The 48,154-nt window shown below is 46.2% G+C and carries 46 protein-coding genes; 20 read left to right on the forward strand and 26 right to left on the reverse strand.

All coding sequences use genetic code 11. The features are described 5' to 3' along the window. The 6 genes from UXZ23_RS03210 to yacG all read left to right on the forward strand — a co-directional run. The coding region (locus UXZ23_RS03210; RefSeq protein WP_320819207.1) for an ATPase, T2SS/T4P/T4SS family at positions 1 to 828 on the forward strand (828 nt) is incomplete at its 5' end. Between the two features lie 44 nt (positions 829 to 872). Continuing rightward, positions 873 to 1,184, forward strand: coding sequence for a hypothetical protein (locus UXZ23_RS03215; protein WP_320819208.1), 312 nt, complete (start codon positions 873 to 875; stop codon positions 1,182 to 1,184). A 12-nt stretch (positions 1,185 to 1,196) separates the two neighbouring features. Next, positions 1,197 to 2,102: a type II secretion system F family protein gene (locus UXZ23_RS03220; RefSeq protein ID WP_320819248.1), complete on the forward strand. Its 906-nt coding sequence runs from the start codon at positions 1,197 to 1,199 to the stop codon at positions 2,100 to 2,102. Between the two features lie 4 nt (positions 2,103 to 2,106). Then, positions 2,107 to 2,994, forward strand: a complete 888-nt coding sequence (locus UXZ23_RS03225; protein WP_320819209.1) for an A24 family peptidase — start codon at positions 2,107 to 2,109, stop codon at positions 2,992 to 2,994. Positions 2,995 to 3,033: 39 nt separating this feature from the next. Then, positions 3,034 to 3,633 (forward strand): dephospho-CoA kinase, encoded by a 600-nt coding sequence (coaE, locus tag UXZ23_RS03230; protein WP_320819210.1) that lies wholly within the window; start codon positions 3,034 to 3,036, stop codon positions 3,631 to 3,633. A gap of 36 nt (positions 3,634 to 3,669) precedes the next feature. Continuing rightward, positions 3,670 to 3,864: a DNA gyrase inhibitor YacG gene (gene yacG / locus UXZ23_RS03235; RefSeq protein WP_320819211.1), complete on the forward strand. Its 195-nt coding sequence runs from the start codon at positions 3,670 to 3,672 to the stop codon at positions 3,862 to 3,864. 46 nt (positions 3,865 to 3,910) lie between these two features. Here yacG and UXZ23_RS03240 read toward each other — a convergent pair whose 3' ends face one another. From UXZ23_RS03240 to UXZ23_RS03260, 5 genes are all read right to left on the reverse strand, one after another. Further along, positions 3,911 to 5,092: a hypothetical protein gene (locus UXZ23_RS03240; RefSeq protein ID WP_320819212.1), complete on the reverse strand. Its 1,182-nt coding sequence runs from the start codon at positions 5,090 to 5,092 to the stop codon at positions 3,911 to 3,913. A gap of 151 nt (positions 5,093 to 5,243) precedes the next feature. Next, a complete protein-coding gene (locus UXZ23_RS03245; protein ID WP_320819213.1) occupies positions 5,244 to 7,862 on the reverse strand; it encodes a LuxR C-terminal-related transcriptional regulator in 2,619 nt (872 codons plus the stop codon). A gap of 141 nt (positions 7,863 to 8,003) precedes the next feature. Continuing rightward, the gene (locus tag UXZ23_RS03250; RefSeq protein WP_320819214.1) at positions 8,004 to 8,729 is read right to left on the reverse strand and encodes a PepSY domain-containing protein; all 726 of its coding nucleotides are present in this window, start codon (positions 8,727 to 8,729) and stop codon (positions 8,004 to 8,006) included. Beyond that, on the reverse strand, positions 8,729 to 9,307 hold the full coding sequence (locus tag UXZ23_RS03255; protein WP_320819215.1) for an FMN-binding protein: 579 nt from the start codon (positions 9,305 to 9,307) through the stop codon (positions 8,729 to 8,731). The genes UXZ23_RS03250 and UXZ23_RS03255 overlap by 1 nt, the downstream gene beginning before the upstream one ends. Before the next feature lie 9 nt (positions 9,308 to 9,316). Beyond that, the gene (locus tag UXZ23_RS03260) at positions 9,317 to 10,429 is read right to left on the reverse strand and encodes a porin (protein ID WP_320819216.1); all 1,113 of its coding nucleotides are present in this window, start codon (positions 10,427 to 10,429) and stop codon (positions 9,317 to 9,319) included. A 229-nt stretch (positions 10,430 to 10,658) separates the two neighbouring features. Here UXZ23_RS03260 and leuS point away from each other — a divergent pair, with 229 nt between their 5' ends. The 4 genes from leuS (at position 10,659) to UXZ23_RS03280 (ending at position 15,663) form a co-directional block, all read left to right on the forward strand. Further along, on the forward strand, positions 10,659 to 13,238 hold the full coding sequence (leuS, locus tag UXZ23_RS03265; protein ID WP_320819249.1) for a leucine--tRNA ligase: 2,580 nt from the start codon (positions 10,659 to 10,661) through the stop codon (positions 13,236 to 13,238). 42 nt (positions 13,239 to 13,280) lie between these two features. Continuing rightward, on the forward strand, positions 13,281 to 13,805 hold the full coding sequence (lptE, locus tag UXZ23_RS03270) for an LPS assembly lipoprotein LptE (protein ID WP_320819217.1): 525 nt from the start codon (positions 13,281 to 13,283) through the stop codon (positions 13,803 to 13,805). Further along, positions 13,802 to 14,809, forward strand: a complete 1,008-nt coding sequence (gene holA, locus UXZ23_RS03275; protein WP_320819218.1) for a DNA polymerase III subunit delta — start codon at positions 13,802 to 13,804, stop codon at positions 14,807 to 14,809. The genes lptE and holA overlap by 4 nt, the downstream gene beginning before the upstream one ends. Before the next feature lie 260 nt (positions 14,810 to 15,069). Beyond that, on the forward strand, positions 15,070 to 15,663 hold the full coding sequence (locus UXZ23_RS03280) for a hypothetical protein (RefSeq protein ID WP_320819219.1): 594 nt from the start codon (positions 15,070 to 15,072) through the stop codon (positions 15,661 to 15,663). Here the strand turns inward: UXZ23_RS03280 and UXZ23_RS03285 are convergent. Beyond that, a complete protein-coding gene (locus UXZ23_RS03285) occupies positions 15,655 to 16,503 on the reverse strand; it encodes a sugar nucleotide-binding protein (protein ID WP_320819220.1) in 849 nt (282 codons plus the stop codon). The genes UXZ23_RS03280 and UXZ23_RS03285 overlap by 9 nt on opposite strands. 200 nt (positions 16,504 to 16,703) lie before the next feature. On the opposite strand from UXZ23_RS03285, the gene UXZ23_RS03290 reads away from it, so the two are divergent. Both UXZ23_RS03290 and UXZ23_RS03295 read left to right on the forward strand, forming a co-directional pair. Beyond that, positions 16,704 to 18,440 (forward strand): diguanylate cyclase, encoded by a 1,737-nt coding sequence (locus UXZ23_RS03290; RefSeq protein ID WP_320819221.1) that lies wholly within the window; start codon positions 16,704 to 16,706, stop codon positions 18,438 to 18,440. A 29-nt stretch (positions 18,441 to 18,469) separates the two neighbouring features. After that, a complete protein-coding gene (locus UXZ23_RS03295; protein WP_320819222.1) occupies positions 18,470 to 19,012 on the forward strand; it encodes a YbhB/YbcL family Raf kinase inhibitor-like protein in 543 nt (180 codons plus the stop codon). Between the two features lie 6 nt (positions 19,013 to 19,018). Here UXZ23_RS03295 and UXZ23_RS03300 read toward each other — a convergent pair whose 3' ends face one another. Beyond that, positions 19,019 to 19,396, reverse strand: coding sequence for a hypothetical protein (locus UXZ23_RS03300; protein ID WP_320819223.1), 378 nt, complete (start codon positions 19,394 to 19,396; stop codon positions 19,019 to 19,021). Between the two features lie 182 nt (positions 19,397 to 19,578). Between UXZ23_RS03300 and UXZ23_RS03305 the strand changes: the two genes are divergently transcribed. Continuing rightward, entirely contained in the window at positions 19,579 to 20,319 is a 741-nt protein-coding gene (locus UXZ23_RS03305; RefSeq protein WP_320819224.1) for a glutathione peroxidase, read from the forward strand. A 28-nt stretch (positions 20,320 to 20,347) separates the two neighbouring features. Here the strand turns inward: UXZ23_RS03305 and UXZ23_RS03310 are convergent, their stop codons facing one another. From UXZ23_RS03310 to mpl, 5 genes are all read right to left on the reverse strand, one after another. Then, positions 20,348 to 20,545, reverse strand: coding sequence for a DUF2175 domain-containing protein (locus UXZ23_RS03310; protein WP_320819225.1), 198 nt, complete (start codon positions 20,543 to 20,545; stop codon positions 20,348 to 20,350). A 189-nt stretch (positions 20,546 to 20,734) separates the two neighbouring features. Beyond that, entirely contained in the window at positions 20,735 to 23,206 is a 2,472-nt protein-coding gene (locus UXZ23_RS03315) for a thrombospondin type 3 repeat-containing protein (protein WP_320819226.1), read from the reverse strand. Positions 23,207 to 23,216: 10 nt separating this feature from the next. Continuing rightward, on the reverse strand, positions 23,217 to 23,579 hold the full coding sequence (locus UXZ23_RS03320) for a hypothetical protein (RefSeq protein WP_320819227.1): 363 nt from the start codon (positions 23,577 to 23,579) through the stop codon (positions 23,217 to 23,219). Then, positions 23,572 to 24,237 carry a flavin prenyltransferase UbiX gene (locus UXZ23_RS03325; RefSeq protein WP_320819228.1) on the reverse strand — a complete coding sequence of 222 codons (666 nt, stop codon included), beginning with the start codon at positions 24,235 to 24,237 and terminating at the stop codon, positions 23,572 to 23,574. Before UXZ23_RS03325 ends, UXZ23_RS03320 begins: the two co-directional genes overlap by 8 nt. Beyond that, complete coding sequence (gene mpl / locus UXZ23_RS03330) at positions 24,234 to 25,622, reverse strand: UDP-N-acetylmuramate:L-alanyl-gamma-D-glutamyl-meso-diaminopimelate ligase (protein ID WP_320819229.1); 1,389 nt, start codon at positions 25,620 to 25,622, stop codon at positions 24,234 to 24,236. The genes UXZ23_RS03325 and mpl overlap by 4 nt, the downstream gene beginning before the upstream one ends. 259 nt (positions 25,623 to 25,881) lie before the next feature. On the opposite strand from mpl, the gene UXZ23_RS03335 reads away from it, so the two are divergent. Continuing rightward, a complete protein-coding gene (locus tag UXZ23_RS03335) occupies positions 25,882 to 26,856 on the forward strand; it encodes a class 1 fructose-bisphosphatase (RefSeq protein WP_320819230.1) in 975 nt (324 codons plus the stop codon). Between the two features lie 32 nt (positions 26,857 to 26,888). On the opposite strand, the gene UXZ23_RS03340 is transcribed toward UXZ23_RS03335, so the two are convergent. The 5 genes from UXZ23_RS03340 to UXZ23_RS03360 form a co-directional block, all read right to left on the reverse strand. Beyond that, on the reverse strand, positions 26,889 to 28,784 hold the full coding sequence (locus UXZ23_RS03340; RefSeq protein ID WP_320819231.1) for a response regulator: 1,896 nt from the start codon (positions 28,782 to 28,784) through the stop codon (positions 26,889 to 26,891). Then, positions 28,771 to 29,676 (reverse strand): hypothetical protein, encoded by a 906-nt coding sequence (locus tag UXZ23_RS03345; protein ID WP_320819232.1) that lies wholly within the window; start codon positions 29,674 to 29,676, stop codon positions 28,771 to 28,773. The genes UXZ23_RS03340 and UXZ23_RS03345 overlap by 14 nt, the downstream gene beginning before the upstream one ends. Positions 29,677 to 29,690: 14 nt before the next feature. After that, positions 29,691 to 32,027: a TonB-dependent receptor plug domain-containing protein gene (locus tag UXZ23_RS03350; RefSeq protein ID WP_320819233.1), complete on the reverse strand. Its 2,337-nt coding sequence runs from the start codon at positions 32,025 to 32,027 to the stop codon at positions 29,691 to 29,693. 259 nt (positions 32,028 to 32,286) lie between these two features. Next, positions 32,287 to 33,129 carry a hypothetical protein gene (locus tag UXZ23_RS03355; protein ID WP_320819234.1) on the reverse strand — a complete coding sequence of 281 codons (843 nt, stop codon included), beginning with the start codon at positions 33,127 to 33,129 and terminating at the stop codon, positions 32,287 to 32,289. Between the two features lie 55 nt (positions 33,130 to 33,184). Then, a complete protein-coding gene (locus UXZ23_RS03360) occupies positions 33,185 to 35,497 on the reverse strand; it encodes a TonB-dependent receptor plug domain-containing protein (RefSeq protein ID WP_320819235.1) in 2,313 nt (770 codons plus the stop codon). 170 nt (positions 35,498 to 35,667) lie between these two features. Here UXZ23_RS03360 and ppa point away from each other — a divergent pair, with 170 nt between their 5' ends. Further along, positions 35,668 to 36,195: an inorganic diphosphatase gene (gene ppa / locus UXZ23_RS03365; RefSeq protein WP_041588385.1), complete on the forward strand. Its 528-nt coding sequence runs from the start codon at positions 35,668 to 35,670 to the stop codon at positions 36,193 to 36,195. Positions 36,196 to 36,267: 72 nt separating this feature from the next. Here ppa and UXZ23_RS03370 read toward each other — a convergent pair whose 3' ends face one another. After that, a complete protein-coding gene (locus tag UXZ23_RS03370) occupies positions 36,268 to 36,735 on the reverse strand; it encodes a PAS domain-containing protein (RefSeq protein WP_320819236.1) in 468 nt (155 codons plus the stop codon). A 222-nt stretch (positions 36,736 to 36,957) separates the two neighbouring features. Here UXZ23_RS03370 and UXZ23_RS03375 point away from each other — a divergent pair, with 222 nt between their 5' ends. Together UXZ23_RS03375 and UXZ23_RS03380 are read left to right on the forward strand one after the other, a co-directional pair. Continuing rightward, positions 36,958 to 37,875, forward strand: a complete 918-nt coding sequence (locus UXZ23_RS03375) for a MerR family transcriptional regulator (protein ID WP_320819237.1) — start codon at positions 36,958 to 36,960, stop codon at positions 37,873 to 37,875. Beyond that, on the forward strand, positions 37,872 to 38,876 hold the full coding sequence (locus UXZ23_RS03380; RefSeq protein ID WP_320819238.1) for a class I SAM-dependent methyltransferase: 1,005 nt from the start codon (positions 37,872 to 37,874) through the stop codon (positions 38,874 to 38,876). Before UXZ23_RS03375 ends, UXZ23_RS03380 begins: the two co-directional genes overlap by 4 nt. Positions 38,877 to 38,944: 68 nt before the next feature. Here the strand turns inward: UXZ23_RS03380 and speD are convergent, their stop codons facing one another. After that, a complete protein-coding gene (speD, locus tag UXZ23_RS03385; RefSeq protein ID WP_015485831.1) occupies positions 38,945 to 39,736 on the reverse strand; it encodes an adenosylmethionine decarboxylase in 792 nt (263 codons plus the stop codon). Positions 39,737 to 39,771: 35 nt separating this feature from the next. Continuing rightward, the gene (locus tag UXZ23_RS03390) at positions 39,772 to 40,194 is read right to left on the reverse strand and encodes an OsmC family protein (RefSeq protein ID WP_320819239.1); all 423 of its coding nucleotides are present in this window, start codon (positions 40,192 to 40,194) and stop codon (positions 39,772 to 39,774) included. Between the two features lie 188 nt (positions 40,195 to 40,382). On the opposite strand from UXZ23_RS03390, the gene crp reads away from it, so the two are divergent. Continuing rightward, entirely contained in the window at positions 40,383 to 41,021 is a 639-nt protein-coding gene (gene crp, locus UXZ23_RS03395) for a cAMP-activated global transcriptional regulator CRP (RefSeq protein ID WP_320819240.1), read from the forward strand. A 61-nt stretch (positions 41,022 to 41,082) separates the two neighbouring features. Here crp and trpC read toward each other — a convergent pair whose 3' ends face one another. The 3 genes from trpC to UXZ23_RS03410 are packed head-to-tail and all read right to left on the reverse strand — an operon-like array spanning position 41,083 to position 43,580. After that, a complete protein-coding gene (gene trpC / locus UXZ23_RS03400; RefSeq protein ID WP_320819241.1) occupies positions 41,083 to 41,883 on the reverse strand; it encodes an indole-3-glycerol phosphate synthase TrpC in 801 nt (266 codons plus the stop codon). 42 nt (positions 41,884 to 41,925) lie between these two features. Then, on the reverse strand, positions 41,926 to 42,972 hold the full coding sequence (gene trpD / locus UXZ23_RS03405; RefSeq protein ID WP_075274213.1) for an anthranilate phosphoribosyltransferase: 1,047 nt from the start codon (positions 42,970 to 42,972) through the stop codon (positions 41,926 to 41,928). A 14-nt stretch (positions 42,973 to 42,986) separates the two neighbouring features. Then, positions 42,987 to 43,580: an aminodeoxychorismate/anthranilate synthase component II gene (locus UXZ23_RS03410; RefSeq protein WP_320819242.1), complete on the reverse strand. Its 594-nt coding sequence runs from the start codon at positions 43,578 to 43,580 to the stop codon at positions 42,987 to 42,989. Positions 43,581 to 43,812: 232 nt separating this feature from the next. Between UXZ23_RS03410 and UXZ23_RS03415 the strand changes: the two genes are divergently transcribed. Then, complete coding sequence (locus UXZ23_RS03415; protein ID WP_320819243.1) at positions 43,813 to 44,508, forward strand: protein-tyrosine phosphatase family protein; 696 nt, start codon at positions 43,813 to 43,815, stop codon at positions 44,506 to 44,508. Positions 44,509 to 44,697: 189 nt separating this feature from the next. On the opposite strand, the gene trpE is transcribed toward UXZ23_RS03415, so the two are convergent. The 3 genes from trpE to UXZ23_RS03430 form a co-directional block, all read right to left on the reverse strand. Continuing rightward, positions 44,698 to 46,182: an anthranilate synthase component I gene (gene trpE / locus UXZ23_RS03420; RefSeq protein ID WP_320819244.1), complete on the reverse strand. Its 1,485-nt coding sequence runs from the start codon at positions 46,180 to 46,182 to the stop codon at positions 44,698 to 44,700. 232 nt (positions 46,183 to 46,414) lie between these two features. Beyond that, entirely contained in the window at positions 46,415 to 47,086 is a 672-nt protein-coding gene (locus UXZ23_RS03425; protein ID WP_320819245.1) for an HAD-IB family hydrolase, read from the reverse strand. A gap of 78 nt (positions 47,087 to 47,164) precedes the next feature. Then, positions 47,165 to 47,671 carry a hypothetical protein gene (locus tag UXZ23_RS03430; RefSeq protein ID WP_320819246.1) on the reverse strand — a complete coding sequence of 169 codons (507 nt, stop codon included), beginning with the start codon at positions 47,669 to 47,671 and terminating at the stop codon, positions 47,165 to 47,167. Between the two features lie 122 nt (positions 47,672 to 47,793). On the opposite strand from UXZ23_RS03430, the gene UXZ23_RS03435 reads away from it, so the two are divergent. Next, positions 47,794 to 48,153 (forward strand): HPF/RaiA family ribosome-associated protein, encoded by a 360-nt coding sequence (locus tag UXZ23_RS03435; protein WP_320819247.1) that lies wholly within the window; start codon positions 47,794 to 47,796, stop codon positions 48,151 to 48,153. The last annotated feature ends 1 nt before the right edge of the window (position 48,154 follow it).

The following is a 48,154-nucleotide window of genomic DNA, read 5'->3' on the forward strand; positions in this document are numbered from 1 at the left end:
ACCAAAGCACGACTCAACCTGAAAGATCTAGGGAGGACCGAAAGTATTCGTGATCGCTTTGACGTTTTAATTCATCGTCCCCACGGCATCATCTTGGTGACTGGACCTACCGGCTCAGGTAAAACCGTTTCGCTCTATACCGGCCTAAATATTTTAAACGTGGAAGGCACCAATATTTCCACCGCAGAAGATCCCGTGGAAATTAACTTGGAAGGTATCAACCAAGTTAACGTGAATGCCCGTGTCGGTCTCGACTTTGCTGCCGCACTGCGATCTTTCTTGCGCCAAGATCCTGATGTGGTGATGGTGGGCGAAATTCGAGATTTAGAAACGGCTCAAATTGCGATTAAAGCCGCACAAACAGGCCACTTAGTACTGTCTACCCTGCACACCAATAGTGCAGCCGAAACACTGACACGTTTGGCCAATATGGGGGTGCCATCATTTAATATCGCCACCTCAGTCAGTTTAATTATTGCCCAGCGTTTAGCTCGCCGCTTATGCGTGCACTGTAAAGTCCCCGCAGAAATCCCAGAGCACACACTGAAAGAAGTTGGCTTTACCGATGAATTACTTGCAGACGCCGAAATATTCAAACCGGTGGGTTGTGAACACTGCAACCATGGCTACAAAGGCCGCGTCGGTATATATGAAGTGGTGCGCGTTACGGATTCAATATCGCGCATTATTATGGAAGGTGGTAATTCTATTGAAATTTCGGATGCTGCTCGAAAAGAAGGATTTGCCGATCTGCGTACTTCGGCGCTTAAAAAAGTCGTCCAAGGCGTCACTAGCCTAGAAGAAGCAAACCGTGTGACAACCGACTGACGCTCTGTCACTATTGAACCCTGAATGATGGAAGACAGAATCCTATGGCTAAACCAATAAAAACAATGACTTTCCAATGGGAAGGCACGAATCGCCGCGGACAAACCGTCAAGGGTGAGCTGAGCGGTCAAAACCCCGCGATGGTAAAGGCACAGTTGCGCAAGCAAGGTGTTGAGCCGAAAAAAATCAAACGCTTATCGCAACCTTTATTTGGTTTAGGCGGCGGAGTAACAAAGAAACGTATCAAACCTGCCGACATCACCTTTTTCACGCGCCAAATGGCTACCATGGTGAAAGCGGGTGTACCGTTAGTACAGTCGTTCGATATTGTTGCCGACGGAGGTGATAATATTTAGTTTAGAGAAGTTATCTACGCCATTCGCGATTCGGTATCAGCCGGTAATGACTTTGCCTCTGCGCTAAGACAGTATCCGCAATATTTTGACGAACTAACCTGCAACCTGATCGAATCGGGTGAGCAGGCGGGTGCGCTAGAGTCCATGCTGGATAAAGTCGCTATCTACAAAGAAAAAACCGAAGAACTGAAAGCTAAAATCAAAAAAGCACTTATGTACCCTATGATCACCTTATTGGTGGCATTTGGGGTAACCGCTATTCTGTTAATCAAAGTCGTACCGACCTTTGATGAGATGTTTAAAAGCTTTGGCGCTGAATTACCCGCACCAACCCAGTTTATTGTGATGCTTTCCGACTGGATGCAGGCAAATTACCTATATGTCTTTGGTGGGCTAATTTTCCTAGTCGTTGCTTTTATGCAAGGGATGAAGAAATCACAGTCGTTTCGCGATAATGTCGAAACAACCATGTTGAAGGCACCTGTTTTTGGTGACTTGATCATGAAAGCATCGGTTGCGCGTTACGCGCGGGTGTTATCAACAACTTTCGCCGCGGGTGTTCCTTTAGTCGAAGCGTTAGATTCTGTCGCCGGTGCCGTGGGCAACGTTGTTTACCGCAATGCGGTATACAGCATCCGCGACGAAGTCGCATCTGGCCAGCAAATGCATTTTGCCATGCGTGCAACTAAGGTATTCCCGAATATGGTGGTGCAAATGACCAGTATTGGTGAGGAATCCGGTGCATTAGATACCATGCTGGATAAAGCAGCTAGTTACTATGAAGCGGAAGTTGATAACGCCGTGGATAATATGACCTCGTTACTTGAACCTGCCATTATGGTGTTTTTAGGTGTGGTCATCGGTGGCATGATTGTCGCTATGTACTTGCCGATATTTGCCATGGGCGATGCTATTTAATCCTATGTTTTCTAATGTACTAACGGAACTCGCACTACTCAGCACACCTTGGCATATCGCCTTGGTGGCGCTGCTAAGTTTATTGGTCGGTAGTTTTTTAAACGTCGTTATCTTGCGTCTCCCGATTATGATGTTTCGTAGTTGGAAGCAAGAATGCCAATCGTTAGAAGACGATTTGCCCGATCATCCTGCATTGGAGGACTTAACTAAGCCCTTCAATTTAGTTAAGCCTGATTCTCACTGCCCTACTTGCCAAGCGCCAGTGAAAGCTTGGCAAAACATCCCGGTAATTAGCTATATATTACTGCGCGGTCGTTGCGGGAAATGTCAGTCTAAAATCAGCCCAAGATATCCAGCCGTTGAAGTAATCACCGCATTAATGAGTGCGGTGCTATTGGTGCAATTTCCTTGGGGTTGGCCCCTAGCGGCTATGTTGGTATTTACATGGCTACTCATCGCCATGTCGGTTATCGATATTGATCATCAAATATTACCCGACACCTTAACATTAGGCCTGCTATGGCTGGGCCTTTTGGTTAACACCCAAGGTCTATTCACCGATTTAACCTCCGCGGTTTACGGTGCGGCTGTTGGATACGGTTTGCTGTGGAGTATCTTTTGGATATTCAAACTGTTAACGGGTAAAGACGGTATGGGATTTGGCGACTTCAAGCTACTAGCGGCCTTAGGTGCTTGGTTAGGCTTGAGTGCTATTCCTGTGATTGTTCTGCTATCGAGTGTCGTTGGGGCTGTCGTCGGTATTGCTGGAATCATTATTCTAGGTCGCGATCGACAATTACCCATCCCATTTGGCCCATACTTAGCCATGGCTGGTTGGATTGCAGCACTATGGGGTAACCAAATCGTAGAGTGGTACTTAAGTACACTTTAACGTCTAAAACTGTAACCCACACAATGGGCTAAGGTACGTATGTTAGTAGTAGGTTTAACGGGTGGAATTGGCAGCGGTAAAACGGCTGCCAGTGATTACTTTGCTTCGTTGGGCATCGCGGTTGTTGATGCCGATGTTGTTGCTCGCGAAGTGGTAGAACCGAATCAACCCGCTTGGCAAGCAATCCTAGAGCGCTATGGCAAGCAAGCCTTTCTCAGTGATCAATCGCTCGATCGTGCGTGGCTCAGAGGTAAGGTTTTTAGCGACCCTAATGAGCGTATATGGTTAGAGCAACAAACCCATCCGCGTATCCGTGAACGCTTGATCCAGCAGCTACAAAGCGCAAACTCGGCCTACGCCATTTTGGTATCACCACTGTTATTTGAAAGTGGTCAAAGCGCCTTGGTACAACGTACTTTATTAGTGGATGTTCCTACCGACATTCAGGTTGCCCGTGCCAGCTCTCGTGATGGCAACGATGAGGAACACATACGTCGTATTATTGCAGCGCAAATGAGCCGTGAAGATCGTTGTGCGAAAGCAACCGACATCGTTGATAATAGCGCTGATTTAGGTAGCCTGTATCAGCAATTAGAGCCGCTACATCAGCACTATTTAGAACTTGCCAAGGCGAGTTAACAAACTAGATATCCAGTGAAGCACAGAGAGACAACTATGAAAGTGGATTGCCCAACCTGTAAAACCCCTGTGGAATGGAAACCTGAGAGCAAGTTTCGTCCGTTCTGTTGTGAACGTTGTAAGCTTATAGATCTTGGCGAATGGGCCAGCGAAGGTCACGCGATTCCTGGAAAGCCAGCCGATGAGATTTTAATGTCTGAAGATTGGGATCAGCTAAAAACGTTAAACTAATTCGAGATAGAGCGTTCTTCTAGGCACGCCCCAGCGCCTCGGTCAGTTAGTGCACCGAGGCAATAGCAGGGATGGCATTAAGTAATCGATCAAGCTTAGCGTGGTCAACAGAGTCTGAACAAAAAACATTATCTACTTGCTCCAAGAATTCACGCAATCCCTCGTCCATTCGCATGCCTTGGTTGAATATACGATTGGTATCGACGACGCCATTCTCCATGATTTTTTGTAATGCCAACTCTTGGCGCTCGTCCATTCCTAGAAACTGAATGCTACTCTCAACGCCATCCGCCATAGTTTCAACAACGTCGGCGATATCCTTCATTACACCTTTATAAGAAGTATCAACATGCTTCATCAGATCTCGCATCTGCCCCGCCATCCGCTTCACTAGTAAACTTTCCATAGCGAGCGACTCTAAATTATCCAACGCCTTCACCCGCGCATCCGCGCCTTGTAGTAGTGAAAACACGTTATCTTTAATCGCTCCGTACTTTTTGTCATCGTTCACCGGCATATTTTTAACCAACAAAGACACACTGTCGTAATTCATGATTGAGCGACGCCCAAAATCGACGTAACGGCCTTTATCTTTGCACTCTTCCAGCAAGACGGACTCCATCTCTTTTGCCATACCATTGGCTTCCATATTTTTTACGGTATGCCGTCCGCGAATTTGCAAACTGCAATTAATGCCGTAACTTTGCAGCGACTTAAATACGCGCATACCCAATTCATCAAGGTTGTCACAGCTATTAACATCGAGCAAAAACTGAACATTCACGCCTAAATCCGAAGTGTCCGACATGGCGATAAACGCCATTTCATTGGCTTGTTGTAGTTGTTGCTTCAGTTGATCATTTGCGACTTTGTTAAAAATTACGCGCATTAGACGTACGTGTAACTCAGGCATGCTTTCCGAATTCACATAGTCATCACAACCAGCGTCGTAATAGGCCATTTTTCTATCAAGTTCAGAATCACTGGCGAGTATAACGATTGGCGTATCGGTTGTTGAAGGGTTGTCTTTAAGCCCACGACAGACGTCAAGCCAGACAGTCTTTAGGTTATCGACGATATTAAGCAGAACTAATTTCACGTCATCTGCTGATACTTGCCGAATACAATCATCAACTGAATCAACATGTTCAAGTGCGTATTGTTTTCCGAGCAAGCCAACTAACGCGCCGTTGTCTGCATCTCCCATCACCAAAACCTTGTAGGTCATCGCCCTAAACCCCTATAAATGTCGCCTATCGAAAGGTTTAGTACAGGTTACAGACGATTACCATTGCAGGTTACATAACGACCCGAAAGTCATACTAAATGTAACAATAGCGCTGCATTTTCCCGGCAATTTAAGAAATTAGTATGAGTCATTACAGTAACATCAGCTCTTTCGCACGATGTATCGCTTGAGTCCTACTTTTGGCTCCCAATTTCACATTAATTTTGCGAGCATGGGTCTTTACGGTATGCAGAGAGATGTATAGTTGATCAGCAATTTCTTGGTTAGAAAAACCCATTGCCATTTGTCGTAAAACATCCAATTCCCGATCACTTAAACTAGCTTTTGCACTCAGCTCGGCAATTTTATCCGGATCTGGGCCTTGCAGTAGGCGAGCCAGATCAGGCAACCATTGATGCAATTCAAGACCAACGCCTTCTTTCTCTAAAGTTCGTCGCACCAAACCAAACTGGCGTTGACTTTCGTGCTGCTGCTGCGACATAGCCAGCGCTCCCGCACGAATTAAACGAATGAAGGTCGTCATAAGACCATCGGCATTATTACGCAGCCAATGCTCCGTTTGCTCGAGGCATTGATCCAGTTGATGTGCCACTAGATATAAACGCGATAAGGTTGCGATGGTGAATCCGGGCAGCATAGGAAACAGTTCTGGACGAGGAATCCGCTCCGAGTCGGCGCCTACGAGGAGAGGATCAATACAATATTTAGCACGCTTCAGCTTGCCCTGAGATATCCAAACGTTAGCGCGAACAATGTGTAGCCATTGATACGTACCTGGCTCCACTTGCCAATTTTGCATGCGTCGTTCCGCTTCATCTAATGCATCCAATGCAGCCGTATGACGTCCTTGAGCCGTAAACTGCATCGCCATCACGGCGTAGCCGTAACACACAGAGACATCGTGCGCTTGAGTACTTAGAGCAATACCCTGCTGAATAACAATTTGTAACTGGTCAAGTTCTTTGCCTGATAGCCACATTAGAAGTCCGCGATATAAGAGTAAACGTCCTCGCGGTAAGCGATCCATTTCATGTGGCCGCTCTCCTAATAATTCGAGACCTTGATCAACAATACTCATACTGCGACTGATATGACCACGGTTTAATTCAATCCGCGCATGATCAAACATAGCCAGAGCTTCCATTGCTGGCGCTCGGAATTTCCGCGAAAGATCCTGCGCAAGACGATTCCATACGCGCGCACCATCAGGGTCTTTGGCCGACAACGATAGGTGAGATAGCGTACTACTCATCAAAATGCGTAACGAAAAGCGACTGGCAGGAAGATTATCGAGAGCAAACCGGCACAGTCGATCTGCGCGATTCAGCTGCCCTAGCAAGACGGCTAGATAGCCTTGCAAGGCAGAGATCTCATAATCAGCAAGACTCCCTTCTTGGGTTAAGCGCTGAATCAAATGATCTGCCCGATCGGCCTGATGAGCTAGCAACCATGTCCAAGCCGCAATTTGCATCAAGCGCGGCGAGGCTAGCAAAATTTGTTCATCCAACTGACTAAACCAGTTGATTAGGCCGTTCATATTTAAATTTGCGAGGATGCTTTCAGCCTCTAACTCTACCCAACGAGCGGCTTCTTCATCGTCACCACATTGGGATGCATGAGTTAATGCAGCCACCGGCTCTTGCCGCTGACTTAACCAACGATAAGCCAACCGATGCAGATCTTGTCGATCTGCAAGAGGGAGTTGTGACGCCAAACACTGTGCCATGACCGGATGCATTCGATACCATCCCTGACGCTCAGTTTGCGGCTCAACAAACAATTCTTTCGCCAGCGCTTGCTGGAGAAGCGCATGATAATCTGGGCCTACGACATCATTTAACAGCGCTTCATTAAACTGCCCTAAAACACTTAATTGACGCAAAAAACTCTGCAAAGGTGGAGACAGTGAACATAAGACCTCCCCTTGCAAATAATCACTCATTTCTGCAAGCGCGACCTGATCATTCACACTATCGGGTTGCCCGGCCATGCGAAAACAACTTCCCCACAAAGCTAAACCCACAGGCCAACCAAGCAGTCGCTGTTCTATATGCTGCCTGAGTTCCAATGAAGTCTTGAGGCCTTGATTCGCTAGCCAATGTTCTTGCTCAGTACCACTGAATGCCAAGTCAGGCATAGTTAAAAAAACGGCATCTTGCAGTGCTGCAGTGCCGATAGCAAAAGGGCGATAACGACCACTGAACACTAGTTGCACACGATCTGGTCGATAGCGTACGAGTGCCATGAGTAATTGCCAGCTGCTATCGTCGACCAGTGAATGGATATCATCAATAAAGATAATGATTTTGCGCTCGCTTGCCGCTAAATCGCGCAACCAAAGCAATAGAATTTTTTCTGCGTGTGGAGCACCGTCAGGCTGACGTAACAGGGCCAAAGCGTCAGTAGCTGTTCCCATAAGCTGCTGCTCTGCGGCCTCCAAAAGATGCTCCAGTAATACAGCCATAGGTGCATCAAGACTGTCTAAGGTAAACCAGATAATACTTTGCTGAGCGCTTTGCTTATCCGCCAAACTCGCCATAACTTGTGTTTTACCGAATCCAGCGGGAGCGGTGAGCCAAACAACAGGAGCTTTAGACAATGCAGTGGCCAGTATCTCACTGCGATCGATACCACCAGTGGCCAGAACTGGACGCTCGCCTTTGCGCTCAATCCAAGCACCCAGTGCTTTATGATCAAGGGATGTTAACCATGCATCTCGTGCTCGGTTTGCAGGCGCAGAAAAATCCATAATCACAACTATTAAAGTATGTTTGAGGCGATGGGTGAGATATACCCAACGCAATATGTCCGTATAAAACCAGAGGGAAAGGCCTGATTCAACTAATCAGGTCGGTTACTTACGATATGTTACTAAATAACTTACAACTCATTACTTTCGCGTCTTACTGAACCAAATCCAGCAGCCAGACAATGCTAAAAATAACAACATAACTGCAGCAATATCGACTAACCAAACACCATATGTACCTAACCAACGCCCGCTATGCATATCGAGCAGCAATCGCTGCCAACTGATGCTTTTATTACGGCTAGCATCGATTGACAACGGTAATGGAGCTAACTCGTACTGTGCTGAGACAATTGCGCTTTTAGACAATAGCTGCGCCGAATAAGTTTCAAGGTCCAACTCATACCAAAGACCAGGGTCTACTTGAACCGCAAAGTACTCCTCGTCTGTGCCAACCGCTTTGATATGTTCTAACTGAAAAAATGCCGGATCAATTAATTCTAAAAAAGTCCAATCCGCACTCAACAATAACCACTGCTCTTCACACACTAAAAGCATTTCGCTATCGGTGCTAGCAAAACCAATCAACTGCGAACACTCACCGAGTATTTTTGCATCCAATAAAACCTGCTGATCGCTAACATACAGCCAACCATCCTTCGTCGAAATGCCCTGTCGAACCTCAATAGCGGATCCATACGGCAACAATAGCAACGAGCTTTGCGGATAATGCCTATCTAATTCTAAGTCACCCGTATGGTTGAGTGCTAAGCCACTCAGGGTGACCAATATGACTATAAATGCAGCCGCTAAACCGCTACGGCGATGCCAACGATAGAGCCAAAATCGTAAACGACGCCCCTTCATTACTCAGCTCCAACGACAGTCGAGGCATTGCTCGGAGCGATCCAACGGTCCAACAGCAGCGCCAAGCGCGCAATACGCTTCATCGTTCTAACGGAATAGGTTGCTCCAGAAATACCATCAACGTGGCGAGATAATTTCCCCTCGTCAGTCAGCATTTGATCAACAAATTGAGCGGTATAAGCAGGAAGTCGAATTTCATCGCCCCGCGCTTCGCGAAATATCATGACCTCTATGCGCTCGATTTTTTGGGCGCGCGTCACCACAGCAAAAGTAATGGGTCGCTCTTTGCCAATGTCACTTAGAATCCACAAGGCAGTATCACCGCTCTGCCAATATTTAATTCGAGCTTGGCGCAACTCCATATTGGCTATGCGCTGAGCTTCTTGCTTTTGTTCAGCCTGCAGCCACAAGGTTTTTGCATCAGGAGCCCCATCCTTAAAAACTTCGAGCGAGATGTCTTCAATACTGTAGTAAACACTCTGAGCGCTACTAAGGCTTGGAAATAGCAAACAAAAAAGGATCAACGACAATGTCGTTAACCCTCTTAGGTTGCGTAATAATATAAAAAGCAACGCCATTACTATCCTTTAAAAACTGTATCCCATGCCTAGATTGTAACCAGTACCAATCAAGTCACCGTCTTGCTTTTCGCGATAATAATCAGCCTTTACAACAACCGTTGGTGCTAGCCAATAGTTGGCACCCATATCATGACGCTTCACTTCAGAGTCAGCACTATCGCCAGCAGTGGTATCCCAAGCGCTATTGCGATAAAAAACACCGACATTGTTTACGCGATACGAAGGTTCGATATAAAAACCATTTTGTTTGGATGCACCCGCGGTGATGTCATTAATAGCAGAGGTAAGATTCCACTGAGCATACAAGGCACGTAAAGCAAATCCACCGGTTTGATAAACCGCATGAGTTTCTAGCAAACGAGCACCAATTTCTTTTGCACCTGAACCTTGCATAATATCATCCTGATATTGCACCGAAGCCGCCAACTCTAAGCCAGGAACCGCTGTATATTTCAAGCGAGCGGTGTATGCCGCTTTATTCGCCTGTGCTTCTGATACCTTTTGACGACCGCTACGCAAAGAACCGGTGGCCGAATTCAAACCTGAATGCACGGCGACGTCGTAACCAATACCATCAACGATATCACCACTTACCGCCACACCACCTTCCCACCAAGTGGTCGGAATAATGTTCTTTTCAACGTTATTACGTTCTACACCATAAAACGTCTCTGGCTCATGCGTCGCGTTTAAAATACCTACGGGCAGCAAAAACAGACCGCCTTTCACTTTCGTTGTGCCTGCAACGTCGTATTCAATAAAGGCCTGCTCTAACTCGATTTCGCCGTTTTTCCCTTCACCAGCAATACTATGCTCAAGTTCAAACTCAGAGAAAAAGCGCGTGCGTTCGTTGAATTCTTTGCCGAAAAACAACACGAAACGATGAAAATCGATTTCGTTATCTTCACCATTGGCGAGATTTAAATGCATCTCACCATAGCCGCCAATCGATACACCATTGGTTGAGCTTGTCGTAGCTTGTTGATCGAGCGTATCGGCCAGACTATTAAGTTGCGCTTTCATTGCAGCGATTTCAGCTTTGAGCTCCGCTGTTTCGTCAGCAACCGCAACCGCAGGCAAAGTCATAGCAGCGGCTAAAAAAAGTGAACGGGTATCCATGAAAGAGTCCTCAGTATTACTAGGTGAAATAGTTAGATAAGAACCATAACACAATTGCGAATCACTATTAAATACTTTAACAGATTATTATTGTTTACCTACGAAGAGGGCAATTGCATCCAATACATCAATACCAATACTAATTCAGAGCTTCCCTAGGCGCTTAAACCGCATTCAGGTAAACTCTTTGCCCAAATCCATTGCACCCTATTCTCATTAAGACACCATGATGCAAGAGACTTATCAGCCCCATACGATCGAACCTGCTGTACAACAACAGTGGGAAGCCAATCAGGTTTTTAAAGCCGTTGTCGATACTAACAAAGAGAAGTTTTACTGCCTCTCTATGTTCCCATATCCGAGTGGGCGCTTGCACATGGGTCATGTGCGTAACTACACCATTGGTGATGTGGTATCGCGCTTTCAGCGCATGCAAGGCAAAAATGTTATGCAGCCGATGGGCTGGGATGCATTTGGTCTTCCAGCAGAAAACGCAGCCATTAAGCACAAGGTTGCTCCAGCCAAATGGACCAAAGAAAACATCGCCTACATGAAAGGCCAGCTAAAGTCGCTCGGCTTTGGCTATGATTGGGATCGTGAAATTGCGACCTGCGACCCAGAATACTATCGTTGGGAACAATGGTTTTTCACTACATTAATAGACAAGGGCTTGGCTTACAAAAAAGTCTCTGCTGTTAACTGGTGTCCAAACGACCAAACCGTTTTAGCTAACGAACAGGTCATCGACGGCTGCTGCTGGCGCTGCGACTCCGTCGTTGAGCGCAAAGAAATCCCACAGTGGTTTATTCGCATCACGGCCTACGCCGAAGAGTTATTAAATGATCTTGATCAGCTTGAAGGCTGGCCTGATCAAGTGAAGGCAATGCAACGCAACTGGATTGGTAAATCTCGTGGCGTGCAAATGCGCTTTGGCTTAAAAGATCGATCTGACGAGTTAGAGATTTACACCACTCGCCCAGACACGCTAATGGGTGTTAGTTACGTTGCGGTTGCTGCTGGCCATGCACTTGCTAAAGAAGCCGCTGAAACTAATTTAGAGTTAGCTGCATTTTTAGATGAATGTAAAAAATCTGGTACTGCGGAAGCCGATTTAGCCACGGTAGAAAAGAAAGGCATGACCACCGGCTTTACCGCTATCCACCCGATCAGTGGTGCTGAAGTACCGGTTTGGGTCGCTAACTTCGTATTAATGGAATACGGTACAGGCGCTGTTATGGCCGTACCGGCACATGACCAACGCGATTGGGAATTTGCGAAGAAATACGATTTAGCCATTAACCAAGTCATTACGGGTACCAATGGCGAAGACATTGATCTTGCAGTCGCCGCTTTCACCGAAAAAGGTGTATTGGTTAATTCTGCTGAATTTGATGGTTTGGCATTCGAACAGGCGTTCGATGCCATTGCGGCTAAATTAGTAGGGCTTGGCAGAGGCGAGGTGAAAACTAACTACCGGTTACGCGATTGGGGCGTTAGCCGTCAGCGTTATTGGGGCAGCCCAATTCCGGTGATTCGCAACGCCGCAGGCGAGACCATGCCAGCACCAGCGTCATTGCAGCCAGTTATTCTGCCGACCGACGTGGTCATGGATGGCATTAACTCGCCAATAAAAAACAATCCAGAATTCGAAAACATTGAACTGGATGGCGAGCCCGTATTCCGTGAGACCGATACTTTCGACACCTTTATGGAGTCATCTTGGTACTACGCACGCTATTGTTCGCCACGTTGTGACGACGCCATGTTGGATCCAAAAGAAGCCAATTATTGGCTACCTGTGGATCAATACATCGGTGGTATCGAACATGCGATTTTGCACTTGTTGTACGCCCGCTTCTTCCACAAGCTGCTGCGTGATGCAGGCTTAGTAGAAAGTGACGAGCCGTTTAAAAGCTTGCTATGCCAAGGCATGGTGTTAGCGGAAGCCTTTTACTACACCACTGAAAACGGTGCCAAAGAATGGGTTAATGCCGCTGAAGTGACTGTTGAGCGCGATGAGAAAGGTCGCTTACTCACGGCTCGCCGCACTAGCGACGACACCGAAGTTAAATACTCCGGCATGATTAAAATGTCGAAGTCGAAAAACAACGGCGTCGATCCACAAGAAGCCATTGAGCTTTACGGTGCCGATACGGTGCGTTTGTACACTATGTTTGCAGCACCCCCAGAGCAAACACTGGAGTGGTCTGATTCTGGCGTACAAGGTTCGCAGAAGTTTTTACAACGCGTTTGGCGTTTAAGCTACGAACTGCTGCAACAAGCAGACATCGGTAATTTAACGACGCTGAGCAAAGACGAACAAGACGTTCGCCGCAAAGTTCATGAAACCATCCAGAAGGTCAGCGATGACATAGGTCGCCGCTATAACTTCAACACCGGCATTGCCGCTATCATGGAATTGATGAACGCACTGCAAAAACTCGACCTTACTTCTATAGGTGGTCGCGGTGTTGTCAGTGAAGGCCTGAACGCAATTATTCGTATGCTCTCGCCGATGGCGCCGCATATCACTCAAGCCTTATGGGTTGCCTTTGGCAATGACGGGCTAGTGATTGATGCTAGCTGGCCGGTTGTTGATGAAAGCGCCTTAGTGCGCGATTCAATCACCTTAGTGGTTCAGGTAAACGGTAAATTGCGTGCCAAGCTGGAAGTTCCTGTTAGTGCTGGCAAGGATGAATTAGAAGCCTTGGCAATGGCAGACGAAGCAGTACAGAAACAGCTTGAAGGCAAAACCGTGCGTAAAGTTATCGTGGTGCCAGGTAAATTGGTCAACATCGTTGTCGGTTAATACCGACAACGATTTAAAGACCACACAATAGAGGTTGTTCGCATGCGCGTTTCGTTAATTTGGTTGGCCGTTATTACTCTCAGTGCTTGCGGCTGGCATTTACGCGGAATCACTCCAATACCCGACGGCTACCGCATCTTGCATTTGCAAGGCAGTGGTAACGCTGGATTTGATCAGGCGCTCAACCAACAGTTGCAATTCAACGGCGTCGTTCTTACCGAACACGCCGTCGATGCTCCAGCACAATTGGTTATTCAATCGTATGAAATAGAACGTCGAACGCTATCTGTCAGTACCAACGGACAAGTGGCCGAATACGAACTGAATGGTCGACTAACAGCTCTGGTGTCGCGCCCTGAAGATGGGATCAATACCGAAGTTTTAGTGCGCTCTCGACGCACTCTAAACAATGATGTGAACAACATCGTCGCCACCGCCAATGAAGAGCGACAACAGCGTTCAGCCATTGAGAAGGATCTGGCCAGCAAACTCCTGCGGCGCTTACAGGGAATCAGTGGCGATAAAAATAAAACCGCCACTACGCCAGAACCGATAGCGCTGCCGTGAAAATTCGTCAAGATCAACTCACAGCAACATTAAGACGCGGCCTTAGTGGCTGTTATCTTGTTTCTGGCGACGAGCCACTGCTCATCATGGAAGCTTGTGATGAAATTCGCGCGGCCGCCCGTGCTGCAGGAATAGAAGAGCGCGAACTTTTTCATGCCGAAGCAGGTTTTGATTGGCGCACCTTGCTTGATGAAGCCAACGCGATGTCGCTATTTTCTAGCCGCCGTATCCTTGAAGTTCGCATTCCAAATGGCAAGCCCTCTGATAAAGGCGCCGCTTTGCAGCAAATGGTCAGTCATCCAAATCCTGACAACGTCCTGCTTATCATTTGCCCCCGCTTAGATGCCACCGTGCAGCGCAGTACTTGGTTCAAAGCCATTGAAAGCGCCGGCGTATTTCTGCCGATCTGGCCGATTGAACGCAATCAATTTCCAGGCTGGCTTAAACGTCGCCTACAGATCGTTGGCTTACAAATTGAACCTGCAGCGTTAGCCGCTCTTGCGCATCAAACTGAAGGTAACCTACTTGCAGCGGTACAAGAAGTTGAAAAACTGCGTCTTTTAGGTGATTCACCCGTTACCGAAGCCATGATCAACGAAGCTATCGGCGATAGCTCTCGTTTCGATGCATTCGGCTTAGCCGATGCCTGCCTATTAGGCAATTTAGCCGAAGCGGCGCGCATACTTACACATCTGCAAGCCGAAGGCTCTGAACCTATTATGATTTTAGGAGCTATCACACGGAAAATTCGTCAACTAATCGCCTTGTACAACAACTCTGGACAGCAATTGAGCGAGGGGTTTAAGAAGCAAAATATCTGGCCAAAACAACAAGCTCCTTACAAGGCGGCACTGCAACGGATTCGCCAAAATGAACTTTTTGCCGCACTACAAAAAGCCGAAGCGATCGATAATGCAGCAAAAGGTAATGGACAAGACCCTTGGTTATTACTTGGAGAACTAACGATTCTCCTTACGGGCCATAAAAACCATCTCCCCTGTTAACTATCAGAAGAAAGCGTTAGCTTGATCACATTTCATCCATAAAACGCGTGCCATACTTTCTTAACTCATTGGTCTCCCCCGACAAACTTGCTTACAAAGATGCCTTTAATGTCCGGATTAGACTAGGTAATGTGCAATTTATTGTCAGTTTTAAGCAGTTAGTGGTACGAAAACATAGCTTAAACGTCAAAAGCTATTAATAATGTGGCTCAAAACGCCACCGTTTATTGACGGTGTCGAACCGTAGAAAGGAGGAACCGATGAATACTGCCGTGCGTCAGCAAAACAGCGATCTAGTCTGGAATCTTGAAAAGATTAACCAGCACAAGCGTGCGATGAGCTTCGTGAAGCAATTCGAAAACCGCTTTTGCGTATTTTCATCATCGGTTCGACAGCTCTACACGAACTACAGCATTTTTTTCCCTGAAGAAGCTCACCGTCAAATGGTGATCCTGCCCGATCCATATGCATTCCACGACACCTTCAGCTATCTGAATCCAGATGCTGTCAGCTCGACCGGCCTGCATGTAATTCCTGGAAATCTAATAGGCAAACAAGGTTTGTATTTGGTTATTTCGCATAAAGATAAAAAAGTACGATCAGTGCCGATCCCATTTCAGGAAGGCATGCGCCAGATATTACGGCGCAGTAACAGCGACGATCCTTTTTTACCTGTATTGATGAAAGGTGATTTGCGTGAATTTAACGACAAGCTTCCATGTTTGCATTTGCATCGCCTGCGTCTAAAAGAACTGACTGGACTCTCTGGGTTAGAACGCGAAAGTATCCGCACTGTCATTACCGATAAACTGATGGATTTGTATCAACAATCATCTACCTTCAATCTAAACTGACACCGAGTTGTCAGCGGTATCGACACGATAGTATTGGCGAATAAGGCGGCTAAGACCTTTGCGCCAAGCCTTGGGCTTTATACCGAAACTATGAAATAACAGCGTATTATCCGACAGTGGCGTCCATATATACGGCACTTGCCCACCTTCCTGCGAATGTAACTCAGCCGCTCCGAGATTTTCATACTGTCGCGCCTCAGACAGCAGAGCTTCGGCAAACGTATAAGACGACACGGGCTCGACACCGCTAAAGTGATAGGTTCCCCAAAGGTGATCCGCACAAGAGGCTTGCTTAAACATAGCCAACATAACTTCAGCGACGTCATCTGCCGGCGTCGGTGCAATATGGCGTTTCATATCAACCGTCAGAATTTGATCATGACGAATGGCGGTTAGCAGCCGCGTAGCAAAATCGTCATTCATCAATGAAAAGACCTGACCTGCACGTAAAATCAGATGCTGCGGATTTTGCCGAACCAACCCCTCAATCGCCAACAAATGTTGTGCAACTTGAGTATCGCTAAACTTCTGCCAAGTCTCATCCACCAAAGTACCATTAGCAGCATCCATTACTGCCATTGAGGATAGCAGCACAATCGCAGCATCTTCTGCGCGTGCCTGATCAATCCAAAACTCAATATGTTGAAAATCTTCTGAATTATAAACAGAGGGGGTAAGAACGTAGACGGGTCTACCGCTCGACTGCAACCCCTGGCGCTCACGACTTTCTAAGCTCACGCCTTTATACATGAAGTTTTGTTCGGCCAATAAGCGTGTTAGACACTTACCGACAGGGCGATTTGCACCAATGATATGGGTATGAAAACTGCTGATAGCCAATATTAAGATCCCAGTCAAACCGGTGAATTGAAAGAACCTAAGATTACCACTGGCAGCCACTCCGTCAAAGCGCGGAAGGCTGTCTATACTGGTAAGTATCTTTAGTTCTACTCAAGTTACTTAAAATGGCAAATTGGTTACGCCTAATTTGGTGCCTACTGCTCTGTTCAACGACATTACTAAGCCACGCGGATAGTAAGATGTTGCAATCGCAGCCCATATTGGTCGACGCTCTTGAATCGGATTACTCATTATCTTTAGAGCAGGCCATTTTCATGCCTGCTAATGAGTGGCTGCCGATGGATCCATGCTGTATCAATTTAGGCTTTCATAAGGGAGAGTACTGGTTTAGGGTAAATCTAGAACAAATCACACTGCAGCAAGACTCCACATCATGGATGCTAGAGATCGACTCTCCTCTGCTTGATTATGTTCAGCTATTTCATTTACGTGAACGCCAAGTCATTTTTGAAGCGAACATCGGTAATGCTTTGCCTTTTAACGATAGGCTAGTCGACGTTCCCAACTTAGTTGTGCCTCTGCGAGATTTACGTGCGTCAGATCAAGTTTATATCCGAGTAAGTTCAAGTTCAGCTCTTGAAGTACCGCTGCATTTATTCCATACCGATGAATTCTGGCAGGCCCGTGTCGATCGTGTCGCTATCGCTTCTGCTTTCTACGCCATCATGCTAGCAATGATCATCTATAACGCTCTTATATTTCTATTAACACGCGATACGTTATTTTTGCTCTACTCATCAAGCTTATTATCATTTAGCTTCTTAATTGCCAGTATTTACGGCTGGACTTATAAAATCTTATGGCCAAACCACCCCGTATTTAATGAACATTTTTTAATGATCAGCATTGTTGCAACCTGTATCACATCAACGGCATTTAGTATTCGATTTTTGCGTTTGCATGAGGAAGCCCCATCGATTAATAGATTAATAGTTCTACTCAATTGGGTGGCGCTATTAAGTGGCTTCGTTTCTCTATTCGCTCCTTATGAAGTTATGATTCGATTCCTGACAGGTCTTGGCATAATCATGAGCAGCCTAGGTATCGGTAGTGGCATTTTATTAGCAATACAACACCGTTCAAAAGACTACCTGTTATATTTACTATCTATTTTCTTATTGCTTAATGGCTTTATTCTCTTTGCATTACAAAAATTCGCTGTACTTGATATCAATAAATATACTGTGCATGCGGTTGAGTTCGGGGTGATATTTCAAGTACTCATCCTCGCGATTAGTTTAGCTGAACGCCATAATCGCGAACGTATCGCGCGCATGCAGGCTCAAGAAAAAATCATTTCCTTGCAGCGAGAAGCTAATGATGTTTTGGATAAAAAAGTAAAAGAGCGCACTGAAGATTTAGAACAACTTAATTCAAAACTACAGGAAGAGACTATTACCGACGCACTAACAAGAGTGCGCAACCGTCGTTATTTCGATCAAAGATTTTTCAGTTTGTACCATGACGCCTTTCGCCAGCACACATCATTAGCTTTACTTCTGATGGATATTGACCATTTTAAAAAATTTAATGATATTCATGGCCATCATGTTGGCGATTTAGTATTGCAACAAGTCGCACAAGCAATGCAAGACACCTTAAAGCGCCCGAGTGATACCGTATACCGCTCGGGCGGCGAAGAATTTGCCATACTGCTTCCCTCTACTGATATGAGTGGTGCGCTTCAAGTTGCAGAGACAGTACGTAGTGCAATTGCCAATTTATCACTGCACCATCAAAATGCAGAGCTTTCAGTAACAATTAGTATTGGCGTGTGTGCGGATGTACCCCATATTCGCAACCATCAAGATTTCATGTATCAACGAGCCGATAAAGCCTTGTATGCTGCTAAAGCTGCTGGTAGAAACTGTATCCGTAGCATGACCTTATTTGATCCTGATGATGGCATATCATAACTCTACCTCCATAAAATAAAGGAGTACTCATGAATTTTAAAGTATTAGCCTTATGTCTACTAAGCAGTGCAGCCGCTGCGGATTTTAAAGTTACCAGTAGTGATATTACTGCGGGTGAAATAATGTCGAACGCTCAAGAATTTAAAGGATTTGGTTGCAACGGTGACAACCTATCGCCACAGTTAAGCTGGACCTACGGTCCAGAGAATACTAAGAGCTATGCCATTACTGCATACGACCCGGATGCACCGACTGGCAGTGGATGGTGGCACTGGCTGGTATTTAATATTCCTACCGATGTTCATGAGTTGCCTACTGGTGCAGGAAGCGCCGAAGGTGAAGCGCTACCCGATGGCGCAATACAGAGTAGAACAGACTACGGTAGTGTTGGCTTTGGTGGCGCTTGTCCTCCACGCGGCGATCAAGCTCATCGGTATCAATTTACTGTGTTTGCTCTCGATACCGATAAGCTAGATTTAGAACCCGATAGCTCAGGCGCTCTAGTGGGCTATTTCCTCAATAGCCACACCCTGCAAAAGACAACCCTTGAGGCTTTATATCAACGTCCTTAGGACGAATTAACTGCCCAGCGCAATCCGCACAATTTCATTCTGATTGCGCAGGGCTTGTTGTTTTGATGGAAATAACTGCACATCATTGAGCGTAATTAAACACACTCGCCCGTCACTCAAACCAACATAACCGGCGCGATGCTCTTGTATATACGCGTCATTTTGCAACGTTAAACAAAAATCGGCCGGTATCGCGACTGAACGTACTAAGCCATTTCCTAATGGGTCACCCACCATTCCAGCTCGACTGTAGACAGCAAGCCCATCACTGCTAATCACCAATGCCTGCCCGCTAATTAACTCTGCCTCATGCGCAGGCACACCCGATGGAAGTCTCACCATCTGGTGGCGTTTAATTAAATCAGAGCTGTTTTCAATAAGCATACATACGACCTCAAAAAGTTGGCACTATTATAGGCGTTTACTAACAGGCACTGCACCCGTGTTATCACGTTAAATAGATCTGGTATCTAATCACTTCATGGTATGAATAATTTAGCAATCGAAGTAAAACTTCGGCCATACTGTGACCACTATCATTTTTTAACTCGTAGACAGGACTGCATATGTCGAACTTAGTAAATATCGAAGGACAGCATGTTCCATCCGTTACTTGGGCGGCACGTAGCGATAATGATTGGATCACTATCAATAGCGAAGACCTATTCAAAGGGCGCACAGTCGTAGTGTTTTCATTACCAGGGGCATTCACGCCAACGTGCTCCAGCACTCATTTGCCGCGCTACAATGAACTCGCCAAAGTATTTGCCCAGAATGGCGTTGATGAAATTGTGTGCATCAGTGTTAACGATACCTTCGTGATGAATGCATGGGCAGCTGATCAAGAGTGCGGCAACATTCGTATGATTCCAGACGGCAATGGCGACTTTACCAAAGGCATGGGCATGCTCGTCGATAAAGCGGATCTTGGATTTGGCCCGCGTAGCTGGCGCTACAGCATGCTCGTACGCGACGGTAATATTGAGAAAATGTTTATCGAACCACAAAAACCGGGCGATCCGTTCGAGGTATCTGATGCCGATACCATGCTTAATTACATTGATTGCAATGCTGCATTACCCGAATCAGTAGCGCTTTTTACCAAACCCGGTTGTCCGTTTTGTGCGAAAGCCAAAGAAGATTTACAACAAGCAGGGCTGGAATACGAAGAGATTGTGCTGGGACGTGATGCCAGCATAACAGGGCTGCGTGCCGTATCGGGACGAGAAACCGCTCCTCAAGTATTCATCGGAGGAACTCATATTGGTGGCAGTGACGATCTCGAAGCTTGGTTAGCTAAAAAGTAATAACTAGCTGTTTTGGCTCAGTTTTGAGTCAAAACAGCTCAATATCACCCATATCACTTGCGCCTCGTCTTTTGCGCTCTCGCTCATTCGCTTCCGACAAGACCAAATCCTTTAAATCATTAAATTCGCTTTCGTTGAGAGCACCGATATCCAGCGACTGAAATGTCCGCTTTAAAGCAACGTGGGCTTGATAACAATATTGATGCGCTGGGCCTTTATTAGGCACAGTTACACCGGTCGTACCAAAGACCAACTTATTGCAAAAAATACAATTGAGGGACATAACAGTCTTTATCGCACCTAACTGGAGGAGTTACCTCCAGTATAGTTAAGGAATCATACTTTTTTTCGCAGAAACCGATTTCGCCGATATTTACGAAGAATGAACAAATTAACCACTCTTCGTCAATTCCAACTAGCGACCGTCGGTGTCAAATACTTCCTCAATCCGATTACCAGCATGATCTTCCGCGTACAAAATCCAGCGAGTACTATTTGCACGAATCGGACAGGTGACATTAAAGTGACCAATGTAGGATACATAGCCTTCACAGACATCTCCCATTGGGCTTTGCAGCCACACACGTTTTACACCTAGGCCATCGTCATACAGCATACCCGTAAGCGTTGGTTCTTCCTCTAGCCAATGGGCATCCTCCAACACCGGTGGTTCATGATCTGGATAAGACGAAGCTGACCGTGGATCGGTGCCCTCGGCCAATTCTTCGTTATTCGAATAGCTGTCGCCATCCAAATCAGAATCGCTGTTATCCCCAATACCGTCGCCATCTAAATCGGCCCATTCCAAGCGATTATCTGGGAACAAATCGCTACCATTGGTCACTCCGTCGCCATCCCGATCGTCATCGATGGCATCAGGTAAACCATCACCATCTTGGTCTCGAGGACGACTAGCGGCATCATAGGGATCTGTACTCAACCGCACTTCGTAGGTATTGATAATACCATCACCATCAATATCGCCGTCTGTGTTGTCACCGACACCATCTTTATCCGTATCAGCCCACTCTTTGCGATCACGAGGGAAACGGTCATCCGTATTGAGGTAACCATCACCGTCGATATCATCATCCAATTCATCTGGAACGCGATCACCATCAAGGTCTGGTGGCACATGGGAATTGTCCAAGTGCCGATAGCCCAATCTAAGCTCATACTCGTTAGAAATTAAGTCGCCATCGATATCTAAATCGGTGTTATCGCCAATGCCATCTCCGTCCATATCGTGCCACTCACTGGCATCCATAGGGAAAGCATCTGCACCATTGAGATGGGTATCACCGTCAATATCATCGTCTAGAACATCGGGAATACGATCACCATCCATATCAGGCGGCACAGAATTAGCGTCAGATGGATCGGTACCGGCACGCAATTCATAGGCATTGCTAATGCCATCGCCGTCCCGATCAGGATCGGTGTTGTCACCGATACCATCAAGATCGGTATCAAACCATTCGGTAGGATCTCGCGGGAACATATCCATGACGTTAGATAAAGTGTCGCCGTCCATATCGCTATCAAGGGCATCAGGAATACCATCACCGTCCATATCATCAGGCTTACTATTAGCATCGTATGGATCGTAACTGAGTGACCGTTCAAACTCGTTGTTAATGCCGTCGTTATCTAAATCTTGATCGCTATTATCACCAATGCCGTCACCATCAAAATCGAGAGACTCACTTGGATCATAAGGGAAGGCATCATCGTCATTTAATACATCATCATCGTCGATATCGAGATCAACAACGTCAGCTAACCCATCGCCATCGAGATCGGCAGGCTTACTGTTTGCATCCAGATCATCACTATTTGCCAGCGCTTCGATTTCTTTACTGAAACCGTCATTGTCTCTATCAGTATCTAAATTATCGCCAATACCATCGCCATCAGTATCGAGCCACTCAGTGGCATCTTTGGGAAAAGCATCGAGATTATTTTCGGTACCGTCACCATCAACGTCGGAATCAAAATAATCCGGCATGCCATCACCATCGGTGTCCACGGGACGACTGCTAGCATCCAAGGCATTTGTACCAAGGTGCATTTCTAATACGTTGGCAATGCCATCGTTATCCGCATCAGCATCTTCGTTATCCGGGATGCCATCACCATCGGTATCTGCCCAAGCAGCCGAGTTATCCGGATAAAGATCTTTGGCATTGTTGACGCCATCGCCGTCCCGATCTTCATCAAGCATATCGGGAATACCATCACGATCAACATCGCGTGGCACTGAAAACTGATCGTCGGGATCGGTATTAGCAAGCACTTCCAATTTATTGCTAATGCCATCGCCGTCTTTATCCGGATCGGAATTATCGCCAATACCATCGTGATCCATATCCGTATGCTCACTGGCATTGAGAGGAAAGGCATCATCGCTATTTTTATAGCCGTCGTTGTCCATGTCATCGTCGAGCAAATCGGGCCAGCCATCACCGTCGCTATCTTTTGGACGAGAACGAATGTCGTTGGGGTTATAGCCCAACTTTTCTTCTAAATCATTACGCACGCCATCGCCATCACGATCGAGATCGGAATTATCGCCAACGCCATCGCCATCTGTATCTCGATATTCGCTACCATCAAGCGGAAAAGAGTCGCGCTGATTGGGCACGCCATCGTTATCTATATCGTCGTCGATAGCATCCGGAATGCCATCATCGTCGGTATCAAACTGGTCTGGAACATCAGGATTGGTTCCGCCCGTCTGCTCCATAAAGTTGGATAAGCCATCGCCATCTCGGTCAGTATCGAGATGATCCGGAATGCCATCGCCATCAATATCGTTTAGCGCAGCAAAACTGAGTGAGCTAACCAGCGATAACGAAATTAATAATGTGGAGTAGTAGCTGCGCATAAGGCTCTTATTATTCTGAAGGTTCACCGACCGTTGGTGTCAAACTGTGCTGACATTGCACACCGCGATTTTTTTCGTCAACTAAAATACCCGCCACTGCATTACCATTCGTCGGACGCAGTAAGATATAACCATCGACGCAAAAGGCTTCTTTACCCGACATTTTTGGTGATACTTTAATTTCGTGTTCTGGGCTTAGCGACAATAATTTAAACTCAGAAATTAAAGCCGTATCAGCATCTTTAGGATGTTGAATAAAGCCGTAATATTCGAGAGCCAAAGCCGCTACGATAATACCGCCCATAAAACTCAAGACGCACCATTTAGCGATATCTTGCTCTTCTGCTTCAGGGGTACTGTTTTGTTCAGTCATGCTTAGGCTCCGCCGCTTTCGGCTCTACAACTATGTCTTTTCCCCACGCTGGCATCAGCGTTTGAGGAAGCTCTAATTGGCCAAGAATTCTGGCCACAATAAAATCAATTAAATCGGTTATCTGTTTTGGCTCATGATAAAACCCCGGACTCGCAGGTAAAATAACCGCTCCCATACGGGTGAGGTTTAACATATTTTGCAGGTGTATTTCCGAGTACGGCGTCTCACGCGGCACTAAAATAAGTTTTCTGCGTTCTTTGAGGGCTACATCAGCAGCTCGCTCGATAAGATTGTTACTAGCACCAGTAGCAATAGCGGATAAGGTTCCAGTACTGCAAGGACAAATAACAACCGGCCCTGGTTGACCAGAGCCAGATGCCCAAGGTGCCATCCAATCTTCGTTGCCAAAGACACGTAAACGCTCAGCATCAACACCATAGCGCGCATGCAGTGCTGCTGCTGCAGCTTGCGGTTTAGCCGACAAGGTGACTTCCGTTTCAGTGGCCAGAACGAGAAGCGCCGCTTTCGAAATCATCACATCAACATGACAGTCTGCAGCTAATAAAACTTCTATGAGACGCAAAGCATACAACGAGCCCGAAGCGCCGGTAAGCGCAACACAAATACGCTGCCTGCGATTGCCATTCATCGTCGTCATTTATATTCACCCACTAGGGCTGCCAAACGTTTTGACACCCCCTGAAAACTACCATTCGACATACATACAATCCAATCACCCGGGCGCGCTTCAGCCAATACTGCCGCCACCAGCTCATCAAGATCACTATGCACTTGTGCCGGAATATCACAACGCTCAGCAACATCCTCCAGTGACCAGCCCATGTCCGCGGGTTGGTACCAAAACGCCCGATCAGCGCTGCTAACCGACACCGCCAACTGGTCCTTATGGTGTCCACGCTTCATGGTATTTGAACGCGGCTCTAATATCGCGAATAAGCGTCCGCCATTAGGCTGCCTTGCTCTCTGTTGTGCCTTCGCACCGGCTAGTGTTGTCGCAATTGCCGTTGGATGATGAGCAAAGTCGTCGTAAACACGAATGGTAGCGTCACCAGAAACACATTCCATCCGACGCTTTACTGACTGAAACTCACCCAGTGCTTCAGCACTGATATTAGGCGTTACCCCCATATGGCGTGCCGCCACGACAGCCGCCACAGCATTGCGCACATTATGTAACCCGCTTAACGACCAGTTCACCTGCGCTGCATCTGCACCCTGGTAGATTACAGTAAAGCAGCTGGCATCATCGCTATCTAAACGCCATTGCCATTCACACGTGGCAGCGGCTAGATCCTGGCCTATTCGCTCTACTGGCGTCCAACAGCCTTGCTTAAGCACGCGTTCCAAAGCTTCTTCGCCCGCCGGCAATACAATCTGCCCGGAGGCAGGAACGGTACGAACAAGATGATGAAACTGACGTTCAATCGCGGCTAAATCGGGAAAAATATCAGCATGATCGTACTCAAGATTATTCATAATTACAGTACGAGGGAGGTAATGAACGAACTTAGAACGCTTATCGAAAAAAGCCGTATCGTATTCGTCGGCCTCAATCACAAAGAAAGGAGAGTCGCCCAAGCGCGCTGATACACTGAAGTTTTGTGGCACTCCGCCAATTAAATATCCGGGTTTCATACCCGCATATTCTAAAATCCACGCCAGCATACTGGCCGTTGTTGTTTTGCCGTGAGTACCGGAAACGGCGGCAACCCAACGTCCTCGTAACACAAATTCGCCTAACCATTGCGGTCCAGAAGTATAAGGAATCCCCCGATCCAACACATACTCAACCGACGGATTTCCGCGGGACATGGCATTGCCAACAATAACGAGATCGACATCAGCAGGAATGCCTTCGGGCGCAAAGCCTTCTATCAATTCAATGCCAGCGGCGTGCAATTGATCGCTCATTGGCGGGTAAACCCCCGCGTCAGAACCCGAAACGTCATGGCCTAGTGCTTTGGCCAATTGAGCAAGAGACCCCATAAAGGTGCCGCAAATGCCCAGAATGTGCAGTCGCATGTTCCCTACCGCTTTAGGATTAAACCGTTAGTGTACTGCCCCTTTACTGCGGAGCAAGCACTAACATCACGGGAACCCGTGAATAATTCAGTGCATGCATGTAGCGCTAAGAAAGCCAGTGATGGTGAACATAGCCTGCCATTCTTATTTAAGTGTGAGCTATGGCCATAGGATTATCGGTGTGGGCGCTGAATTTCCTTAGAGTTTCAGGTAGTATGCCCGCCAGTTTAACCTTTTGCTTACCGATGAGGACGATAACATGCAACGCTTACGGACGTTTTTGGATGGCCATTGCGACAACACCGCGGTGATAGAGATCATTGATGGACTGATGGTTGCCTGTAAAGACATTGCTTATCGTCTGCACCTAGGATCTCTCGCTGGCGTACTTGGCAGTGCCGAACAAGAAAACGTTCAAGGTGAATGCCAAAAAAAATTAGATGTTATCTCCAACGATCTCATCAAAGATTGTTTAGCTGCCATTCCTAACGTCAAAGGTTTAGCCAGCGAAGAAGAAGAATTACCAGTTGCATGCAATGCGACCGGTGAATATTTAGTCTTATTCGATCCATTAGACGGCTCCTCCAACATCGATGTAAACGTAACCGTCGGTACCATCTTTTCGATCCTGAAGGCCGCTGCTGATTCCGACGCGGCAACCGAAGCCGCGTATTTGCAATCAGGTAAACAACAAGTCGCTGCGGGTTACGTACTATACGGCCCATCGACCCTACTAGTACTGACAACAGGCGATGGCGTCTTTTCTTTTACATTAGACCCGCGCATTGGCGAATTTGTGTTAGAACGCCAAAACATCCGCATATCTGAAACGACTCAAGAATTTGCCATTAATATGTCAAACCAGCGCTTCTGGTTGCCTGAGATGCAGCAATACGTTGCTGATTTACTGCAAGGCGAAGAAGGTCCATTGGGTAAACGCTACAACATGCGCTGGATTGCATCCATGGTTGCTGAAATTCACCGCATTCTTACTCGTGGTGGTATTTTCATGTACCCATACGACAGCCGTGACCCAGGTAAGCCAGGCAAGCTACGTTTAATGTATGAAGGCAATCCAATGAGTATGTTAGTAGAGCAGGCAGGTGGTAAGGCATCCACCGCTTTCGAAAATATTATGACCGTTAAACCTGAAGGTATTCACCAACGTGTATCCGTTGTAATGGGGTCATCGCAAGAAGTAGAAACAGCGATCGGCTACCACGTAAAAAACTGATTTATATGTTAATTAAATGGAAGCGGCAGTTATCAACCTGTCGTTTCTATTTCTTTCAGCCATCGGTCCAACATATCTCGAATATTGTCTAGGCGGATTGGCTTCGCCATATAATCATCCATACCTGCATCCATGCATCGCTGCTCGATTTTATCAGTAGTATTCGCCGTACAGGCAACAATCGCTCCCGAAAAACCATATTTTCTTAGCTGTTCGCTCGTCTCAAAACCATCCATTCCCGGCATTTGGCAATCCAGTAAAATAAGATCAAAATGTCGTCCCTGATGCTGAATTAAACTTATACAGTCTTCACCAGAACCGACCGAGCTAATTTGGACATCGGGAGCGACTTTATTCAACATTTTTTCAGCCACTTTTAAATTAACTTCGTTATCTTCAACAATCAGTACTTTACCTCGAGTTGTCGAAGTGGGCGCTGCCTTAACCGTATCATTTTCATTACTTTGCGGCGATATCAAGGGAATAGTAACCGCGACACAAGTACCACCACCTGGGTTATCTTCAAATGCAATATGCCCAGCTAATATTTGGCTGATATGATGGCAAATTGTTAATCCCAACCCTAAGCCATCGTAACGACGATTAAACGAAGAGCTCACTTGAGAAAAAGCTTCAAGTACTTGGCTTTGCTGATCTGCGGGAATACCGATCCCCGAATCCCGCACAACAATTCGCAGCTTTTCGCTGTCGTCACGTAAATACTGTAGCTCAATCACCACAACGCCTTGCTGGGTAAATTTCAGGGCATTATCCGACAAATGTCGTAATAATTGCCGAACTAAAGACTTAGGTAAATAAATCTCTGTGTGCAAAAAAACCGGATCGATATCAACTATTAATGATAATCCCTTGCGACTTGCCTTACCGCTCAAATCGGCAAATAGCGGCTCCATTGCAATAGCAATATCACAATATTCGTAAATCACTGGTAGCTGACTACTATCGGTATCGACAACGACCATGACATCATCAAGCAACTGAGTGAGATGCGCTAAAGATGTATCAGCGTGACGCTTTTGATCATTGAATTCCATTTCCGAACTGCTTTGATCCATAAGTTGGAGCATACCAACAGCACCATTTAAGGGTGTCCGCAATTCATGACTCATCATGGCTAAAAATTGGCTTTTAGCTTGACTGGCTTCACGCGTTTTTTGCTGTTCTTGCAGTAATTGGCTAGTAAAGCGTTCATGTTCTGCTTCCGCTTTTTCTAGAGTTAAGGCCAGTCGATTACCATCATCTTGTAGGTTGCCTATCTCTGCACCGTCGTTTACATCAATTCTGCGCCAGTTCTCTCCGCGCGCTAATTGCCGAATAAAGCCGGATAAAGATTCCAATGGTCGCACAATCGTCATCCCCATATAACGACCTATCAGTGCCGCTAAAATAACCACCGCCAAACCTGTAAACAGAGACTGACGTAAAATAGATAGCTCGCGATCGCGGCCAAAACGATCCGTCATGCCCAACTCGATGTAGCCTAATTCTTGAATGGTACGATCATATTCATTAAAACTAGAAAACTCGCTGAGGGAGACAATTTCGCGGTTGATGTCGCTATGCAATAGACGTATTTCAGACAAGCTTAATCCCATATACGAATTAGACTGGCGATCAATTACTAGCTCGCCATTGGCATTACTAATTCGCACCAGCACGATCGCGGGCTGAGCCAAGGCGGCATCAATCAGTGGCATCAATAATTCATAATTACCTGAAATCAAGGGGTATTCCGCCGATGCCCCGATATTCTCGATCATTAAACGCGCAATACTTTCGTTTTCACGATGAACGTCAGACCAGCGCTCCATCATGTGCAACGCGGTAAGCAAGGCAACTGTCAACAACACTGGCAGAGTACTGAGGAGCATAATGCGACGACGGATCGACCAATCACGGAAGTTCATGATGATCTCCCTCAGCTTTTGTTAATGCATGTACAACGTCATTAACTTCCGGCAAAGATAGATTTAATGAACGCCCAACCTGCTCGTTGTAGCGCACTTGAAAATATGGGTTATAGTCCTGTTTAGCCCATTTTTTTTTCTTCAAACCAGCCGACAAAATTTCAATTAAGCGTTTACTAACATCATCTAAGTCGCTGTAGGTAGACGCTAGTGATCCCGCTTTTATATAAGCGCTAGAAGGCCCAATTAAAGGTCGATTCTGCCGATAGGCTGTTATTAAAATATTTTTGATATTGTTAGGACTGTATAGCTCACTATCGTAAACACCAACCAATGCTTGATTGTCAGCAAGTAATTCAATCAATGTACGATTTAAGTTGTTCAAATCCGAGAGTGGGTAAACATTAACAAGCTCATCTCGCCGAGCCTTAGCGACTTCATCTGCAGCGCTTACAGCAAACGCATCTGAAACTAAAACACCGAGATGCACATCAAATCCCAACAAGATTTTACTCAGCGCAATTTGACGAGATAACGGCGGTTCGACATAGATGGCGGACTTTAAAAGAGCAGAGCGTCGCTGCGCACTCTCGCGGCTAACGAACACCGCCACTATCGGGCTGTCGGTTGGCGCTTGCCAAGCATCGAGAACGGGCTCACCAAGCAGTACGATAGCATCGAAACTAGACCAATCGACTTGGTTATCGCCTAGGGTCAATAACTGGGATGGTATTTGCAGACTCTGAGCGATAGTTTTTGCCATCTGCTCCGCCATCGGCTGGCGCTCACGCACGACAAAAGCCACATCGGCGATGCTCGTCACGCTAAACAGCAACGAACACCACAGAACAATAATCGCTTTACGATGCCATAACGGTTTCAGAGCATCCATGCACATCATCCATATCAAAAAGTAATTCCGGCCCGAAAGGAGTAGATATCATTAACAGAATAGACCTGATCTGGATAAACAAGCCTAGAATCATCAACCAAGTGATGCCAAAACAAGCCCACTTCAGGTTTGTACCCTTTCGCTGACCATGTTTTAGTCAAATTAGCTTCAAACCGGCGATAGTACGGTTCCGTATTATCAAAGTCGTTGTAACTGCTATGCCAGAAGTAGGTCAGAGTCGAGCCCCAGTTATTGCCATCATGATGCCAACTAACATTATTACTCCACTCCGCGCTTAAACGCCGCTCGACTTTGGCCAAACGATCAGTTTCCTTGGCGTTCAGCCGAGTGGTGTCTCCGAGGCGAACGTTGGCATCGACATAAGCACCAGACCACCATAGCCAATTGTTACGGTTGAATTGCCAATTTAATTGCCAATCCACACCCTTTACATCCATCTTAGTGTCAGAGGCGATATACACGGAATTCAATGCAATGGTATTGGATATCAACTGACTCAGACTGTCTTTGTAAACTTTAACGTCCAGTTCCAAATTTAATTCCGGCAACTTACCGTAGTAGCCAAGCTCAACACTGGTGATTTTTTCATGATCAAGATCCCTCGTCCCCGGAACTTGATTCATAAAAAAGATACCATCGTCTAAATTCAAATAGTTATCGGTTAAACCCCGAACAACCACCGAATAGTTTGGCTTTTTTTCTAATAAATCAGGAGAACGAACTGCTTGAGAATAAACAAGACGTAAACTCTGCTGCTGAGTTAGTAACAGATTAGCTGCTAAACGAGGTGAGAATGCACTAGCATTAGAATCCTCATTTTCATACATCCCCCCGACGTTGAATACCAAATGAGTTAATGCTCGCCATTCACCGTTAGCAAATACACGATAGGTATCGTTATGGACGGCGCCTTTAAAATAGGTGGCCGAATCAACGCTATCACGGCGATAGCTAATGCCCGATACCGTGCGCAATTGCGGCGTCCACTGCACCGTATCTTGCCACTCGACATCGTAGCGATCTTCACTCACATTAAAATCATTAGCACCACATGCCAGTTGACCTAGTTGCGAGAAATCGCTGCCGTTGTAGGCATTACCAAAGGCGACAGCAGCAACATCTAAATCGCTTTGTTGCAAGGTATAGGTTTCGCCTAGATTGTCTTCAATCAATTGCTCAACTTGCTCAGGCGTAAGCGAGTTCGTAGCAATTCCGCCCACTAGAGAATTGGCCGCAGCCAGGGTTTGAGTATCTGAGTTACTGTCGGCATAAATACTTGGCAGCGCTAATGCAACAAACTTAGTCCATTCAGGGTTTGCCCGATACTCGGCCAACAAAACAGGATCGAATGATATGGTCGAACTGCAACTGGATGCCTCTTGAGTACGACGATCACTCTGCCAATAAGCTTGTAGATGGGAAAAGTGATCTTGGCTAAATTCATGAATCAACTTCCCCATCACGAAACCCTGACGCGTCATTTGATCTGGATAACCCACATCAAAATCATTCTGGCGAATATCCGTATTGCCATATTTGTAAGCCGCTTCCCAGTTAAGCTGGGTTTGATCGCTGATTCTATGGTCGTAATACACACTGGCAAAACTATGACGACGAGAATCGCGCCAATCATCCTCGCCATTCGACGAATTGCGGCCATCAAAGCCGTTGTCCGCATTCTGCTGTAATGTTAATCGATAGGCGTCATCATTTACGCTACCCGAATAGCTCACTAAGCTGTCTTCTACGCCTTGATTCCCTTTCCGAAAACGTATGTTTGTACCTTGGGTATCTGCAGGATGCTTAGTGACGATATTGATTACGCCAAGAAACGCATTAGCGCCATAACTGGCAGCATTAGGACCGCGCACGACTTCAACGCGCTGAATATCTTCCATCGCTACTGGAATATCATCCCACACAACGTCGGCAATACCGGCTTTAAATACCGAGCGACCATCCACCAATACTTGCAAACGACGCATAATATTTGGACTTGAAGCGTGATACGCAATGGCTCGATTATTTTGATCGTCGCCATGCCCCACGAAAACCCCAGGAACAAAGCGCATAAGGTCGGGAATAGTTCTCACCCCCCAAGCCTCGATTTGTTTCGCTTCAATAACAGTGATACTGGCAGGTACTTCAGCTCTCGGCTGTTTTAAACGGGCAGCAGTGAGAGCCACAGGGATATCATCTTGCAGCGACAAACCGCCAAAGTCGCCATCGGTCAGGGGGTCAAAAGCAGCCATATCATCAGCTAACACCTCTTCGCTAATGGTAAACGAGGTTAAAATCAAACCAAAAAATATCGTGTTCTTCAAAAGCATGTGTACCTGCTAATTCGATGATCGTTGTTAATGCACCACATTCCATCGCCGGCACGCGTTCTTTTATTCAAGACTTAATCAAACCATTAACGGGTACTAGCATAGCAGCTGATCTAAAGTCATTCTTCATCCCGTTAAACTATCTATCTACATGCGCATAAGTATTATGACAATGATACAGAGGTCAACAAGGTATTCCTATTCATCGGCTTTAAGCAATACTCCTTCTATACGCAAATACCGCATCCTGCAGAAAACTCTACTTTTGCTGTTCAGCTTGCTTAATTTTAGCAGCAACAGCAGTCGCATCCGGTAAATTTAAATTAAGTGAACGAGCAACTTGATGATTATAACTGACAGAAAAATATGAGTTATAATCCGGCTGGGCCCAATTATTGCGATCCACTCCCCCTAATAAAATTTCACTCAAGCGCTGAGCAACATCGGTCAAATCACTGTAGATTGATGCTAAAGCGCCTGCATTAATATAGGCATGCGACGGCCCAACTAAGGGAACGTTATGTCTATAGGCGGTAATTAAAATATTTTCGATGTTATTAGCACTGTAGATATCTGAATCATACTGCCCTATCAGAACTCGATTATCCGAGAGGAGATCAATCAAGGCTCTATTAAATGAGTCATATTTATCAATATTATAAAGCCTTATTTTAGAAGATTTTGGTAGTTGACTAATTTCCTGTGACAACCTATTGAAATCGTCATTTAGAACAAGGACACCTAAGTTTTCTGCATCACTTAAAATCAACCGCACCAACGCCACTTGGCGGCCCAAAGGAGGCTCGACATAAATCGCACTACTTAAAAAAGATGCATTTTCTACAGCGGCTCTGCTACTAAGAATACTAATCACGGGAATATCGATATCTACATCCCAAGTTTCTAGAGGCCGATCACCCACCAATACTACACAATCGTAAAGCGACTTCTTAAATTGCTCGGCCAAAATAACTGTCACAGTAAAATCTGTTTTCTCCGCTACTCTTTGAGCTAAAATATTCACTGCCGGAATTGCTTTTTGCACGACAATAGCGACTTTCTCAGCCCACAGCGAAGAAGAGAAAATCAGCAAAACACCCATTAACAAACACTTCACAGAGTGTCTCGGCGAATAACATTTTTCAAAGACAACTGCATTAAAAATTAACTCCAAAGCGAATGGAGTAAAGATCATTAGTGGCATACACTTGCTCTGTTTCTAAGAGCTGACCATCATCCACTAAATGGTGCCAAAACAAAGTAATGCTGGGCGTAAGCTTTCTGTAACGCCACAACTTTTGTAGGTTCACCTCGTAACGCCGGTAATCGTTGGGATCAGCTTCATTTGAATCATAAGCGGAATTCCAAAAGTATGAGAAGGTTGAATTCCAGCCTTCCCCTTTATGATGCCAGCTAACATTGCCGCTGTACTCTGCGCTTAAGCGTGTCTCAGCAGTTTGAAACTCGTCGATTTCATCCTGACTGAATAAATACGTAGAACCGGGGCGAACTTCTGTATCCAAGTAGGCACCAACGAACCTTAGCCAATTTTTTCCATTCACTTCCCACTGAAATTGCCAATCAACTCCTTCCATACTCATTTCAGTGTCATTCGACAAAGATGGGGCTGCGATACCAACATATTGAGATATTAATTGAGTCAATTCCTCACGATAGAGTTTGATATCCATTTCTAGGCCGACACTGGAAATATTGTGGTAATAACCAACTTCATAACTGGTGATTTTCTCACTTTCCACATGGCGATTATCATAAACTTGATGAATAAAATAAGTTGCTTCTTGAACACCTAAATAATTATCCGGTATATCACTAACTTTATGCTGATAATCGGGATTTTGCTCGTAGCTGTCTGGTGATCGTATCGCAGTAGAATAAACAAAACGGACACTTTGACGAGGTGATAGTAAATAATTAAGAGCAATATGAGGCGATAATTCTGGGGTATTGATACTTTCGTATTCATAAGTACCTGCGACATTGAAGATAATGGACTCTGTTGCGCGCCATTCCAAATTTGCAAAAGCCCGATACAAATAACTGGTTGCCATACCACCAAAATACGTTTCCGATTTAATGTTGTCTTGTCGAATATTAATTCCCGTTACACTGCGTAATGTATCCGTCCATTGAACCGTATCTTGCCATTCAAAGTCCGAACGCTGGCCTTCGTAACTTAAATTCGCATCGGTACACATTGTTTGCCCAAATTGACTAAAATCACTGCCATTGTAGGCACGCAGCACCACCGCTTTAGCAAGGTCGACGTCATCTTGCGACAAGGTATATCGTTCTCCTAACGCCTGCTCAATGATCGCAGTTAGTTCATCTGGCGTTGAACTGTCAAAAGCCAGTTGTTGTAGCAGCTGATTGGATGCATAAACCAAAGCAGGATCGGCTGAGTTAAAGGCTAATGGAAGACCAAAACCTAAGAACTTCGCCCATTGCGGATTCACCTCCCACTCAGAATATAAATCACTATCTAATGCGGTGATGGGAATGCATGCCGTGCCTTCTTGTGTGCGCTTCTCGAATTGCCAATACACACGTAGATATGATTGATGTGAAGCTGAAAAATTAAAGTCTGCTTGTGCAGATCCATAATAGGCTTTAACAAAATTACTCCTCGGTTCTTGCCAAAGCAGTCCTTTCCGAACATCGGTGTAACCATATTTATAGCCACCTTGCAGCGATAACTGTATACCGTCATCTAAATTTTGCGCGTAATACCCTGTCGCAAAGCCATGTCGTCGGCTGTCCTCTAGAGCATCAGAAGAATCAGTTTCTACTCCGTCAAAACCAGAATCGCCGGTTTGTTGCATTGTTAAGCGCGAAGAACTATCGCTATGTACCGTAGAAATACTGCCCATAACGTCGCGTACTTCTTGATTGCCAGCACGATAACTGACACGCACACCTTCAGTATCGGCGGGTTTTTTCGATGTAATACTGACCACACCCAGAAATGCATTGGCACCATAAAGTGCCGAACTAGGACCCCGAACGAACTCTATTCGCTGAATGTCCTCTAGGGCGATCGGAATATCATCCCAAACCACCATTGCAATACCGCCTTTATAGACCGATAGTCCATCAACCAAGACCTGTAAACGCCGACTCATGTATGCAGTCGAGCCGTGGTAGGCAACGACATGGTTATGCTCATACTTTTCTTGAGTCACAAAAACGCCAGGAACAAATCGCAGCAAATCTGGCAGGGATCGAACTCCCCATGCAGCAATTTGTTCAGCTTCAATGACGGTGACACTGGCGGGGACTTCGGCGCGAGGCTGCTTCAAGCGTGCAGCCGAAAGAACAACAGGGATATCTGATTCTTGCAATGGCAAATCAAATTCGGATAGGTCGGCCTCACTGGCAAGGCTACCAGCACTAATCACCCAAATGACGATAAGTAATACAATCGAATGTAGCGTTCGACTTGAAAACATCTACTACAGCTCCCGCTTTCCCTGACTCTACAACAACGAAGGCATCCTGCTATGCATCCTGCCACCTCGCTTCGGAGATGAATTATGCCATATTCTCTCGTCGAACTGACATCCATAGCGGCTTGCGGCTATAATTCGGCCAGACATTCAACCTACCTATGGAAACTGTTATGAGCTACAACTCGATTCCAGCTGGCAAAGACTTGCCGAACGATATCTACGTCGTGATTGAAATCCCTGCAAACCACTCCCCTATCAAATACGAAATCGACAAAGATATGGACGCCCTGATGGTTGACCGTTTCATGGCAACCCCGATGTTCTATCCAGCGAACTACGGTTATATCTCTAACACATTGGCTGATGACGGAGATGCTCTTGATGTATTGGTTATCACTCCATACCCTGTTCAGCCTGGCTCAGTTATTCGCGCCCGCCCTGTTGGCGTTCTTAATATGGAAGACGAAGCCGGTGGCGACGCTAAGTTGTTAGCAGTGCCGCACGAGAAACTGACTCAGCTATACAACGATGTAAAAGATATCGATGATGTTCCTGAGCTATTACGCGCGCAAATCTCTCACTTCTTCGAAAACTACAAAGATTTAGAGAAAGGTAAGTGGGTAAAAGTCAGCGGCTGGGGCAATGCAGACGAAGCTCGTCGCATGATCACCGAATCGGCTGCAGCCTATAAGGGCTAATAACGATGGCTTAAATCATCGTTATTAAAAAAGGGAGCCTAGGCTCCCTTTCTTAATAAGGCGGATGTCGCTCTACTGCGCTAACGTAGCCCGAAGATCAGCAAGTTCTTGCTCGGCAGCTTTAGCTCGTGCTTCTGCTTCCACTTGTGCCGTTACATCTTTTTGTATTCCAATGTAATAAGTTAACTGATCTTCATCGCTATAGATTGGCGAAATACTCAGCTCATTCCAAAACATCGAACCATCTTTGTGATAGTTACGTAATACAACCCGAGCACTACTGCCTTGCTTAATCGCTTCGCGAATAGTATCTAAACCTGTTTGATCACGATCACCCGTCTGTAAAAACCGACAATCTTGATAAAGAATTTCGTCAACATGATAGCCAGTCAGACGCTCAAAAGCCTTATTAGCGTAGATCAGAATGTTGTCATCACCTTCCTGTTCTGCAATGACAATGCCGTCGTTCGATGCATCTACCGCTTTTTTCAACAGCTCTAAACTGATTGGCCCTTGCTCATCATTGTGGTCGATGACCATCTCTTTACTCCACCATTAAATATCGCTCTAAGCCGCAGTCGGTCATAATCGGTTACGGCAAACCTTGAACAAGGTACTACGCCTTCAGCTAGAACGGAAGTCCATAGAAACGTAGAAAGTGTGACCGAATACTGAGCATGGGTTCGGACATTCTTTTACATTCTGTATAACTACTTATAGAATTTGCTCAGCTTTGTACAATTTTAGGAACAGGCCCAGGGTATGTCATCCCCAACATCCGAGCCGCAAGCGGCTTACTATCCTATACGGGTCGTCTCGAACGAGACCGGTGTCAATGCAATTACTCTTCGCGCATGGGAGCGACGCTACGGTTTAATCACGCCCAAACGCACGGCTAAAGGCCATAGACTCTACACCGAATCCGATATTCAGCTTATCCGTAAGGTTGTGTCTTTATTAGAGCGCGGAGTCCCGGTATCGCAGGCTAAGGCCATGATAGATAGCGGCGATCCAGAGCCAGAAACCATATTGATAAGCCAACCGCAACCGTCACAATGGCATCAGTATCGAGCAGCATTAGCCAAAGGCGTACAACAATTTGATGCGACTCAATTGAACACCGTTGCCGATGAGGTTAGTCAATTTTTTCCGATTGATATCGCCTTGCGCTTCTTATTGATCCCTATGTATCAACATTTGCGCGATCAAGTTACCCAGCCGTTAGGGCAAGCCCGTGTGCAGTTTTACGGTGGCTTCCTCCAAGGACGACTAGCTGGACGCTTAGGCGAAGAAGGTAACCTTGAGTACCAAGGTACCCTTGTGGTTGCCAATACCACTCAAGAGGACGATATTGATCTGTTGTTGCTGGCGATATTGCTTAAACAACTCGGCTTACGCATCGTGCGCTTAGCCGGCTTGACCGCAGCTGACGACATCACAGAGTTGCTGAGGAACCAACAGTGGCAAGGCGCTGTATTGCGCATTCCTAAACACGCCAGTGATGTGCAAAAGCAGCAACTACAGCGTATTAGCCTTGAATCGGGTGCTGCTATTTTTGTCATCGGCCAACAAACGGACGAACAAACGATTTTACGACAAAAAGGGCTAATTACCCTCAACGGCGACCTACAGCAAGACGCCATGAATGTTCGAGACATGTTGCTAGGCCTAGCTGAATGAGTGCCGTATACGATTTACTACTACGCCATACTGATTTACTTGCCACCAACACCACGCTACTAGGCTCAGCCAAAGACTTCAGTGGTGAATGGCTTTCCACTGTGAAAAAGAACAATATTCAGATCAATACGTGGGATTGGCTTACCGCCCAAGCCTATCAAGATCAAATCGACAATCACTTGGTCACATTTGGGCTACCAACTACGGATCAACTGCAAGATCGCACCGTCATTTTACTATGGCCGAAAGCCAAGCCTTTCGCCCAGGCGCTTATTCAGCTAATCGCCACCACTGCCAAGCGCTGCTACGTCGTCGCCGCAAATGACGCTGGCGGCAAAAGCATTGGCAGTGCCTGCAAAGAATTCAGCAGCTCGGCGATAAAATTGGATAGCGCTCGCCATTGCTCATTGTGGTCCATCGATCTAACACCCGTTGCAAAGTTTAACTGGTTAGCCATGGGGCGCTCATTCAAATGGGATGGCTCAGACTACCTCACCCTGCCCGGTGTGTTCAGTCATGGCAGTTTAGATAGCGGCACATCAGTATTGTTAGAACACCTTCCTGCTCCTGCGCACGGCCGGCTACTCGACCTAGGTTGTGGCTCTGGTGTCATTGGGCTTAGCCTCAAAAAGCGCAGCCCGTCATTAGAGGTGGTACTAACCGATGTGGATGCATTTGCTCTCCGCAGCGCACAGCTAAACAGCATGCGCTTAGCGTTACCCGCTGAAATTCTGCACAGTGATGGCTTAACCAGCATTGATGGTCGTTTTGATTTCATCATTACCAATCCGCCCTTCCATCAAGGTAAGAATACCGATTATGAATTCGCTCGACGCTTATTCATCGAAGCAAAGCAGCATTTGGTTAAAGATGGACAATTATGGCTAATCGCGAATCGCCATTTGGGCTATGAAGAATGGGCGCAAGAAGCCTTTGATCATGTAGAAGTCATGGTACAAGAGAAGGGTTTTAAATTGATTTGTGCGCAAGAACCGCGCTAAGCGAACATGTTATTCGATGATCACCCCACCGATACTTATCGCTGGGATGATCATAGAATTTTCAAAACTTACGGCATATTGCGTGAGTAGAAGATTTCTAACATCTCTTTACGCAGTTTAGCCTCAACGTCTTCGCGTTCAGCAGCATCCATAGTCTTAACACCTTCACCAAACAAATAGTTGTCTAGTTCAAAGTCTTTCAACAACATCTTGGTATGGAAGGTGTTCTCTTGATATACGTTCACATCAATCATCTGATACGCATTGCGAGTATCTTCGGTCAAATACTTTTGAATCGAGTTAATATTGTGATCGATATAGTGCTTCACACCATCGACATCACGCGTAAAACCGCGCACACGATAATCAACCGTCACAATGTCAGAATCAAAGCTATGAATCAGGTAGTTCAATGCTTTTAGCGGCGAAATCAAACCACAAGTAGACACATCAATATCAGCGCGGAAGGTGCTAATACCACCATGGGGATGACTTTCAGGATAGGTATGCACGGTAACATGCGATTTATCCAAATGAGCGACCACAGTATCACGCAGTGGACCTGGATTTTCTTCCATCAGCTCTTCTGCTGGCGGTGTTTCATGCTCGGCAACCAGAATGGTCACACTCGCACCTTGAGGCTCATAATCCTGACGGGCTACGTTCAGGATATTTGCGCCAATGATATCAACAACGTCCGTTAAAATTTTAGTCAGACGTTCTGCACTATAGAGCTCATCAATATACTCAATGTACTCCTGACGCTCTTTTTCTGTTTTGGTATAACAGATGTCATAGATGTTAAAGCTCAATGACTTAGTCAGGTTGTTGAAACCATGAAGTCGCAATTTGTTATTCAATACAAGATCCTCATATATCGTGCGATCTAGCCGCTCTAGTCTGTTTCGCTTACAGCAAAGCTATGGGTAATTTCGACGCCAGCTTGCTCTAACATAATCGATGCCGAGCAATATTTTTCAGCCGACAGTTTTACTGCCCGCTCGACCAGCGATTCTTTTAAATTGCGGCCACTGACTTTGAAGTGAACGTGAATCTTAGTGAAAACGCTCGGCACAGCATCTGCGCGCTCCGCTTCAATTTCTGCAACGCAATCACGAACATCAAGGCGTTGCTTCGATAAAATGCTCATCACATCAAAACTAGTACAACCACCTAAGCCAAGTAACAGCATCTCCATAGGGCGAATCCCCATGTTGCGGCCACCGTGGTCTTCCGGCCCGTCCATTACAATGGCATGACCACTGCCAGACTCACCCAAGAACATCGCATTATCGACCCACTTTACCGTCGCCTTCATGAAAAACTCCGCTACCTGACGAAAGCGCGCAGATTACCACAGCTACCCCACTGAGATAACTCAGTGGGCAAAAAAACCACAGTTATCAGCGAAAAAAACGAGATAAAAGACTAATTGGCCTCTTTCCACGGTTCTACTGTGCCAACGGATAGGTAATAATCGGAGCAGCGATCAGCAAGGAACCCTAAATGATCATTCCGCGTATTCCATCCATTCATGCACCGTTAGAGAACTTTCTAACGCATTGCCATACGAAACGTTATCCAGCACGCACCACCTTAATTAACACAGGCGATGCGAGCGACACACTCTACTACCTAATGAAAGGATCAGTCAGTGTTGTGATCGAAGATGATGAGGGCCGTGAGATGATCATGGCCTACCTCAATGAAGGCGACTTCTTTGGTGAGATGGGTTTATTCGACGAAGCGAATAGCCCTCGTACTGCCAGTGTTCGCGCCAAGACGGTATGTGAAGTGGCTGAAATCTCGTATTCGCGTTTCCGCGAGTTAGCTACTGCCGACACTGAACTCGTATTCCGAATTTTTCGTCAAATGGCTCAGAGACTTACTCGTACAACGCGCAAAGCAGGCGATCTCGCATTTTTAGATGTGACAGGACGCATTGCCGGTACCTTGCTGGATTTATGTAAACAACCCGATGCCATGACCCACCCTGATGGTATGCAAATCAAGATCACACGCCAAGAAATCGGCCGTATTGTTGGTTGTTCGCGAGAAATGGCTGGGCGAGTACTGAAAAGCTTGGAAGAACAAGGCTTAATCAGTGTTGCCGGTAAGACGATTGTGGTATTCGGCACGCGTTAAGTCATTACTTCGAATATCGATCAAGCGGGAGGAACCTCCCGCCTGATTGCACTGATAACTCTTAGAAAAAAAGTGCCTGCAGGGCTTCACCCGGTTCATCACAGCGCATAAAGGCCTCACCCACCAAGAAGGCATTGACGTTGCGTTCACGCATCGCCGCAACATCCTCAGGTATCAAAATACCGCTTTCGGTAACCAACAAACGATCTGCTGGTACGTAAGGCAACAAACCAAAGGTGGTTTCTAGCGTTAATTCAAACGTATGCAAGTTACGGTTATTGATACCCACCAATGGCGTCGCCAATGTCAGTGCCGTCTCTAGTTCTTCACCATCATGCACTTCAACCAAAACATCCATACCCAACTCGTGCGCAATGCCTTCTAAATCTTGCAGCTGCATTTTACTCAATGCAGAAACGATTAAGAGAACACAATCCGCATTGAGTAGGCGAGCCTCATAAATCTGATACGGATCAATTAAAAAGTCTTTGCGAATTACCGGTAACGAGCATGCTTTACGCGCAGCCACCAAAAAATCTTCATGGCCTTGAAAATAATCACGATCCGTTAATACCGACAAACACGCAGCGCCACCCTTTTCGTAGGATTCAGCAATGGCCTCGGGTACAAAATCTTCACGAAATACACCTTTAGACGGTGATGCTTTTTTAACTTCCGCAATGACGGCAGGTAAACCAGCTTCAACCTTGGCTTTCATTGCGTGGTAAAAGCCGCGTAATTCAGCGTTATCACAATCCACTGCACGCGCTTTTAGTTCATTCAACGAATGAGTTTTAGAACGGAAAGCAACTTCACTCGCCTTCGTTGCTAGAATTTTCTTTAGTATTGTTGGGGTATTCATAATTAATTCCAAACGCGTCGTGCGCACAATAGCGCCACAATATTATTCAGCACTATCCGCTGCTAGGTAATTTGAGAAACTTACCAGCTCGTTCATTTTCTCTAACGCTAGGCCCGTACAAATTGCATCTTCGGCCATCGCCACGCCATCTTTTAAGTCTTTTGCTAATCCTGCTACATAAATCGCAGCACCGGCATTAATTGCTAACATATCCGCAGCTTTTTTCCCCGCAGCTGTTTCACGCTTACCCAGAGCATCACGAATCAGCGTCAAGCTTGCCGCAGCGCTGTCGATCTCAAGCCCAGTTAATACTTGCGACTCAATACCCACTTGCTCAGGTGTTAATACATATTCCTTTAATTCATTGTTACGCAACTCGCAGACATAGGTGGGTGCCGCTAAGCTAATTTCATCCAACCCATCTTGTGAATGTACGACCATGACATGGCCGCCATTTAACCGTTGCAATACTTCCGCCACAGGACGAACCAAAGCTTTTGAAAATACGCCGATTACTTGATTGCGGACTCCAGCGGGATTGGTCATAGGACCAAGAATATTAAATATGGTGCGTAAACCGAGAGACTTACGAGGGCCAATCGCATGCTTCATTGCACTGTGATGTGATGGCGCGAACATAAAGCCAACGCCCAACTCATTGATACAACGAGCTACCTGCTCAGAGGTTAGCGCTAAATTAACACCTGCAGCTTCTAACAAATCCGCACTACCAGAACTAGACGACACGCCACGATTACCATGTTTCGCCACAGTGCCACCGGCTGCAGCAACCACAAATGACGATGCAGTTGAGACATTAAATAAATTGGCACCATCGCCACCAGTGCCGACAATATCTACTGCATGGTCTTGCTTCACCGTAACGCCGGTCGCCAGCTCTCGCATCACGGTGACGGCACCAACGATTTCATCAATACTTTCGCTTTTCATGCGCAGTGCCACCAAGAAAGCACCAATTTGCGCATCGTCACACTGGCCCGTCATGATTAAGCGCATAACGTCGATCATTTCTGCGGTGGTTAAGTCTTGTCGCTCAACAACACGCGCTAGTGCTTGGCGGATATCCATACATTGCTCCCCTATTAGCGACTAGTCAGTGTCGTGGTTAAGAAATTCTTTAAGAGTGCATGACCATGCTCAGTCAGTATCGACTCAGGATGAAATTGCACGCCTTCTACGGCCAAGGTTTTATGTCGTACGCCCATAATCTCTTCCATACTGCCATCCTGATTTTCCGTCCATGCAGTAATCTCTAAGCAATCAGGCAAATGATTCTTATCAATGACTAACGAATGATAGCGTGTGGCCTTGTATGGGTTCGGCAGGTTCGCAAATACGCCTAAATTGGCATGGTGAACAGCCGATGTTTTACCGTGCATCACTTGCCCCGCTCGAATAATTTTACCGCCAAACACCTGTCCAATACTTTGGTGCCCTAAACAAATACCCAAAATAGGTAACTTGCCGGCGAAATGCTCAATCACCGCCATAGAAATACCCGCTTCGTTCGGCGTACAAGGCCCGGGAGAAATCACTAGGTGGTCGGGGTTCAATGCTTCGATTTGCTCAATGGTGATTTCATCATTGCGATAGACACGCACATCCGCGCCTAACTCAGCAAAATATTGTACGACGTTGTACGTAAACGAGTCGTAATTGTCGATCATTAGGATCATAACGAACCGAACCTTTTGGTTTCATTCATAAAATGACGGATATCATACTGCAATACCCCCTTTGATATACACATCAAAGAGCTTGATGTGCATTAATGACACCCGATGTAACGAATCTCCAAACCTAAAATCACTCCATTTGATTGCTGACATTCAAAAATATCAATCATTTGAAACTTTTCCTCAAGCTGCTTCGTATATGACTAAAACCAGTCAAATACGGAGTATCATCATGGCCATTGAGTACGGATTAAATACATACACCAACAGAATCAACAATACGTCTGCGTTAACGCTGAGAAATTTTCAGTGGACACTAAACAGTAGAGTTGCACGCAGTGCTCAACCCGGCTACACGAATCATGATTCGATACAAACCATGGACGATCAAACAGCTGGCCGCATCTGGTTCACCGGCATACGTTTAATTATCAGTGCGAATCATTGCCCGATGGAGGTACCGGGCATCAACGCTCTGCGCAGAAGAGGTATCGAGCACATTCATTATCCAGTCATCGACTATCAAGCACCCAGCGCGGATATTCTTATTGATGCCGCTAATCAAATTGAAGCGCAAAACCTCAATGCTCACGCAGCGATGGTTCATTGCGGCTACGGAGAAGGGCGCACTGGCACCTTCATCGCCGCATGGGCATTACTTAAACATTTACCGGTTCACCACCCTACCGTAAACATCGCTGACTTATGCAACCTCTACTCATTAAAGAAACTGTTTGGCGTGGAAAAACCCGCGCAAGTCGATGCCATTCGTGCAGCCTTAAATCTCCCGCCACTGACGAATGGCGCATACGCCATGCCGCCCGCCATGATGAATGGCGTACCGTTTACGGCAGCAAACTTTGGCTCCGGCTCTACCTTTACAGGTCCAGCAGGAAGCGTATCTTCAGGAGGATCGATCGAATGGTAGAGTTCGCATAATTTGTAACGTCAGTGCATAAACTCAGGAATGCTTTACGAGGATTGGGATGTAATTAATGAAGATAATGACGTCACACCGACTCTATTGCGCCGTGGGATTTTAATACAGAAGAAACCCTACCCATGTTGAAATAAAGCAGAAAAAGCGATGGCTGCAGCCATCGCTTTGCACTAACAACTATTGATCCAATCCAGCTTCAGCCATCGCGACTGCACGGAACATGGCACGGCCTTTATTCATAGTTTCTTTCCATTCCAGTCTTGGAATAGAATCTGCCACAACACCAGCACCGGCTTGAATATTAAGATAACCATCTTTAATCACGGCAGTGCGAATCGCAATTGCCGTATCCATATTACCGTTCCAACTTAAATACCCCACCGCACCGCCATAGACACCGCGCTTGGTTGATTCAAATTCGTCGATAATTTCCATGGCCCGAATTTTAGGTGCACCGCTCAACGTTCCAGCGGGATGCACTGCTCGTAGAACATCCATAGCCGTAATGCCTTCTTTAACTTGGCCTGTCACATTAGAAACGATGTGCATAACATGACTGTAGCGCTCAACCACCATTTGATCGGTGACTTCAACTTGACCAGTCTTGGCGATACGACCAACATCGTTACGTCCTAAATCAATTAGCATTAAATGCTCGGCAATTTCTTTCGGATCAGACAGTAACTCTTTTTCAAGAGCGACATCTTCTTCGTGCGTTTGGCCACGATAACGCGTACCGGCAATCGGACGAACCGTAACTTCGCCATCTTCTAATCGCGCTAAAATTTCAGGCGATGAACCAACTACATGAAAATCGCCTAAATTCAGGCAGTACATATAGGGTGATGGATTTAAAGTACGTAGGGCGCGGTAAACATTGACTGGGTCGCCGGTGAAGGGAACTTGCATACGTTGCGAAATAACGCACTGCATGATATCTCCAGACAGTACATATTCTTTTATTTGCTCTACCGCATCCATGAATTCTTGCTCGCCAAATAAGGAGCGAAAATCATCTTCATTAATTATTTTCGGCTGAGCTAACGCAGCACCAACTGGGCCAACGTAAGGTCGGCGGAGCTGTTCACGTAATTCCTCCAATCGTAATTCTGCTTTAGCTAGAGCATCCGTTTCCGCTGGATCTGCCAATACAATTAAATGCAACTTCCCACTTAAATTATCAAATACTACGACCTCTTCCGATACCATCAGTAAAATATCAGGAGTATTTAATTCATCCTCTGGGCACGAATTTTTTAATCGTGGTTCGATATAACGCACTGTATCGTAACCAAAATAGCCAACTAAACCGCCATCAAACTTAGGCAATTCAGGCATAAGAGGCACACGATATCGTTGCTGAAAATCACTAATAAATTGCAGAGGATCAGCAACTTCAACTTGGTCGATTACGTCGCCGTCTCGTTCTTGCAAAACGGTATTACCTGTAATGCGAATAACCTCGCGACACGGCAAACCGATCATGGAATATCGACCCCACTTTTCGCCGCCGTGAACAGACTCAAACAAGTAGGTATATGGCGCATTCGCCAATTTGAGATATGTACTTAAAGGCGTATCGAGATCAGCCAACACCTGACGAGCGACTGGGATACGATTGAAACCCTGCTCAGCAAGAGCAGCAAATTGTTGCGGAGTCATACAGAACCTTGAAATGTTAAAAACGCGCAAAAAATCCGCACACCACTAAATAAGGTCTAGGTGCGGTCAACAAGAGTGGCGTTTAACACCATCGACGAGTCAGATGCTGACCCTGTTGTAGGGGGCGGTTATATTGAAAAAACACCGCTAGCTCCGTAAAAAGCAATAAAAATGATGAGTGAACTATACCAGATGATCGCCGCGCGGCAAGTCACGGCTGCTGTCTAACGTTTTACTCTATGCGCCAATCAAGGCAAGGCCAATTGCGCAATGTCGCAGCATTACGCAGTTTCTCATTAGGATTGAGCACTACTGGCTGAGCAACCAACTCAAGCAAGGGAATGTCAGCATGGCTATCGGTATAAAACGCCGCGTCAGCAAAGGATAAACCCCGTGCCTGAAGGAATGATTGCGCTAAAGCGACCTTACCACTGCCATAACACATAGGGCGCTCTAATCCGACGATCTTTTCCCCCTCTACTCGCAAGCGATTGCTAATGACGTGCGGAATACCAAGCGCACGTCCATAAGCTTCCGCTATCACATGGTCAGCACCAGTAATCATCACCAATTCAGTACCTTGGCGTTCATAAGCAAACAACAAAGAAGCGGCTTGAGGATATATATGCAGCTGGCCACGTTCGGTAAAAAACTGTTCTACGCGACGTTCATAACTCGCTAGGTTCATGCCGCGAGTTCGAGTGCGGTAATAATTTGATAAGCGCCAATGAGTAACACGGCCACGCTTATACGCTCGGTACAATGAGGCTAAGGCGAGCATCGCTTCGACAATAGCCCAGCGTTCACTGCGAAAACGCCAACGAATCCACAAGCTATTGGCGTCTTTATTGATTAGGGAGTCATCGAGATCGAAGAACACGACGGGAACATCATAGACCCGCATGTCGTTCTCCTTGTTCAGTATTTAGGGGGTAGCCTATCACACAGCCGCTAAAGGCCAACAGCGGCGCGCAGTAAACTATTACTGACCATCCGTCTGCTTAACTATTTCCTCAGTCATGGCCAAAATATTCGCTGCTGCGGTGTCTGCATAATCGTCAGCATAGGTCTGCAACGCCGCAACCAATGCCTGCTGCTGCGCCCCCAAACCTAAGCGCTGCAATGTAATTACTACCCCTGGCAAGTACAGCGCACACCGTGCACTAATCTCAGCGTCGGCAAGCTGCTCTGCGTGTACTTCCGCCGCATAACCTTGAGCACTATCCCAGAAGGTAATGCCAAATAGTGGCAGCACAGTTCGCAACATATCGTACAGACCAGATGTCGCTTCTGCATCGAACACAAATTGACGGATTTCGCTCTCAGACAGACCCAAAGCACCATTAGTTTCTGCGCCACATGGGAATAACCAAGGTAAAAGTGTGTCAAGTTCTTGCCATTGCTTTGCCGCAATCCCCAACCTCTCATCCAAGCTAAGCCCTTGAATATCCGAACATTCTCCGCGATAAAATGAAAGTAAAGTGATCATGGCAACAACTTGTCAATTTTGTGATCATTTTAGTATAGCTAGATAAAATTGGTTGACCTGAGAATCGGCAGGAGTAATGTGAATAGTCCATCCTGAGTACGCAACTAACAAAAGGAGCGAGTATGAAAGGTTTGGAAATTAGCTTCCGTGACATCGGCCACTCCGATGCAATTGAACAAAACATTCGTGAAAAAGCCAGTAAACTCAGCAGTACCTTCGACGACATTACGAGTATCAGAGCCGTCGTTGCCATGCCGCACAATCACAGTAACAAAGGCCGCTTGGCCCACGTATCGCTAGAGGTAGGTCTTCCCGGTGAAACCGTCGCAATCACCCATGACCATCACGACAACCCTGAACATGAGAATATGTATGTCGCGGTTAGAGATGCCTTTGAAAAAGCCCAGCGAAAAGTATTGAAGATTCACAAGCGCCGAGCTGATAAAAGTCGTCGCGCAGGGCTAGTTACAAACCCCATTTGAT

The organism is Thalassolituus sp., from assembly GCF_034111725.1.
Lineage (GTDB): Bacteria > Pseudomonadota > Gammaproteobacteria > Pseudomonadales > Oceanobacteraceae > Thalassolituus.

Coding starts and splice junctions, on each gene's coding strand:
- UXZ23_RS03215 (WP_320819208.1), top strand. CDS start 873: ATGGCTAAACCAATAAAAACAATGACTTTCCAATGGGAAGGCACGAAT.
- UXZ23_RS03225 (WP_320819209.1), top strand. CDS start 2,107: ATGTTTTCTAATGTACTAACGGAACTCGCACTACTCAGCACACCTTGG.
- coaE (WP_320819210.1), top strand. CDS start 3,034: ATGTTAGTAGTAGGTTTAACGGGTGGAATTGGCAGCGGTAAAACGGCT.
- yacG (WP_320819211.1), top strand. CDS start 3,670: ATGAAAGTGGATTGCCCAACCTGTAAAACCCCTGTGGAATGGAAACCT.
- UXZ23_RS03240 (WP_320819212.1), bottom strand. CDS start 5,092: ATGACCTACAAGGTTTTGGTGATGGGAGATGCAGACAACGGCGCGTTA.
- UXZ23_RS03245 (WP_320819213.1), bottom strand. CDS start 7,862: ATGGATTTTTCTGCGCCTGCAAACCGAGCACGAGATGCATGGTTAACA.
- UXZ23_RS03250 (WP_320819214.1), bottom strand. CDS start 8,729: ATGAAGGGGCGTCGTTTACGATTTTGGCTCTATCGTTGGCATCGCCGT.
- UXZ23_RS03255 (WP_320819215.1), bottom strand. CDS start 9,307: ATGGCGTTGCTTTTTATATTATTACGCAACCTAAGAGGGTTAACGACA.
- UXZ23_RS03260 (WP_320819216.1), bottom strand. CDS start 10,429: ATGGATACCCGTTCACTTTTTTTAGCCGCTGCTATGACTTTGCCTGCG.
- leuS (WP_320819249.1), top strand. CDS start 10,659: ATGCAAGAGACTTATCAGCCCCATACGATCGAACCTGCTGTACAACAA.
- lptE (WP_320819217.1), top strand. CDS start 13,281: ATGCGCGTTTCGTTAATTTGGTTGGCCGTTATTACTCTCAGTGCTTGC.
- UXZ23_RS03280 (WP_320819219.1), top strand. CDS start 15,070: ATGAATACTGCCGTGCGTCAGCAAAACAGCGATCTAGTCTGGAATCTT.
- UXZ23_RS03290 (WP_320819221.1), top strand. CDS start 16,704: ATGTTGCAATCGCAGCCCATATTGGTCGACGCTCTTGAATCGGATTAC.
- UXZ23_RS03295 (WP_320819222.1), top strand. CDS start 18,470: ATGAATTTTAAAGTATTAGCCTTATGTCTACTAAGCAGTGCAGCCGCT.
- UXZ23_RS03300 (WP_320819223.1), bottom strand. CDS start 19,396: ATGCTTATTGAAAACAGCTCTGATTTAATTAAACGCCACCAGATGGTG.
- UXZ23_RS03305 (WP_320819224.1), top strand. CDS start 19,579: ATGTCGAACTTAGTAAATATCGAAGGACAGCATGTTCCATCCGTTACT.
- UXZ23_RS03315 (WP_320819226.1), bottom strand. CDS start 23,206: ATGCGCAGCTACTACTCCACATTATTAATTTCGTTATCGCTGGTTAGC.
- UXZ23_RS03320 (WP_320819227.1), bottom strand. CDS start 23,579: ATGACTGAACAAAACAGTACCCCTGAAGCAGAAGAGCAAGATATCGCT.
- UXZ23_RS03325 (WP_320819228.1), bottom strand. CDS start 24,237: ATGACGACGATGAATGGCAATCGCAGGCAGCGTATTTGTGTTGCGCTT.
- mpl (WP_320819229.1), bottom strand. CDS start 25,622: ATGCGACTGCACATTCTGGGCATTTGCGGCACCTTTATGGGGTCTCTT.
- UXZ23_RS03335 (WP_320819230.1), top strand. CDS start 25,882: ATGCAACGCTTACGGACGTTTTTGGATGGCCATTGCGACAACACCGCG.
- UXZ23_RS03340 (WP_320819231.1), bottom strand. CDS start 28,784: ATGAACTTCCGTGATTGGTCGATCCGTCGTCGCATTATGCTCCTCAGT.
- UXZ23_RS03345 (WP_320819232.1), bottom strand. CDS start 29,676: ATGGATGCTCTGAAACCGTTATGGCATCGTAAAGCGATTATTGTTCTG.
- UXZ23_RS03350 (WP_320819233.1), bottom strand. CDS start 32,027: ATGCTTTTGAAGAACACGATATTTTTTGGTTTGATTTTAACCTCGTTT.
- UXZ23_RS03355 (WP_320819234.1), bottom strand. CDS start 33,129: ATGGGTGTTTTGCTGATTTTCTCTTCTTCGCTGTGGGCTGAGAAAGTC.
- UXZ23_RS03360 (WP_320819235.1), bottom strand. CDS start 35,497: ATGTTTTCAAGTCGAACGCTACATTCGATTGTATTACTTATCGTCATT.
- ppa (WP_041588385.1), top strand. CDS start 35,668: ATGAGCTACAACTCGATTCCAGCTGGCAAAGACTTGCCGAACGATATC.
- UXZ23_RS03370 (WP_320819236.1), bottom strand. CDS start 36,735: ATGGTCATCGACCACAATGATGAGCAAGGGCCAATCAGTTTAGAGCTG.
- UXZ23_RS03375 (WP_320819237.1), top strand. CDS start 36,958: ATGTCATCCCCAACATCCGAGCCGCAAGCGGCTTACTATCCTATACGG.
- UXZ23_RS03380 (WP_320819238.1), top strand. CDS start 37,872: ATGAGTGCCGTATACGATTTACTACTACGCCATACTGATTTACTTGCC.
- UXZ23_RS03390 (WP_320819239.1), bottom strand. CDS start 40,194: ATGAAGGCGACGGTAAAGTGGGTCGATAATGCGATGTTCTTGGGTGAG.
- crp (WP_320819240.1), top strand. CDS start 40,383: ATGATCATTCCGCGTATTCCATCCATTCATGCACCGTTAGAGAACTTT.
- trpC (WP_320819241.1), bottom strand. CDS start 41,883: ATGAATACCCCAACAATACTAAAGAAAATTCTAGCAACGAAGGCGAGT.
- trpD (WP_075274213.1), bottom strand. CDS start 42,972: ATGGATATCCGCCAAGCACTAGCGCGTGTTGTTGAGCGACAAGACTTA.
- UXZ23_RS03410 (WP_320819242.1), bottom strand. CDS start 43,580: ATGATCCTAATGATCGACAATTACGACTCGTTTACGTACAACGTCGTA.
- UXZ23_RS03415 (WP_320819243.1), top strand. CDS start 43,813: ATGGCCATTGAGTACGGATTAAATACATACACCAACAGAATCAACAAT.
- trpE (WP_320819244.1), bottom strand. CDS start 46,182: ATGACTCCGCAACAATTTGCTGCTCTTGCTGAGCAGGGTTTCAATCGT.
- UXZ23_RS03425 (WP_320819245.1), bottom strand. CDS start 47,086: ATGCGGGTCTATGATGTTCCCGTCGTGTTCTTCGATCTCGATGACTCC.
- UXZ23_RS03430 (WP_320819246.1), bottom strand. CDS start 47,671: ATGATCACTTTACTTTCATTTTATCGCGGAGAATGTTCGGATATTCAA.
- UXZ23_RS03435 (WP_320819247.1), top strand. CDS start 47,794: ATGAAAGGTTTGGAAATTAGCTTCCGTGACATCGGCCACTCCGATGCA.